The sequence below is a fragment of the Agromyces bauzanensis genome, assembly GCF_014645655.1.
In the GTDB taxonomy this organism is placed as follows: domain Bacteria; phylum Actinomycetota; class Actinomycetes; order Actinomycetales; family Microbacteriaceae; genus Agromyces; species Agromyces bauzanensis.
Genome location: NZ_BMMD01000004.1, coordinates 57,257 through 114,927 on the forward strand (window position 1 = coordinate 57,257; position 57,671 = coordinate 114,927).

The following is a 57,671-nucleotide window of genomic DNA, read 5'->3' on the forward strand; positions in this document are numbered from 1 at the left end:
CGCGCCGGCATGAAGCCGATCGCGACGGTGCCGCGCGCGCTGCCCACCGTCGACGTCGCCACGGGCGAGGCCGCGCCCGCGCACCATCAGCGATCGGATGTCTGCGCGGTGCCCGCAGCCGGCGTCGTCGCGGAGGCGATGGTGGCACTCACCCTGGCGAATGCGGTGCTCGAGAAGTTCGGCGGCGACTCGGTCGGCGAGACCCGTCGCAACCTCGAGTCGTACCTCGCGGCCATCCCCGACGCGCTCCTCACCGAGATCGCGACCTCGGAGGTCGCGGGCGATCGTGTCTGAGCGAGCGGGGCTCGCCCTGCCCATCGTGCTCATCGGTGCGATGGGGGCCGGCAAGTCCGCGGTCGGGCAGCGGCTCGCGGCATCCGTCGGTGCCCCCTTCATCGACACCGACGCGCGGATCGTCGAGCGGTACGGACCGATCGAGGAGATCTTCGCACGTCGGGGCGAGGAGGCCTTCCGGGTCGTCGAGCGCGAGGTCGTGGCCGAGGCGTTGCGCGAGGAGGCGGTGATCTCGCTGGGCGGCGGCGCGGTGCTGCATCCCGAGACCCGCAGGGACCTCGCCGACCTGCCGGTCGTGTGGCTGCGCGTTTCGCCCGAGGCGGTGGCCCCACGGCTCACCGGCGGGACCCGCCCGCTGCTCGCCGAGGGTGGGCTCGCGAGGTGGGCGGCCATCCTCGAGGAGCGCACGCCGGTCTACCGGTCGCTCGCCGACCTGGATATCGACACGTCGCGCCGCTCGGTCCCACGTATCGTCCACGACATCGCCGAACGGTTCGGAGGATCACGATGACGGCAGGCGAGACGCGCACGACGATCCGCGTCGGGGGCGAGCCGGGCTACGACGTCGTCGTGGGGCGGGGCGTCCTCGCCGAACTCGGCGACGTGCTCGGTTCATCGGTCCGCAAGGTGCTCGTCGTGCACGCGCCGACGCTCGGCGCACGCGCGATCGCCATCCGCGAGGAACTCCAGGATCGGTTCGAGGTGCTGCTCGCCGAGGTGCCCGACGCCGAGGCCGGCAAGCGCGTCGAGGTGGCGGCGTTCTGCTGGCAGATCCTCGGCCAGGCCGACTTCACGCGCAGCGACGCGATCGTTGGGCTCGGTGGGGGAGCGATCACCGACCTCGCGGGATTCGTGGCGGGCACGTGGCTCCGCGGGGTGCGCGTCGTGCAGGTGCCGACCACCGTGCTTGGCATGGTCGACGCGGCCGTGGGCGGCAAGACCGGCATCAACACGAACGAGGGCAAGAACCTCGTCGGCGTGTTCCATGCCCCGGCCACCGTGCTCTGCGACCTCGAGATGCTCGACACGCTGCCGCGCAACGAGATCCTCGCCGGGTTCGCCGAGATCGTGAAGGCCGGGTTCATCCGGTACCCCGAGATCCTCGACATCATCGAGGCCGACCCCGACGTCGCGACCGACCCGACGTCGCCCGAGTTCCGCCGCGTCGTCGAGCTCGCGATCCGGATGAAGGCGGACGTCGTCTCGGAGGACTTCACCGAGCAGGGGCTGCGTGAGATCCTGAACTACGGGCACACGCTCGGCCACGCCGTCGAGCACGCCGAGCGCTACCAGTGGCGGCACGGCGCGGCGATCTCGGTGGGCATGGCGTTCGCCGCCGAGCTCGGCCGCCTCTCGGGCCGCCTCTCGGACGAGGTCGCCGACCGGCACAAGCGCGTGCTCGACCTGCTCGGCCTGCCCACGACGTATCCCGCCGGACGCTGGAACACGCTGCTCGCGACCATGCAGCGCGACAAGAAGGCCCGCGCCGGGCAGCTGCGCTTCATCGTGCTCGACGACCTCGCGAAGCCCACCGTGATGCAGGCGCCCGACCAGTCGCTGCTGTTCGCGGCGTACCAGGAGATCGGGTCCTGACGGGAACGGCGGGTGGACGCCGGGGGCGTCCACCCGCCGTTCATCCGGCGGTCGCCGCTCAGCGGATCGCGGCCACGGCGACGTCGGGGTTGTCGCTGAACATGCCGTCGAGGCCCGCCTCGACGAAGACGCGGATCTCGCCCGCGAGGTCGCCGATGCCGGCCGGGTCGCTGCTCGAACGGAACTCCGCGGGCAGGAACACGTTCTCACGCCGGAACGTCCAGCCGTGCACGTCGAGCCCCGTGCGGTGCGCGTCCTCGATGACCGGGCTCGGGGCGCCGAGCGTGCCGTCGGCATTGCGGGGGATGACGACGTTCTTCTCGACGCCGATGCCATCGGCGTAGCCGGCGATCTCGGCGAGCCCGGCGGGGGTCACGAGGTCGGCGTAGGTGCGCGCATCCCCGGCGACGGTGAAGTCGTACGGCCGACCGCTCGAGCTGATGAGCTGGGCGAGTGCGACCTCCGTCATGCCGTCGAGCTCCTTCAGGTTCGCGACCTCGAAGCTCTGCACGATCACCGGGGCGTCGGCGTCGTCGACCCCGTTCGCCGAGAGCTGGGCAACGAGCGGCTCCTCGAGGGAGAGGCCGATCGAGTCGAAGTACGACGGATGCTTCGTCTCGGGGTACACGCCGATCGGCTCGCCCTGGCAGCTGGTCGAGTGACGGGCCAGGTCGATGACCTCGTCGAGCGTCGGCACCTGGTAGAGCCCGTTGAACGCCGTGTTCTCGGGACGGACCTGGGGCAGCCGCTCGATCGCGCGGAGCGTCTTCAGCTCGGCGAGCGTGAAGTCCTCGGTGAACCAGCCCGACACCGTCACCCCGTCGATGGTCTTCGTGGCCATGCGGTCGGCGAACTGAGGGCGGGACGCGACATCCGTCGTGCCGCTGATCTCGTTCTCGTGACGGGCGACGAGCACGCCGTCCTTCGTGGCGACCACGTCGGGCTCGATGAAATCGGCGCACTGCGTGATCGCCGTCTCGTACGCGGCGAGCGTGTGCTCGGGTCGGTAGCCGCTCGCGCCGCGGTGGGCGACGACCGTGATGTCGGAGGAGGGCACGCGCTCCTTCTCGAGGTCGATGACGTCGAACTCGGTGTCATCGGGCGTTCCCGTGATGCGTGCATCGTTGCCGGGGTAGTTGTTGTCGTTGCCGATGAGCAGGCGTCCGTCCCGGAGGCGCACGACGGTCTCGAACGACTGCACCGGCAGCGAGAACGCCTCGCCCGTGCCGTATCCGTCACCCGCGCCGATCAGGTCGGGATTGGCGATCCGCAGCGCATCGAGCACGAGCGACTTCTCGACGTAGCCCTCGTCATCGATGCGGGACAGGTCGATCTCGTAGACGCGCTTCGTGACCGACTGGTCCCCTTCGAAGTCGTCGCGTTCCACGAGCAGCAGCACATCGCTGCGCACCGTGAACGCATCGCCCACGACGTTCGCGTCCTGGTCGGCCTGGTAGCTCCAGGTGCGATCCGTGTAGGCGCCCGTCTTCGTGTCGAACTCGAGGATCTCGCGCCGCCGGAGGTCGGGGTCGTCGGCGTAGGGGCCCTCGAGGACGGGGTAGAGGTAGCGTCCGCTCGCGCTGCCCGCCAGGGCCTCGAACCCGCGGCTCGGGCGCACTCGCGGCGTCTCGCCCGCGGCGAGGTAGGGGTTCTGGGGCGACTTGGCTCCGCCGGGCAGCGAGTAGGGCTTCTCGAGGAGCGTGCCGTCTGCGTCGAAGTGCAGGAGGAACGGACCGAACTCCTCGCCGACCCAGAACGAGCCGTCCTTCGCTTGAACGACGGATTCGACGTCGAAGTCGGCCCCGGTGAGGAGGCGCTCGGCCGTGGACTCGTTCACGATGGGGAAGTCGAGCACGCCGTTCGCGTCGTTGTAGGAGATGAAGCGCTCGATCTCTATCTGGCCCGCGCCGCCCTCGGCGGTCTCCCAAGCGGGGCGGACGAGGTAGTTGCGCAGCAGGAAGTCGGCCGAGTTCGTCTTCGAGCCGAACCCGTTGTCCGGCTGCGCCCAGAAGGTGCCGTCGCCGTTGTCGATCATCGCCGAGAATCCGGGCACGACCTGGCCGGCGAACGGGCCGGTGCGGCCGTTCGCCGGCGAGGCGAGCGCGCCGGATGCCGGCCCGGGCTCGAGGTGGTCGGCCGACAGCGTCGCGCGGGCCACGAGGGTGGGCTCGACGACCTTCTCCGTAGGGTTCTGCGGCTCGCCGTTGCCGGCGGCGTTCGCGGGAGCTGGGATGAGGATGACGGCCGAGGTGGCGGCCGCCGCGGCAAGGGCGAGGATGCGCGTCCGTGCGCGTGCGATGCGATGTGCCATGCACGCCACCCAACCGGGTCGAGCGCACGACGACGTGGCCGGAGTCCATCCCGATGCCGACGAACGGGTGAACGGGAGGCGCGCCCGCCCGTCGACGTGCCACCCGCCGTCATCCCGGCGTTCACCGTGGATAGGCTGGCCGGGTGACCACCACGATCCTCGTCCTCAACGGCCCGAATCTCGGTCGGCTCGGGACCCGCGAGCCCGAGGTGTACGGCAGCGAGACGCTCGCCGACATCGGTGCCGGGCTCGCAGCATCCGTGCCGGACGACGTCGCGATCGACCTGCGGCAGACCGACGACGAGGCCGAACTCATCGGCTGGATCCACGAGGCGGTGGACCGGCGCGTACCGGTGGTGCTCAACCCGGCGGCGTTCACCCACTACAGCTACGCGCTCCGCGACGCCGCCGCGCAGTTGAAGCGGGCCGGCGTGCCGCTCGTCGAGGTGCACCTCTCGAATCCCTACACCCGCGAGACGTTCCGGCACACGAGCGTCATCTCGGGCGTCGCCACCGGAGTCATCGCCGGGTTCGGCGCAGATTCCTATCGCCTGGCGGTCGACTGGGTTCTGCGGTCGCGCGGGTGAGTCGACTACACTCGATCAGTTGCACGCCATCGGCGCGTGCCCTGCGACTTCCTTCGACGATCGGAAACACCACCAATGGCAAGCACCGCTGACATCAAGAACGGCGTCGTACTCAACATCGACGGCCAGCTCTGGAGCGTCATCGAGTTCCAGCACGTCAAGCCCGGCAAGGGTGGTGCATTCGTCCGAACGAAGCTGAAGAACGTCGTCACCGGCAAGGTGGTCGACCGCACCTACAACGCCGGCGCCAAGGTCGACATCGAGAACGTCGACCGCCGCGACTTCACCTACCTGTACAGCGACGGCGACGGCTTCGTGTTCATGGACTCGACCGACTACGACCAGGTCACGGTACCCGCGCCCGTCGTCGGCGACGCGAAGAACTTCATGCTCGAGAACCAGGCCGTCACCATCGCGCTGAACAACGGCAACCCGCTCTACGTCGACCTGCCCGCGTCGGTCGTGCTCGAGATCACGTACACCGAGCCGGGCCTGCAGGGCGACCGCTCGACGGGCGGCACGAAGCCCGCCACCGTCGAGACCGGCTACGAGATCCAGGTGCCGCTCTTCCTCGAGACCGGCACGAAGGTCAAGGTCGACACCCGCACGGGCGACTACCTCGGCCGCGTGAACGACTAGTGAGCGCGCGCACGAAGGCGCGCAAGCGCGCCCTCGACATGCTCTACTCGGCGGACATGCGCCGGGTGCCCGTCGAGCAGGTGCTCGCGGTCGAGGCCGAGCGCGCGGTCAGCGAGCCCGAGCGCCAGGCGTCCTGGCTGTACGCGCGCGAGATCGTCGACGGCATCGTCGACCACAGTGAGGAGATCGACGAGCTCATCACCACGCATTCGCGCGGGTGGACGCTCGAGCGCATGCCCGCCGTCGACCGTGCGCTCCTGCGCATCGGGGTGTGGGAGATCGTCTTCAACGACGAGGTGCCCGACCCCGTGGCGATCTCCGAGGCCGTCGAGGCGGCCACGGTGCTGTCGACGGATGACTCGGCAGGATTCGTGAACGGGCTGCTCGCCGCGATCTCGCACGCGAAGGGTTAGGACCGGCGTCCGAGCTCCACGGCGCACGGTAGACTCGTCGGAGTTGACAACCTTTAAGGCCGTCCCGTGAGGCGGAGAAGGGAGTCGGTCCGTGGCACGTGCCGTGCTCAACCAGGCTGACATCACGCGGGCGCTGACCCGCATCTCGCACGAGATCCTCGAGTCCAATCGAGGCAGCTCGGATCTCGTGCTCCTCGGCATCCCGACCCGGGGCGTCGCGCTCGCGCGCCGCATCGCCGAGACCCTCGCGCGCATCGAACCCGATGCCCCGCCCGCCCTCGCTGGCTCGCTCGACGTCACGATGTACCGCGACGACCTCGGCCGCACGCGCACTCGCACGCCCGCGCCCACTGAGGTGCCGCCCGGCGGCATCGATGGGAAGACCGTGGTGCTCGTCGACGACGTGCTCTACTCGGGCCGCACCATCCGCGCCGCCTTCGACGCGCTCGCCGACCTCGGTCGGGCTCGCGCCGTGCGCCTCGCCGTGCTCGTCGACCGTGGCCATCGCGAGTTCCCGATCCGTGCCGACTTCGTCGGCAAGAACCTGCCGAGCTCCACCCGCGAGCGCATCAACGTGCGCCTCGCCGAGATCGACGGCGACGACTCCGTCACGATCGGAGGGGGCGAGGGCTGATGCGCCACCTTCTCAGCACCCGTGAACTCGACCGCGAGGCGGCGATCGCACTCCTCGATGTCGCCGAGGACATGGCGGCCGTGCAGGAGCGCGAGGTCAAGAAGCTCCCGACGCTCCGGGGCAAGACGGTCGTCAACCTGTTCTTCGAGGACTCGACCCGCACCCGCATCTCATTCGAGGCCGCCGCCAAGCGCCTCTCGGCCGACGTCATCAACTTCAGCGCGAAAGGGTCGAGCGTCTCCAAGGGCGAGAGCCTGAAGGACACGGCGCAGACGCTGCAGGCGATGGGCGCCGACGGTGTCGTGATCCGCCACCACGCTTCCGGCGCCCCGCACACGCTCGCGACGAGCGGCTGGATCGACGCCGGCGTGGTGAACGCGGGCGACGGCACGCATGAGCACCCGACGCAGGCGCTCCTCGACGCGTTCACGATCCGCAGCCGCCTGCACGGCGCAGCCTCCCGCGGTCGCGGACTCGACGGTGTCCGCGTCCTGATCGTCGGCGACATCCTGCATTCCCGTGTTGCGCGCTCGAACGTGTGGCTCCTCACGACACTCGGTGCCGAGGTCGAGCTCGTCGCGCCGCCCACGCTCGTGCCGGTCGACATGACCGCGTGGCCGGCGCGCGTCGGGTACGACCTCGACGATGCGCTCGCAGCCCGGCCCGACGTGGTCATGATGCTCCGCATCCAGGCGGAGCGCATGCACGCCGCATTCTTCCCCAACAGCCGCGAGTACGCGCGGACATGGGGTCTCGACGACGCCCGGTTCGATCGGTTGCCCCCGACTACGATGGTCATGCACCCCGGACCCATGAACCGCGGGTTGGAGATCGCCGCCCGCGCCGCCGACTCGCCGCAGTCCACGGTGCGCGAGCAGGTCGCGAACGGAGTATCAGTGAGAATGGCCGCCCTCTATCTGCTGCTGTCGGGCGAACGGGGTGAAGCCTGATGCCGGAGCGCATTCTCATCACCGGCGCCACGCTGCCCTCCGGCGAGCGCGCCGACCTCCTCCTCGCGGAAGGCACGATCGCAGAGATGGGTTCGGTCGCGGATGCCGCGGGCGCCACGGTCGTCGACGCCGACGGCCTCATCGCGCTCCCAGGCCTCGTCGACCTGCACACGCATCTCCGCGAGCCCGGCTACGAGCAGAGCGAGACCGTGCTCACCGGCACGCAGGCCGCGGCGGCAGGCGGGTTCACGGCCGTGTTCGCCATGGCGAACACCTTCCCCGTCGCCGACACCGCGGGCGTCGTCGAACAGGAGATGTCGCTCGGACGTGCCGCGGGCTACGCGACCGTGCAACCGATCGGTGCCGTCACCGTCGGCCTGAAGGGCGAACAACTCGCCGAACTCGGCGCGATGGCCCGCTCGCGGGCGAACGTGAGGGTCTTCTCCGACGACGGCTTCTGCGTGTCCGACCCGCTGCTCATGCGCCGCGCCCTCGAATACGTGAAGGCGTTCGACGGCGTCATCGCGCAGCATGCACAGGAGCCACGCCTCACCGAGGGTGCCCAGATGAACGAGGGGGCCCTTTCGGGCGAGCTCGGCCTCGCCGGCTGGCCCGCCGTCGCCGAGGAATCGATCATCGCCCGCGACGTACTCCTCACCGAGCACGTCGGCAGCCGCCTGCACGTCTGCCACGTGTCCACCGCCGGCTCGGTGGAGGTGATCCGCTGGGCGAAGGCCCGCGGCATCGATGTCACCGCCGAGGTGACGCCGCACCACCTCCTCCTCACTGAGGACCTCGCGACGAGCTACGACCCGCGCTTCAAGGTGAACCCGCCGCTGCGCCGCGCCGAGGACGTCGAGGCGCTGCGAACCGCGCTCGCCGACGGCACGATCGACATCGTCGCGACCGACCACGCGCCCCACCCGGTCGAGGCCAAGGAGAGCGAGTGGCAGGCCGCCGCGAACGGCATGGTCGGCCTCGAGTCCGCTCTCTCGGTCGTGCACGCGGCGGTCGTCGAGACCGGGCTCATGGACTGGGCGGATGTCGCGCGCGTGATGTCGGACGCGCCGGCACGCATCGGTCGGCTGCACGGCCACGGCGAGGCGATCGCCGTCGGCGCCGCACCCGGCCTGACCCTGTACGACCCCGCTGCGGCATCCGAGTTCGACCTCCGCCGGCTCGCGGGTCGCAGCGCCAATTCGCCATACCTCGGCCGCCGCCTGCCGGGGCGCGTCGTCGCGACCTTCCACGGCGGGTACGCGACCTTCCTCGACGGCGCCGTGCGCCCGCACGAGGAGGTCGCCCGCAACGCGGCCGCAGCCTGGGGGGTCGAGCGTGGATAAGTGGATCGGGGCCGTCGTCGCCGTCGTCATCGTCGGGGTCGCGGCGTGGCTCATGTGGCGGTCGTGGCAGCGCCGCACGGTGCGAGACGAGTCCATGTCGGCGTTTCTGCCGCCCGCGCAGCGCGGAGACCCCCTCGTCGAGACCGAGGTGCTCTACGTCGCCACGACGCCCGTCGGCCGGCCGCTCGAACGGCTCGCCGTGCAGGGGCTCGCGTTCCGCGGCGCCGCCCACCTCGAGGTGCTGCCCGAGGGCGTCGTGATCCGGATCGCGGGGGAGCCGGTGATCTTCGTGCCGGCCGACCGCATCGTCGCGGCCGGCCCGGCGACCTACGTGATCGACCGCGGCGTCGAGCCCGAGGGCCTCATCGCGATCACCTGGATCGTGCAGGTGCACGATCCAGAACTGGTCGCCCCGCACGTCGACAGCTACTTCAGGGCCCGGTACCCGGGCGACTCGGCACGCATCATCGCGGCCGTCGGAGACATCGCCGCCGCGCCCATGGCGCCGCGGCCGGAACCGGAGAGCGAGGCCTCGGATGACTGAGACCCTGACCCGCACCCACGACCCCGCGGTGCTCGTGCTCGAGGACGGTCGCCGCTACGAGGGGCGCGCGTACGGTGCTCGCGGGCGCACCCTCGGCGAGTTGGTGTTCGCGACGGGCATGACGGGCTACCAGGAGACCCTCACCGATCCGTCGTACGCCGGCCAGATCGTCATGATGACCGCGCCGCACATCGGCAACACCGGCATGAACGACGAGGACATGGAGTCCTCCCGCATCTGGGTGGCGGGCTTCGTGGTGCGCGACCCCTCCCGCGTAGTGTCGAACTTCCGCTCCCTGCGGAGCCTCGAGGACGACCTCGAGGAGGCCGGCATCGTCGGCATCTGCGGCGTCGACACGCGCGCGATTACGCGGCACATCCGCTCTGCGGGCGCGATGCGTGCCGGCGTCTTCTCCGGTGACGCGGCCTCGCTCACGCACGGCGAACAGCTCGAGCTCGTGCTCGGCGGCGCCGAGATGGAGGGGCTGAACCTCTCGGGCACCGTGTCCACGGCCGACTCCTACACGCTCCCTGCCGAGGGCGAGCGCATTGGATCGGTCGCCGTGCTCGACCTCGGGGTGAAGACCTCGACACTCCGGTACCTCGCCGAACGCGGCTTCGACGTGCACGTCGTGCCGCAGACGATCACGGCCGAGGAGGTGCTCGAGTCGGCCCCCGACGCCCTGTTCTTCTCGAACGGACCGGGCGACCCCGCGGCATCCGACCGGCATGTCGACCTGCTGCGCACCACGCTCCGTGAGGGTCTGCCGTACTTCGGCATCTGCTTCGGCAACCAGCTGCTCGGCCGCGCGCTGGGCTTCGGCACCTACAAGCTGCCGTTCGGCCACCGCGGCATCAACCAGCCCGTGCTCGACCGCGCCACGGGCCGAGTCGAGATCACGGCGCACAACCACGGCTTCGCTGTGGATGCGCCCATCGACCGCGTGAGCGAGTCGAGCGAGGGCTTCGGCCGAGTCGAGGTGAGCCACTACGACCTCAACGACGACGTCGTCGAGGGCCTCAACTGCCTCGACATCCCGGCGTTCTCGGTGCAGTACCACCCCGAGTCGGCCGCGGGCCCGCACGACGCCAACTACCTGTTCGACCGCTTCCGGGAGATGGTCATCGCGAACCGTTCGGAACACGCGACCACCGAGGGAGACGACGCCTGATGCCCAAGCGCGACGACATCACGAGCGTCCTCGTCATCGGCTCCGGCCCGATCGTGATCGGCCAGGCCGCCGAGTTCGACTACTCGGGCACGCAGGCATGCCGGGTGCTCCGCGAGGAGGGCGTGCGCGTCATCCTGGTGAACCCGAACCCCGCGACGATCATGACCGACCCGGGCTTCGCGGACGCGACGTACGTCGAGCCCATCACGCCCGAGATCATCGAGTCCATCATCATCAAGGAGCGTCCCGACGCGTTGCTGCCGACCCTCGGCGGCCAGACCGCCCTGAACGCCGCGATCGCGCTGCATGACGCGGGCATCCTGGCCGAGCACGGCGTGGAGCTCATCGGCGCCAAGGTCGAGGCGATCCGCAAGGGTGAGGACCGGCAGCTCTTCAAGGACCTCGTCGTCGAGGCGGGGGCGGAGGTCGCCCGCTCGCACGTCGCGAAGACGCTCGACGAGGCGAAGGCGTTCGCCGAGGACCTCGGCTACCCGCTCGTCGTGCGCCCCTCGTTCACCATGGGCGGCCTCGGCTCGGGCTTCGCGTACACCGGGGAGGACCTCGTGCGCATCGTCACGCAGGGCCTCCAGAACTCACCCACCACCGAGGTGCTCCTCGAGGAGTCGATCCTCGGTTGGAAGGAGTACGAGCTCGAGCTCATGCGCGACACCGCCGACAACACGGTGGTCGTGTGCTCGATCGAGAACGTCGATCCGGTCGGCGTGCACACCGGCGACTCGATCACGGTGGCGCCTGCGCTGACGCTCACCGACCGCGAGTACCAGCGGCTGCGCGACATCGGCATCGACATCATCCGGGCCGTCGGCGTCGACACGGGCGGCTGCAACATCCAGTTCGGCGTGAACCCCGAGACGGGCCGGATCATCGTCATCGAGATGAACCCACGTGTCTCGCGCTCGTCGGCGCTCGCGTCGAAGGCCACCGGCTTCCCGATCGCGAAGATCGCGGCGAAGCTCGCCATCGGGTACCGCCTCGATGAGATCCCCAACGACATCACGCGGGTGACCCCTGCGAGCTTCGAGCCGACGCTCGACTACGTGGTCGTGAAGGTGCCGCGGTTCGCGTTCGAGAAGTTCCCCGCCGCCGATCCGACGCTCACCACGACCATGAAGTCGGTCGGCGAGGCCATGTCCATCGGCCGCAACTATGCGACCGCGCTGCAGAAGGCGCTGCGCTCGCTCGAGAAGCGCGGCTCGTCGTTCCACTGGGGCGCGGAGGAGCGCAGCGCCGAGGAGCTCGTCGAGGCATCCCGCGTGCCCACCGACGGCCGCATCGTGTTCGTGCAGCAGGCGCTCCGCAAGGGCGCGACCGTCGAGCAGCTGTCCGAGGCCACCAAGATCGACCCGTGGTTCCTCGACCAGATCGTGCTCATCAACGAGGTCGCCGAGACCGTCGCGAACGCCGACGCGCTCGACACCGAGCTCATCATGCTCGCCAAGAACCACGGGTTCTCCGACGCGCAGATCGGCCAGCTCCGCGGCTTCGGCGAGGCCGACGCCCGTGAGGTGCGCCACATCCTCGGCATCCGGCCGGTGTACAAGACGGTCGACACGTGCGCGGGGGAGTTCCCGGCGCTCACGCCGTACCACTACTCGAGCTACGACCTCGAGACCGAGGTGGAGCCGAGCGACCGGCGCAAGGTCGTCATCCTCGGCTCCGGCCCGAACCGCATCGGCCAGGGCGTCGAGTTCGACTACTCGTGCGTGCACGCGTCGTTCGCACTGTCGGACGCGGGCTTCGAGACGATCATGATCAACTGCAACCCCGAGACGGTCTCCACCGACTACGACACGAGCGACCGGCTGTACTTCGAGCCGCTCACGCTCGAGGACGTGCTCGAGGTCATCCACGCCGAGTCGCAGTCAGGTGAGCTCGTCGGCGTCGTGGTGCAACTCGGCGGCCAGACCGCACTCGGGCTTGCGAAGGGGCTCGAGGCGGCGGGCATCCCGATCCTCGGCACGAGCCCCGACGCGATCGACCTCGCCGAGGAGCGCGGCCTCTTCAGCGAGATCCTCGACCGCGCCGGCCTCGTTTCGCCGCAGAACGGCACGGCCATCGAGGTCGCGGGCGCCGTGCACGTCGCGGAGGGCATCGGCTATCCCGTGCTCGTGCGCCCGAGCTACGTGCTCGGCGGACGCGGCATGGAGATCGTGTACGACTCCGCCTCGCTCGCCGACTACTTCCTCCGCATCGAGGGCCAGGGCATCGTGGGCCCGAGTCATCCGCTGCTCGTCGACCGCTTCCTCGACGACGCGATCGAGATCGACGTCGATGCGCTGTTCGACGGCACCGAACTCTACATCGGCGGGGTCATGGAGCACATCGAGGAGGCCGGCATCCACTCGGGCGACTCGAGCTGCACCCTGCCGCCCGTGACGCTCGGCCGGGCCGAGGTCGACCGGGTGCGCGAGGCGACGCGCGCCATCGCCGAGGGCATCGGCGTGCGGGGCCTGCTCAACGTGCAGTTCGCGATCGGCGCCGGCGTGCTCTACGTGCTCGAGGCCAACCCGCGCGCGAGCCGCACGGTGCCGTTCGTCTCGAAGGCGCTCGGCATCCCGCTCGCCAAAGCCGCGTCGCGCATCATGGTGGGCGCGACGATCGCAGAGCTCATCGAGGAGGGCATGCTCCCGGCGTCCGACGGTTCGCGGGTGCCACTCGATGCGCCGGTCGCCGTGAAGGAGGCCGTGCTGCCGTTCCACCGCTTCCGCACGCGCGAGGGCATCACGGTCGACTCGGTGCTCGGCCCCGAGATGCGCTCGACGGGCGAGGTCATGGGCATCGACAAGGACTTCCCGACCGCGTTCGCGAAGAGCCAGCTCGCCGCGTACGGCGGCATGCCGCTTTCGGGCACGGTGTTCGTGTCGGTCTCCGACCGCGACAAGCGGGCGATCGTGTTCCCGGTGCTGCGGATGCAGCAGCTCGGATACGAGATCGCCGCGACGGAGGGCACCGCCGAGGTCCTGCACCGCCACGGGATCACGGCGCGCGTCGTGCGCAAGTTCAGCGAGGGTCCGTCCCCGGACCAGGCATCCGTCGTCGAGCTCATCAACCGGGGCGAGGTCGACGTCGTCGTGAACACCCCGAGCGGACGTTCGGCGCGCGCCGACGGCTACGAGATCCGTGCCGCCGCGGTCGCGTCCGACATCCCGCTGTTCACCACCATCGCCGAGCTCTCGGCCGCCGTCGCGTCGCTCGATGCGGTGAGCGGGGGCTTCGACGTGACGAGCCTGCAGGAGTACGCCACGCGCCGGGAGATGTCGGCGTGAACGGCGTGACGCCATTCGGCGAGCGGCTCGCGGCGGCGTTCGACGCCCACGGCCGCCTCTGCGTGGGACTCGACCCGCACGCCTCGCTCCTCGACGTGTGGGGCCAGCCCGACTCCGCGGAGGGCGTCCGCGAGTTCGGCCTGCGGGTCATCGAGGCAGCGGCGGGCCGCGTCGGCATCCTGAAGCCGCAGGTGGCGTTCTTCGAGCGGCACGGCGCGGCGGGCTACGCGGCACTCGAACGGCTCCTCCGCGAGGCGCGCGACGCCGGCCTACTCGTGATCGCCGACGTCAAGCGCGGCGACATCGGATCGAGCGTGGCCGCCTACGGTGAGGCGTGGCTCACGCCCGGGTCCTCCCTCGAGGCCGACGCCATGACGATCAGCGCCTACCAGGGGCTCGGCTCGATCGAGCAGGTGTCGCGGTCGGCCGACGCCGCGGGCAAGGGGCTCTTCGTGCTCGCCGCCACGTCGAACCCCGAGGCCGCCGCGATCCAGCGCGCCGTGCTGCAGCAGTCGAGCCGGGCCGGCTCGACGGTCGCGCAGGCCATCACGCACGGCGTGATCGGCTGGAACGAGCGGCGGGCGGATGCCGCGGGCGGCGACCTCGGCTCGATGGGCGTCGTGTTCGGCGCGACCGTCGACCTCCGGCTCGCCGGCATCGACACCGACGCCGAGCCGCCGCGGCCCGGGCTGCCGGTGCTCGCGCCCGGGTTCGGACACCAGGGCGCCGAACCCGGCGACCTCCGCCTCAGGTTCGGCTCCTACGCGTCAGGGGTCATCGCGAGCGAGTCGCGATCACTGCTCGGCGCCGGGCCCGAGGGCATCGCCGACGCCATCGCGCGTCGCATCGACCAGTACGGAGCCGCAATTGGCTGAGACCAGGACGAAGACGACCGCCGCACCACCCGAGGTGGACCGCGTCGCCGCATCCCGAGCCGCCGTGGCGGCACGACGCGCCCGCGCCGTGGTGAAGGCCGCCGTCGCCGACGGCTCGCGCAGCCCGCTCGACGTGCTGCGCGTGGCGTACGAGGCGCCGGAGGGCGTCGAGGGACGCCTGCGCGTCACGGAGTTCCTCACGTCGATCCCCGCGATCGGGGCGACGAAGACTGCCCGCATCCTGGGCGACCTCGAGATCTCGACGTCCAAGCGACTGGGCGGCCTCGGCCGCATCCAACGTCGCCGGCTGCGGGAGTTCGTCGCCGGCTGGGTGGCCGCGCACGGCGGCACGGGCGACCGGCTGGTCGTGCTCGCGGGCCCCACGGCGGTCGGCAAGGGCACGGTGGCTGCCTACATCCGCCGGCACCACCCCGACGTGCGACTGTCGGTGTCGGCGACCACTCGTCCGCCACGGCCGGGCGAGGTCGAGGGCGAGCACTACCTCTTCGTCAGCGACGCCGAGTTCGACCGCATGATCGAGGCGGGCGAGCTCCTCGAGTGGGCGACGGTGCACAACGCCTTCCGGTACGGCACGCCACGCCGTCCGGTCGAGGAGGCGATCGCCGCGGGCACGAGCGTGCTGCTCGAGATCGACATCCAAGGCGCACGGTCGGTGCGCCGCGCGATGCCCGAGGCGACGCTCGTGTTCCTGCTGCCGCCGAGCTGGGAGGAACTCGTGCGCCGCCTCGTCGGCCGCGGCACCGAGAGTCCCGCCGAGCAGCAGCGCCGGCTCGAGACGGCCAAGGTCGAGCTCGCGGCCGTCGAGGAGTTCGACCATCAGGTCGTGAACGTCGACGTCGGCAAGGCCGCGCAAGAGGTCGTAGACTTGATGAGGCCCCGAAAGGGTCGGCGCTGAGCTGCCCGGGCCCAGAGCTTGCGCGCACGAGGTGCGCTCGTCATTCGTTCTAAGGAGTCAGTCCATGGCTGAGAAGCTGTCCGGCATCATCGATCCGCCCATCGACGACCTGCTCTCCAAGGTCGACTCGAAGTACCAGCTCGTCATCTTCGCGTCCAAGCGCGCCCGCCAGATCAACGACTACTACGCCGACCTCCACGAGGGCAGCCTGTTCGACAACGTCGGCCCGCTCGTGGACTCGTCGATCGACGACAAGCCCCTCTCGGTCGCACTGCACGAGATCAACGAGGACAAGCTCCGCCTCCGCCCCATCGGCGACTGAGCACGCACGGATGTCGCCGCTCAACATCGTCGTCGGCATCACTGGCGGCATCGCGGCGTACAAGGCCGTCGGCGTCGTCCGCGCCCTCGTACTCGAGGGGCATGACGTCCATGTCGTGCCCACCGAGGGTGCGCTGCGGTTCGTCGGCCGCCCCACGCTCGAGGCGATCTCGCGCAACCCGCTGCACGTCGACCTCTACGAGGGCGTCGCCGAGGTGCGGCACGTGGCGCTCGGCCAGGCCGCCGACCTCATCGTGATCGCACCTGCGACGGCGAACACCATCGCGAAGCTCGCGACCGGGCTGGCCGACGACCTGCTCGGCAACACCGTGCTCGCGAGCGAGGCGCCCGTCGTCATCGCGCCCGCGATGCACACCGAGATGTGGCGGCATCCGGCCACGCAGGCCAACATCGCCACCCTTCTCGCACGCGGCGTCACGATCGTCGGCCCGGCCGTCGGCCAGCTCACGGGCGCCGACAGCGGCCCCGGTCGCATGGAGGAGCCCGAGGCCATCGTCGCGGCCGCGCTGCGACGCGTCGAGGCATCCGGCCGGCACGACCTTGCCGGCGTGCACGTGGTGGTGACCGCGGGCGGCACACGCGAGCCGCTCGATCCGGTGCGCTTCCTCGGCAACCGCTCGAGCGGCAGGCAGGGCGTCGCCATCGCCGACGCCGCGCGCGCCCGCGGCGCCGAGGTCACGCTCATCGCCGCGAACCTCGAGATCCCAGAGCCGGTCGGTTGCGAGATCCGCCGCGTCTCGACCGCGCTCGAACTGCAGCAGGCGGTGACGGATGCCGCGCAGGGCGCCGACGTCGTCGTGATGGCGGCGGCGGTGGCCGACTACCGGGCGGCCGGCGTCAGCGAGACGAAGATCAAGAAGGACGCGAGCGACTCCGGACTCACGCTCGAACTCGTGCGCAACCCCGACGTCCTCGCGGGCCTCGGACACGCACCCCACGACGGCATGCTGCTCGTGGGCTTTGCGGCCGAGACCGAGCCCGACGACGAGCGACTGCTCGACCTCGGGCGCGCAAAGCGCGAAGCCAAGGGCGCCGACCTCCTGGTGGTCAACCGCGTCGGCTGGACCGAGGGTTTCGCGACAGACGAGAACCGCGTGGTCGTCATCGGACGCAGTGGCGAGATCGTCACACGAGCACACGGAACGAAGCGGTCGGTGGCCGACGACATCCTCGACGTGGTTGTCTTGGAACTGGCGACCGCGGCCGCCACCGCCGACCCGACGAAGGAACACGAGCCCACATGAGCGCACTCCGCCTCTTCACGTCCGAGTCCGTGACCGAGGGACACCCCGACAAGATCTGCGACCAGATCTCGGATTCCATTCTCGACGCCCTGCTCACGGTGGACCCGCGCAGCCGCGTCGCGGTCGAGACGCTCGTGACGACGGGCCTCGTGCACGTGGCGGGGGAGGTGACCACCTCGGGTTACGTGGAGATCCCGGCCATCGTGCGCGACCGGGTCACCTCGATCGGATACACGTCGTCCGACGTGTGGTTCGACGGGCGCTCCTGCGGCGTCTCCATCTCGATCGGCGCGCAGTCGCCCGACATCGCGCAGGGCGTCGACCATGCGTTCGAGGCACGCGAGCGCGCGAGCGTGGACGCGCTGGACCTGCAGGGCGCCGGCGACCAGGGCATCATGTTCGGATACGCGACCCGCGAGACGCCAGAACTCATGCCCGTGCCGATCTGGATCGCGCACCGTCTCGCCGAGCGGTTGTCCGAGGTGCGCAAGCAGGGCGAACTCGAGTACCTGCGGCCCGACGGCAAGACCCAGGTGACCATCGGCTACGAGGGCCAGGTGCCGCGCACGATCGAGACCGTCGTGCTCTCCACCCAGCACTCGCCCGCCGTCTCCACCGAGCAGTTGCGAGCCGAGGTCGAGGAGCTCGTCATCCGGCCCCTGCTCGACACCGTCGAGCTCTCGCGGCCCGACCTGGCCGTGCTCATCAACCCCACCGGTCGCTTCGAGATCGGTGGCCCGCACGGCGACGCCGGGCTCACCGGCCGTAAGATCATCATCGACACCTATGGCGGCGCGAGCCGGCACGGCGGCGGGGCGTTCAGCGGCAAGGACCCGTCGAAGGTCGACCGCTCGGCGGCGTATGCCATGCGCTGGGTGGCGAAGAACGCCGTCGCCGCGGGCCTCGCCGACCGGCTGGAACTGCAGGTCGCGTACGCGATCGGCAAGGCAGCCCCCGTGGGACTGTACGTCGAGTCCTTCGGCACGGCGCACGTGCCCGACGAGCGCATCATCGCCTCGATCCGCGAGGTGTTCGACCTCCGGCCCGCCGCCATCATCCGCGACCTCGACCTGCTGCGGCCCATCTACGCGCAGACCGCGGCGTACGGCCACTTCGGGCGCGAGCTGCCCGACTTCACGTGGGAGCGGCTCGACCGCGTCGACGACCTGCGCACCGCCGCCGGACTCTGAGATGCCGGGCGGCGCCGTCGCCAGGGTGCTCATCGACTCCCCGCTTCCGCAACTCGACCAGCTGTTCGACTACGCGGTGCCGACGCGGCTCGCCGACGCCGCGAAGGCGGGCGTGCGCGTGAAGGTGCCGCTCCGCACGGGCGGCCGCATCGCCGACGGGTGGATCGTCGAGCTCGCCGACACGAGCGAGTACCGCGGCGAGCTGAGCGAGCTCGAGGACGTCGTCTCCGACGTGGCCCTCCTGCGTCCCGAGGTGTGGGAGCTCGCCCGGGCTGCGGCGGATCGGGCCGCCGGCAACGCGAGCGACATCCTGCGCCTGGCCATCCCGAGCCGCTATGTCCGCGTGGAACGATCGTGGCTCGCGGCCGACCCCGACCCGGGCCCGCTCCCGGCCGACCTGCCTCCGATCCCGGGCGCCGAAGCGGGCCGTCTCGAGGCGGGCATCGCCGACGGCGAGCGGATGACCGTGGCCGCCGATCCCCGGCCGGTGCGCCTCCCGACCGGCGAATGGGTCGCCGCCTGGGCGGCCACCCTCGCCCAGGCGGCCGCACACGCCCTGGCCGCCGACCGCTCGGCGCTGCTCGTCGTGCCCGACTACCGAGACCAGCAGCAGCTCGAAGCGGCGCTCGCGGCATCCGTCGACCGGCGTCGCGTGCTGCGCACCGATGCCAGGCAGTCGGGCGGCGACCGCTATCGCGCATTCCTCGACGCGACTGGTCCCGACGCCCGCATCATCGTGGGCAATCGTTCGACCGTGTACTCGCCGGCCGCACGGCTGGGCCTCATCGCGATCTGGGACGACGGCGATCCGCTCCTCGCCGAGCCGCTCGCCCCGGGGGTGCACGCCCGCGACGCGGCGCTCATCCGGCAGGAGCAGTCGGGTGCGGCGCTGCTCCTGGTCGCGCACACGAGAAGCGTCGATGTGCAGCGGCTCGTCGAGATCGGCTGGGTGCACGAAGTCGCGCCGTTGAAGCACGTGCGCCCCAGGGTCATCCCGACCGAGCAGCAGGCAAATCCGGAGCCCGGCTCGGCGCGTATCCCCACGGTCGCCTGGCGGCAGGCGCAGGAGGCGCTGCGCGAGGGTCCGGTGCTCGTACAGGTCGCCCGGCCGGGCAACGCGCCGCTCCTCGCGTGCGACCGGTGCCGCGAGCCCGCACGGTGCGCCGCATGCGGGGGCGGCCTCGCCGTGCCCCGTGAGGGCGGCACGGCCAGGTGCGTCCTGTGCGGCACCAGCGCGAGCGGTTGGAAGTGCCCCGTGTGCGACGGCACGAAGCTCCGAGCCGTCACGGTCGGCGCGAGCCGCACGGCCGAGGAATTGGGGCGAGCGTTCCCGAGGACGCGCGTGATCCTCTCCGACGGCGAGCGGCCGGTGCTGCGAGCCGGCCCCGAGCCCGCGCTGGTCGTCGCCACGCGCGGTGCCGAGCCGATCGCCGACGGCGGATACCGGGCGGTGCTGCTCCTCGACGGGGCGCGGATGCTCCTGCGCGAATCCCTTCGCGTCGCCGAGGACTGCCTGCGCTGGTGGTCGAACGCGAGCGCCCTTGCCGCGCCCGGTGCACCCGTCTTCCTCGTGGGCGTGGCGGGAGCGCTCGCCACGGCGCTCAGCGGTTGGCGGCAGGCCGAGTGGGCCGAGGGCGAGCTCGCCGCACGCCGCATGTTGCGCTTCCCTCCTGCCGTGCGAGTGGCGAGTGTCACAGCGGCCCACGCCGCCGTGGCTCGTGCGGTCGAGGCGGTGCGGGCCATCGGCGGCGTGGACGTGCTGGGTCCGGCCCCGGCCGACGAGGGCCTCGAGCGCGCAATAGTGCGATTCGACTACTCGTCCGGCACGCGTGTCGCGCGTGAACTGCACGCCGAGATGATCCGCGTGGCCACCGAGCGCCGGCGTCCCGTCGCCGGACGCCCGGTGCGACGCCCGCCCATGCTGCGGCTGCGATTCGACGATCCCGACGTGCCCTGACCGGCGACGGTCGGCCACCGTCGGCCACAATGGAGTGTGCAGAAGCTCCGCCTCGTCTTCGCCGGTACGCCGGCCGCCGCCGTCCCGTCGCTCGAACGTCTCGCCGCGAGCGGCCATGAGGTCGTCGCCGCGGTGACCCGCCCGGCGGCGCCGCTCGGCCGCAAGCGGGTGCTCACGCCCTCACCCGTGGCGTCGGCGGCCGCGCGGCTCGGCATCCACGTGATCGAGGCGGCCCGGCTCGACGCCGACGCGACCGGGCGCATCGGCGCGCTGCGACCCGACCTCGGCGTCATCGTCGCCTACGGCGGGCTCGTGCGTGAGCCGTTGCTCTCATCGCCCGCGCACGGCTGGATCAACCTGCACTTCTCGCTGCTGCCCGCGTGGCGCGGCGCCGCGCCGGTGCAGCACGCGCTGATCGCCGGCGACGCCGAGACCGGGGCATCCGTGTTCCGCCTCGTGCCCGAGCTCGACGCGGGCGACGTCTTCGGCGAACGGCGCCGCAGCATCGAACCCGACGAGACCGCGGGCGACCTGCTCGACGCGCTCGCGGTCACGGGTGCCGACCTCCTCGCCGAGGTTGTCGACGCCATCGCCGGCGGCACGGCCGCCACGACGCCGCAGCGGGGCGAGCCGACGTTCGCGCCCAAGCTCGGCATCGACGACGCGCGGCTGGACTGGAGCCTTCCGGCGGCGCGGGTGCGCGACCGGTTTCGCGGGGTGACGCCCGAGCCCGGCGCCTGGACCACGGTCGACGACCAGCGCCTGAAGGTGCTCGAGCTCGCCGACGCCTCGGATGCCGCTCCGTTCGCGCCGGGCGAGATCGCCGCATCGGGTCGCCGCGTGCTCGTCGGCACGGGCACGCACCCGCTCGAGCTGCGCCGCGTGCAGCCCGCAGGCCGCACGGCCATGCCCGCCGGCGACTGGTGGCGCGGCGCGGGCCGTGATCAGGTGGTGGCGCGGTGAGTGGCAGCGCATCGCGGCGGCCCGTCGGTGGGGGCGCGGGCGGTGGCCAGCGCGGCGGGCGCCCGGCACGGCGTGGCGCGCCCGACCGGATCTCGGCGGCCCGCCTCGTCGCCTACGACGTGCTCGAGGCGGTGCGCGCCGACGAGGCGTACGCCAACCTCCTGCTGCCCGTGCGCATCCGGCGCGCCGGACTCAGCCGGGCGGACGCCGCGTTCGCCACCGAGCTGACCTACGGCACGCTCCGCATGCAGGGCCTGTACGACCGCGTGATCGAGCTCGCCGCGGGTCGCTCGGCCGACGCGATCGACCCGGCCGTGCTCGACGTGCTGCGCCTCGGCACGCACCAGCTCCTGGCCACGCGCGTGCCGACGCACGCGGCGGTGTTCGAGCAGGTCGCGCTCGCACGCCGCGTCGCGCCGAAGGCGGCCGGCTTCGCCAACGCCGTGCTGCGCACCGTCTCGCGAACGTCGCCCGAGGCGTGGCGCGAGCTCGTCGCCGAGGGTGCGTCGAACGACGACGAGCTCCTCGCCCGGCTCGAGAGCCATCCCGCCTGGGTCGTACGCGCCTTCCGCGCGGCGCTCGAGCGCGAAGGGCGAGGCGCCGAGCTCCGTGAGCTGCTCGAGGCCGACAACGCGGCACCGCGGGTGAACCTCGTCGTGCTTCCCGGCCTGGGGGCCGAGCCGGCGGGGATCGAGGGCTTCGAGCCCGACCGGTTCTCGCCGATCGGCGGCACCGCCGCAGATCCCATTGCCGCGGCCGCGTCGTCGGACGGGCGCATCCGCGTGCAGGACGAGGGATCCCAGCTCGCCGCACTCGTGCTCGCCCGTGCGGCGCCGGTGCGCGCCGGCGAGCGCTGGCTCGACCTCTGCGCAGGCCCGGGCGGCAAGACCGCGGTGCTCGCGGCCGAGGCGCTCGCGGGTGGTGCGAGCCTTACCGCGAACGAGCTCGCGCCCGCGCGCGCCGAGCTCGTGCGGAACGCGATCGCCGCCGTCCCGCTTCCCGTCGAGGTGCGGGTCGGCGACGGTCGCGAGATCGACCCTGCCGCGCTCGGTGCCCCCGACGGCTTCGACCGGATCCTCCTCGACGCCCCGTGCACGGGCCTGGGCGCACTTCGTCGCCGGCCCGAAGCGCGGTGGCGCAAGACCCCGTCGGATGTCGCGGAGCTCACGCGGCTGCAGGGCGAGCTGTTCGACGCCGCCGTGCGCGCCCTGGCGCCCGGGGGCATCCTCGCGTACGTCACGTGCTCGCCGCACACCGCCGAGACTCGTGGCACCCTCGGCGCGGCGCTCGAGCGCTGGCGCGGTCGCATCGAGCAGCTCGACACGGCGGCGGCGGCCCAGGCGCTGGCGAGGCATCCGCTCGACCTGGAGGGCGAGCCGGAGACAGTGCAGCTGTGGCCGCATCGGCACGGCACCGACGCCATGTTCATCGCCCTCGTGCGTCGCAGCGACGAGGCCACGGACCCGGCCGCCGAAGGACCTCGGTAGGCTGGCGACATGACGACGCGGATCAACCCGAGCATCCTCGCCGCCGACTTCGCGAACCTCGAACGCGAGCTCGGGCGCATCGACACGGCGGACCTCGTGCACGTCGACGTCATGGACAACCACTTCGTGCCGAACCTCACGTTCGGGCTGCACATGGTGCGACGGCTGCACGAGGTCTCGCCCATCCCGCTCGACGTGCACCTCATGATCGACGACCCCGATCGGTGGGGTCCCGCCTACGCCGAGGCGGGCGCGCAATCGGTCACGTTCCACGCCGAGGCGGCCGGCGAGCCGGTCGCCCTTGCGCGCCGACTTCGCGCCCTGGGGGCGCGGGCGGGCATCGCCCTGAAGCCCGGCACCGACGATGCGCCCTACATCGACCTCCTGCCCGAGTTCGACCAGGTGCTCGTGATGACGGTCGAACCCGGGTTCGGCGGGCAGGCGTTCATTCCCGAGACGATGCCCAAGCTCGCCCGGCTCGCCGACGTCATCCACGAGGCCGGGCTCGACGTGTGGCTCGAGGTCGACGGCGGCATCACGGAGGAGACCATCGGCATCGCCGCCGCGGCCGGTGCGGACACGTTCGTGGCGGGGTCGCACGTCTTCAACGGCGAGGTGCCGGCCGACCGCATCGCCGCGCTCCGGGCCGCTGCTTCCGCGCACACGCACAGGCCGGGCTCCGGGCACCGGTAGTCTGGACGGGTGAAGACCTTCGACGACCTCTTCGTCGAGCTCAGCCGCAAAGCCCGCACCCGCCCAGAGGGTTCCGGCACCGTGCGCCAGCTCGACGCCGGCGTGCACGCCATCGGCAAGAAGATCGTCGAGGAGGCGGCCGAGGTCTGGATGGCCGCCGAATACCAGAGCGACGACGAGACCGCCGAGGAGATCTCGCAGCTCGTCTACCACCTGCAGGTGCTCATGCTCGCGAAGGGGCTCACGCCCGCCGACGTGTACCGACATCTCTGATCACGCACATGACCGATCAGGACCGTCGACACGCCAGTGTTGCCAGGAACATAAGGCAGGAAATGCTCCGAATCGCCGTGCCCAACAAGGGCTCGCTCGCCGAGACCGCTGCGCAGATGCTGTGGGAGGCCGGGTACACCGGCCGGCGCGACCCGCGCGACCTGCACACCGCCGACCCCCGCAACGGGGTCGAGTTCTTCTACCTCCGCCCGCGCGACATCGCGACCTACGTCGGCTCCGGCGCCCTCGACGTGGGCATCACCGGTCGCGACCTGCTGCTCGACTCCGGCTCCGAGGCGACCGAGATCGCGCCGCTCGGGTTCGGCGAGTCCACGTTCCGCTTCGCGGGTCCCGATGGACGGTTCCACGCGCTCGTCGACCTCGCCGACGTGCGCGTCGCGACGAGCTACCCCGGCCTCGTCGGCGACTTCCTCGCCCGGCACGGCGTCACCGCGAGGCTCGTGAAGCTCGACGGCGCCGTCGAGTCGGCTGTGCGGCTCGGCGTCGCCGACGCCGTGGCCGATGTCGTGTCGACGGGGTCCACCCTGCGCAAGGCCGGCCTCGAGATCTTCGGTCCCGTCATCCTCGAGTCCGAGGCCGTGCTCATCGGCTCGGGTGTCGAGCGTCCGGGCGCCGCGACGCTGCTCCGGCGGCTGCAGGGCGTGCTCGTCGCCCGGCAGTACGTGCTCCTGGACTACGACGTGCCGGTCGAGCACCTCGAGCGCGCGACCGAGGCGGCCCCGGGCTTCGAGTCGCCGACGGTCTCGCCGCTGCACGACCCCGACTGGGTGGCCGTGCGCGTCATGATCCCGCGCATCGACATGAACCACGTCATGGACGAGCTCTACGCTCTCGGGGCGCGCGCGATCCTCGTGAGCGCGATCCACGCGGCGAGGCTGTGAGGCCCCGATGACGCTCGCCGTCCGCGTGATCCCGTGCCTCGACGTGGCCGCCGGCCGCGTCGTGAAGGGCGTGAACTTCCAGAACCTGCGCGACGCGGGCGACCCTGTCGAGCTCGCCGCGCGCTACTCCGACCAGGGTGCCGATGAGCTCACGTTCCTCGACGTCACGGCCACCGTCGACGACCGCTCCACGACCTACGACATGGTGCAGCGCGTCGCCGAGCAGGTCTTCATCCCCCTCACGGTGGGCGGCGGCGTGCGCTCGGCCGAGGACGTCGCGCGCCTCCTCGGTCACGGCGCCGACAAGATCGGCGTCAACAGCGCGGCCATCGCGCGGCCGGCCCTCGTGGCCGAGATCGCCGACCGGTTCGGCGCGCAGGTGCTCGTGCTCTCGCTCGACGTCAAGCGATCGGGGTGCACCGAGTCGGGGTTCGTCGTCACGACGCACGGCGGCCGCACCGAGACCGGCCTCGACGCGCTCGAATGGGCGCGCACGGCGATCGAGCTCGGCGCGGGGGAGCTGCTCGTCAACTCGATCGACGCCGACGGCACGAAGCAGGGGTTCGACCTCGAGCTCACCGCACTCATGCACGAGCACTCCCGGGTCCCCGTCATCGCCTCGGGCGGCGCCGGCTCGGTCGCCGACTTCCCGCCGGCGATCGCCGCCGGCGCCGACGCGGTGCTCGCGGCATCCGTGTTCCACAACGGCGAGGTGACCATCGCCGAGGTGAAGGCGGCCCTCGCCGCAGACGGGAGGATCGTGCGATGATCATGCCGGGCGATGAGGAGCTGGAGCGCGACGAGGAGTCGTGGTCGCCCGGCGCCTCGCCTCTGGATCGTGCCAGGTTCGGCGCCGACGGGCTGCTGCCCGCGATCATCCAGCAGGAGGGCACCGGCGAGGTGCTCATGCTCGGCTGGATGGACCGCGAGGCAATGCGCCGCACGCTCACCGAGGGTCGCGTCACGTTCTGGTCGCGCTCCAGGCAGGAATACTGGCGCAAGGGCGACACCTCGGGCCACGTGCAGTACGTGCGATCGGCCGCGCTCGACTGCGACGCCGACACCCTGCTGGTCACGGTCGAGCAGGTCGGCGCCGCATGCCACACCGGCACGCGCACCTGCTTCGACGGCGACCCGCTGCTGGTCGCGCATGGCGCGGCCACCACCGACTGAACCGAGGAGACCCGCGTGCCAGGCGCCACCACCACGTTCGACGAGTTCACCCGACTCCTGCGCGGCCGGCGCGTCGTGCCGGTCACGCGCGAGCTGTTCGCCGACGGCGAGACGCCCGTCGGCATCTACCGCAAGCTCGCCGAGGGCCGACCGGGCACGTTCCTCCTCGAGTCGGCGGAGCAGGGCGGCATCTGGTCGCGCTACTCCTTCGTGGGCGCATCCTCGTACGGCGTGCTCACCGAGCACGAGGGCCGTGTCGAGTGGCAGGACTACGGGCTGTCCGCCGAGCGCGCGCTCGGCGACGCCGGAGAGCTCGCCCCGCTCGCCGCGCTCGAGGCGCTCCACCAGCGCTGGGCCACCGAGGACATCCCCGGCGCGCCGCCGCTCACCGGCGGGCTCGTCGGATTCATCGGCTGGGAGGCGATCCGGCAGATCGAGCACCTGCCGAATCGCCCGCCGGCCGACTACCGGATGCCGGGACAGGCGTTCAGCTTCGTGTCCGAGCTCGTCGTCATCGACCATCGCACCGGTACCGTGCGGCTCGTCGCGTCGGTGCTCAACGACGGCGCGGAGTCGCCCGACTCCCTCTGGGCCGGCGCACAGGAGCGCCTCGACCGGATGCAGCTGGCCCTCGCCCGCCCGTCGGAGGCGTGGCTCGCCGAGATCGACCTGACGACGGCCGCCGCTCCCCGCCACCGCACCGAGAAGACCGACTTCCTCGCCGCCGTGGAACGCTCGAAGGAGTACATCCGCGAGGGCGACATCTTCCAGGTGGTGATCTCGCAGCGGTTCGAGCAGGAGGTCACGGCGCACCCCATCGACGTCTACCGCGTGCTCCGCAGCCTCAACCCGAGTCCGTACATGTACGTGCTCCACCTCGAGGATCCGGCGGGGGAGCCGTACTGGATCGTCGGCTCCTCGCCCGAGGCGCTCGTGAAGGTGGAGGACCGCCGCGTGTTCACGCACCCCATCGCGGGGTCGAAGCCGCGCGGGGCGACGCCCGAGGACGACGCCGACCTCGAGGCCGAGCTCGTGGCCGACCCCAAGGAGCAGGCCGAGCACCTCATGCTCGTCGACCTCGCACGCAACGACCTCGCGAAGGTGTGCCTGCCCGGCTCGGTCGAGGTGACCGAGTTCATGCGCGTCGAGCGGTTCAGCCACATCATGCACCTCGTGTCGAGTGTCGAGGGCGATCTCGCTCCGGGGCGGAACGCGGTCGACGTCTTCCGCGCGACGTTTCCCGCCGGCACCCTCTCGGGCGCGCCGAAGCCGCGCGCCCTCGAGATCATCGACGAGCTGGAGCCCGCGCAACGCGGCCTGTACGGCGGCGTCGTCGGCTACTTCGGATTCGGCGGCGACGCCGACCTCGCCATCGCGATCCGTACGGCCACCATCTCGGACGGCGTCGCGCGCGTGCAGGCCGGCGGCGGCCTCGTCGCCGACTCGGTGCCCGAGTCCGAGTTCCAGGAGTCGCAGAACAAGGCGGCCGCGCCGCTGCGAGCCGTCGCCGTCGCGAACGCCATGCGGAGGGTCGGGTGAGCGCCGCCCGCATGAAGCTGCCCGCGCTCGTCGCCACGATCCTCGGTGGCGGCCTGGCGCTCCTGTCGTGGAGCCAGACCTGGTTCGAGCTCGAACTGGCGGATGCCGCGGCGAGCAGTTCGGGCGATGCGATCGCGGTGCCCGGGAGCATCGCGTCGCCCGCGCTCGCGGCGCTGGGCCTGGCCGGCCTCGCCCTCGTCGCGGCGCTCGCGATCGCGGGTCCGGCGATCCGGATGGTGCTGGCCGTCCTCGAGGTGGTCCTCGGCGGGTGCGTGCTGCTGGCCGCGGGCATGAGCCTCGGCGATCCCATCGCGGCCGTCTCGCCGGCGGTGACGGATGCCACGGGCGTCTCGGGCTCGGACCCCACCACCGAGCTCGTGGTCTCCGCCGTGCCGACCGCGTGGCCTGTGGCCGCGCTGGTCGGCGGCGTCCTGCTCGTCGCGGCGGGCATCGTCGTGCTCGTGACCGGCACGCGTTGGCCGGCGGCATCGCGCCGCTACCGCTCGCCGCGTCTCGCCGAGGCCGACGGAACCGTGTCGGCCGCCGTCCGCGGGCGCGCGGCATCCGACAGGGCCATCGACGACTGGGACGAGCTCAGCCGTGGCGACGACCCCACCGACGAGCCGCCGGGTGACGACGGGCGACCCGGGGCCAGCCGCTAGACTGGCGGACGTACCCCCGTCACGAAGGAGCATCATGAGCACTGAGACCGCTGATCCCGGCCACGGACACTCGCCCGCGGCGTGGACCGCTGTCACGATCATGCTCATCGCCATCACGGTCGGAACCGTCGCGTTCTTCCTCGACGTGCAGTGGCTCGTCTGGGCCTCGGCCGTGGTGCTCGTCGTCGGACTCATCGTCGGGTGGGCCCTCGCCCGTGCGGGCTACGGGGTCGGCGGCGCCAAGGTGAGCCCGAAGGTGCACTGACGCGTGCTCTCCGAGCTGACGGCGAACGCGGTCGCCGACGCTGAGACGCGCCGTGCGGCGCGATCCCTCGTCGACGTCGAGCGCGAGGCGCTGCTGCGCCCGGCCGCGCTCGACGCGCTCGAGGTGCTCCACCCGGCCGGGCAGGTCAAGGTCATCGCCGAGATCAAGCGGTCGAGTCCGTCGCGCGGTGCGCTCGCGCCCATCGTCGACCCCGCTGCGCTCGCACGCAGCTACGAGCTCGGCGGCGCGAGCGCGATCAGCGTGCTCACCGAGGGCCGCAGGTTCGGCGGTTCGCTCGCCGACCTCGTGTCGGTGCGCGCCGCCGTCGCGCTCCCCGTGCTCCGCAAGGACTTCATCTCGACGGCCTACCAGGTGTTCGAGGCACGCGCGGCGGGCGCCGACCTCGTGCTCCTCATCGTGGCCGCGCTCGACGACGACGCGCTCCGGGAGTTGTTCGACCTCATCGTCGACCTCGGCATGACGCCGCTCGTCGAGACCCATTCCGCCGACGAACTCGATCGGGCGGCGGCGCTCGGCGCTCGGCTCATCGGCGTGAACGCCCGCGACCTCTCGACCTTCGAGCTCGACCGCGACCTCTTCGGCCGCCTGGCCGACCGATTCCCCGATGGCGCCGTCCGCGTCGCCGAGTCGGCAGTGCAGTCGGCCGCCGACGTCGCGCACTACCGCGCGGCCGGTGCCGACGTGGTGCTCGTCGGCGAGGCGCTCGTCACGGGCGACCCCGTAGCCAACCTCCGAGCATTCCTGGCGGTGTGACATGGCGCTCAGAGCGCAGACCGGTCCGTACTTCGGCGACTTCGGCGGGCGATTCGTGCCCGAATCCCTCGTCGCCGCCCTCGACGAGCTGAGCGAGGCCTACACCCTCGCGAAGCTCGATCCCGCCTTCGGCGCCGAGCTCACCGAGCTCGGCCGCAGCTACACGGGGCGCCCGTCGATCATCACCGAGGTGCCGCGCTTCGCCGAGCACGCCGGCGGCGCTCGGGTCATCCTGAAGCGCGAAGACCTGAACCACACGGGTTCGCACAAGATCAACAACGTGCTCGGGCAGGCGCTGCTCACCAAGCGCATCGGCAAGCACCGCGTCATCGCCGAGACGGGCGCGGGCCAGCACGGCGTCGCGACGGCGACGGCCGCGGCGCTCTTCGGCCTCGAGTGCACGATCTACATGGGCGAGGTCGACACCGAGCGCCAGGCGCTGAACGTCGCCCGCATGCGCCTGCTGGGCGCCGACGTGGTGGCCGTCACCGCAGGGTCGCGCACGTTGAAGGACGCCATCAACGAGGCGATGCGCGACTGGGTCACGAACGTCGAGACCACCAACTACATCTTCGGCACCGTGGCCGGTCCGCACCCGTTCCCCGAGATGGTGCGCGACTTCCAGAAGATCATCGGCGAGGAGGCGCGCCAGCAGGTGCTCGACCTGACGGGCGCCCTGCCCACCGCGGTCACCGCGTGCGTCGGCGGGGGCTCGAATGCGATCGGCATCTTCCACGCGTTCCTCGACGACGTCGACGTGGCGCTCTACGGCTACGAGGCCGGGGGGGAGGGCGTCGACACCGAGCGGCACGCGGCCACCATCACGATGGGCCGCCCGGGCGTGCTGCACGGCGCGCGCAGCTACCTCCTGCAGGACGAGGATGGCCAGACCATCGAGTCGCACTCGATCTCCGCCGGCCTCGACTACCCCGGAGTGGGTCCCGAGCACTCGTGGCTGTCGGCCCTCGGCCGAGCGAACTACCGCCCGGTCACGGATGCCGCGGCCATGGGGGCCCTGCGCCTGCTCTCGCGCACGGAGGGCATCATCCCTGCCATCGAGTCGGCGCACGCGCTCGCGGGCACGATGGAGCTCGGCCGCGAGCTCGGCCCCGATGCGACGATCCTCGTGAACCTCTCGGGTCGGGGCGACAAGGACATGGACACGGCGGCGAAGTACTTCGAGCTCTACGACGAGGAGAATCCCAGGTGAGGACGGTGGGCCCCGTCATCCGGCGCCGCAACGACGACGCGAACGGCGCGCTGATCGGCTACCTCCCCGTCGGCTTCCCGACGCTCGACGAGAGCGTCGACGCGGCGTTCGCGCTCGTCGAGAACGGGGTCGACGTGCTCGAGCTCGGGCTGCCCTACTCCGACCCCGTCATGGACGGTCCGGTCATCCAGGCGGCGACGCAGCAGGCGCTCGCGAACGGCTTCCGGCTCGCAGACGGCTTCGAGGCCGTGCGGCGGGTCACCGAACGCACGGATGCCCCGGTGCTGATCATGACCTACTGGAACCCCGTCGTGCAGTACGGGGTCGACCGTTTCGCCGACGACCTCGCCGCCGCGGGCGGCGCCGGGCTGATCACGCCCGACCTCATCCCCGATGAGGGGGCGCAGTGGATCGCGGCATCCGAGCGCACCGGACTGGACCGCGTGTTCCTCGCCGCGCCCACCTCCACCGATGCACGCCTCCGCCAGGCCGTCGAGGCGAGCCGGGGCTTCGTCTACGCGGTCTCCACCATGGGCATCACTGGCGCGCGCAGCGACGTCGACGCTGCGGCCCGCACACTCGTGGCACGCCTCAAGGCCGCGGGAGCCCCCGCGAGCTGCGTCGGACTCGGCATCTCGACGGCGGCGCAGGTCGCCGAGGTGCTCGAGTACGCCGACGGCGCCATCGTGGGCTCGGCGCTCGTCAAGGCCCTCGCCGACGGCGGCGTCGACGCCGCGGGCGCTCTCGCGGCCGAGCTCGCGCGCGGCACGCGGGCCGAGTGAAGTACGCTGACTGAGGCCCACGCGGGCCGACGTTTCCCCGAGGAAAGGCAGCAGCCCGAGTGATCGCACCGCTCAGCATCCCGAGCCCCGACGAAGACTGGCAGGTCTGGGAACTCAACCTGTTCGGCTGGCCGCTCAACATCCACACGTATGCGCTGTGCATCCTGTTGGGCATCATCCTCGCCGTCATGATCACGTCGCGGCGGCTCACCAAGCGCGGCGCCGAGCCCGGCGTCGTACTCGACATCGCCCTCTGGGCGGTGCCGCTCGGCATCATCGGCGCGCGAATCTTCCACGTGCTCACCCACCCCGACGACTACTTCTACGAAGGCGCCAACGTCTGGAACCCGTTCCAGCCGGGAGCGATCTGGAACATCTGGGAGGGCGGCAACGCCATCTACGGCTCGCTCATCGGCGGCGCCGTCGGCGTCTGGATCGGCTGTCGCATGACGGGCATCCGCTTCTGGTCGTTCGCCGACGCCCTGGCACCGGGCCTGCTCGTCGCGCAGGCCGCCGGCCGCCTCGGCAACTGGTTCAACCACGAGCTCTTCGGCCTGCCCACCGACCTGCCGTGGGGCCTCGAGATCGAGTCGACGAACACCGCGTTCCCCGCCGGCCTCGCCGATGGCACGCTCTTCCACCCCACGTTCCTCTACGAGATCATCTGGAACCTCGCGGGCGCCGCGCTCATCATCCTCCTCGAGCGGAGGATCAACCTCCGCTGGGGCAAGGCGCTCGCGGTCTACCTGATCTGGTACGGCGCCGGCCGGGCGTTCTTCGAGTCGATCCGCGTCGACCCGAGCGAGATGTTCCTCGGCATCCGGTCGAACGTCTGGGCGTCGTTCGCCGCGATCGTGCTCGGGCTGGTGATCCTCGTCGTGCAGTCCCGTCGGCACACCGGCAACGAGCCCAGTCCCTACGTTCCGGGTCGTGAATGGACGGGTCCCGACGCTGAGGTAGACTCGGACGAAACCGAGTCCGACTCTCTCGACGATGGCGTCGAGGGTGAGAACACCGCGGGCACGACGGCAGCCACAAGCTCGAGCCGGTCGACCTCCCCGTAGGGCCCGCTCCCACGTTCTCCGAAGCGACGCCGCACCATGGCGTCGCGACATCCCTTCGCAGGGCCGACGACGTCCCCCGCTGCCACCTAGTTGATGAGGACGGTCCACGTGTCGCTCACTCCACCCTTCTCGAGGTTCGGCCTCGTTCCCGACGCCCAGGGCCTGTATGACCCCGCCGCCGAGAAGGATGCCTGCGGCCTCGCGATGGTCGCGACCCTCAGGGGCACGGCAGGACATGACATCATCACCGCCGCGCTGGACGCGCTCCGTCACCTCGAGCACCGCGGCGCCGTAGGCTCCGACGCCGGCACGGGCGACGGTGCGGGCATCATCACGCAGGTGCCCGACGAGTTCCTGCGCGCCGTCGCCCTGTTCCCGCTGCCCGCGGCTGGCGCCTACGCGGTCGGGAACGCGTTCCTGCCCGTCGATCCGACCGCCCGCTCGGGCGTCAAGCGGCGACTCGGCGAGCTCGCGGCATCCGAGGGCCTCCAGGTGATCGGCTGGCGCGAGGTGCCCGTGCGCCCCGACGAGCTCGGCACGCTCGCCCGGGCCGCCATGCCCGCCGTGCAGCAGCTCTTCGTGCAGTCCGCAGCGACGACCTCCGAGGGCGGCCGGCTCGAGGGCATCGCGCTCGACCGGCTCGCTTTCCGGCTCCGCAAGCGCGCCGAGCGCGAGCTCGACCTGTACTTCGCATCGCTCTCCAGCCGCACCCTCGTCTACAAGGGCATGGTCACGACGCTCCAGCTCGAGCCGTTCTATCCCGACCTGTCCGACGAGCGGTTCGCCTCGAAGCTCGCGCTCGTGCACTCGCGGTACTCGACGAACACGTTCCCGTCGTGGCCGCTGGCGCAGCCGTTCCGCATGATCGCGCACAACGGCGAGATCAACACCATCCAGGGCAACCGCAACTGGATGCGGGCACGGCAGTCGCAGCTCGAGTCGGAGGTCCTCGGCGACCTCACGCCGATCCTGCCCATCGTCACGCCCGGCGCGAGCGATTCCGCCTCGTTCGACGAGGTCGTGGAGCTCCTCACCCTCGCCGGACGCAGCCTCCCGCACGCCGTCATGATGATGGTGCCCGAGGCGTGGGAGAACCAGGTCGAGATCGACCCCGCTCGCCGCGCGTTCTACGAGTACCACTCCATGCTCATGGAGCCGTGGGACGGCCCCGCCGCGATCGTATTCACCGACGGCACCCTCGTCGGCGCGACGCTCGACCGCAACGGCCTGCGTCCCGGTCGCTACCTCGTCACCGACGACGGGCTCGTCGTGCTCGCGAGCGAGATCGGCGTGCTCGACATCGAGCCGAGCCGCATCGTGCGCAAGGGCCGGCTGCGGCCCGGCCGCATGTTCCTCGTGGACACCGAGTCGGGCCGCCTCATCGAGGACGACGAGATCAAGGCGGAGCTCGCGGCATCCGAGCCGTGGGGCGAGTGGCTCGAGCAGGGCCGGATCCGCCTCGCCGACCTCCCCGAGCGCGAGCACATCGTGCATCCGCCGGCGTCGGTCAGCCGCCGTCAGCGCACCTTCGGCTACACCGAGGAGGAGGTGCGCATCCTCCTCACGCCCATGGCGAAGACGGGTCAGGAGCCCCTCGGCGCCATGGGATCGGACACACCCGTCGCGGTGCTGTCGAAGCGGCCGCGGCTGCTGTTCGACTACTTCACCCAGCAGTTCGCCCAGGTGACCAACCCGCCGCTCGACTCGATTCGCGAGCAGGTCGTGACGTCGCTCGGGTCGTCGGTCGGTCCCGAGCGCAACCTCCTGTCCGTCGGACCCGAGCACGCCCACCAGGTCTCGCTGTCGTTCCCCGTGATCGACAACGACGAGCTCGCGAAGATCGTGCACATCGACCCGTCGCCCGGCCGGCGCACGACCGCCACGATCCGCGGTCTCTACCGGCTCGACGAGGGGCCCCACGCGCTCCGCGACCGCCTCGCCGCGGTCTGCGACGAGGTCGACGAGGCCATCGAGGAGGGCGCCGCGTTCATCGTGCTGAGCGACCGCGACTCCAACAAGGACCTCGCCCCGATTCCGTCGCTCCTGATGCTCTCGACCGTGCACCACCACCTCATCCGCGCCGAGAACCGGATGAAGGTCGGGCTCATCGTCGAGGCCGGCGATGTCCGCGAGGTGCACCACGTCGCGCTGCTCGTCGGCTACGGGGCTGCGGCGGTGAATCCGTACCTCGCGATGGAGACGTGCGAGGAGCTCGTGCGTTCGGGTGTCATCACGGGCATCACGCCCGAGGGTGCCGTGCACAACGTCATCAAGGCGCTCGGCAAGGGCGTGCTGAAGATCATGTCGAAGATGGGCGTCTCGACCATCGCGTCGTACGCAGGAGCCCAGGCGTTCGAGGCGATCGGGCTCGCGCAGGACTTCGTCGACGAGTACTTCACCGGCACGACCTCGAAGCTCGGTGGCGTCGGACTCGACGTCATCGCGACCGAGAACCGGCGCCGTCACGCCGTTGCCTACCCCGAGGACGTCGCCGTGCGAGCGCACGAGCGCCTCGCGACGGGCGGCGAGTACCAATGGCGGCGCGACGGCTCCCCGCACCTGTTCAACCCTGAGACCGTGTTCCGGCTGCAGCACTCGACGCGCAACCGCCGCTACGACGTGTTCCGCGAGTACACCTCGCTCGTCGACTCGCAGGCCGAGGAGCTGATGACCCTCCGAGGCATGTTCGCGCTCCGCACGGGCACGCGCCCGTCGGTGCCGATCGACGAGGTCGAGTCGGTCGAGTCCGTCGTGAAGCGCTTCTCGACGGGTGCGATGAGCTACGGCTCGATCTCGAAGGAGGCGCACGAGTCGCTCGCGATCGCGATGAACCGGCTCGGTGCCAAGTCGAACACGGGCGAGGGCGGCGAGGACCTCGACCGGCTCCTCGACCCCGAGCGCCGCAGCGCCGTCAAGCAGGTGGCATCGGGCCGGTTCGGCGTGACGAGCATGTACCTGACGCACGCCGACGACATCCAGATCAAGCTCGCGCAGGGCGCGAAGCCGGGCGAGGGCGGCCAGCTGCCGCCCACGAAGGTGTATCCGTGGGTCGCCCGCACGCGGCACGCGACCGCCGGCGTGGGGCTCATCTCGCCGCCGCCGCACCACGACATCTACTCGATCGAGGACCTCAAGCAGCTCATCTTCGACCTGAAGCGCGCGAACCCGAAGGCGCGCATCCACGTCAAGCTCGTGAGCCAGTCGGGCATCGGCGCGGTCGCCGCCGGCACGGCCAAGGCGCTCGCCGACGTCATCCTCGTCTCGGGGCACGACGGCGGCACCGGGGCGAGCCCCCTCAACTCGCTGAAGCACGCAGGCACGCCGTGGGAACTCGGCCTCGCCGAGACGCAGCAGACGCTCATGCTCAACGGCATGCGCGACCGTGTCGTGGTGCAGGTCGACGGCCAGCTGAAGACGGGCCGCGACGTCATCATCGGCGCGCTGCTCGGCGCCGAGGAGTTCGGCTTCGCCACGGCCCCGTTGGTCGTGCAGGGCTGCGTCATGATGCGCGTCTGCCACCTCGACACCTGCCCGGTGGGAGTCGCGACGCAGAACCCCGAGCTGCGCAAGCGCTTCACCGGCAAGCCGGAGTTCGTCGTGAACTTCTTCGAGTTCATCGCCCAGGAGGTGCGCGAGTACCTCGCCGAACTCGGCTACCGCTCGGTGGAGGAGATCGTCGGCAGGCGCGAGCTGCTCGACGTCGACCGTGCCATCGGGCACTGGAAGGCCTCGGGCCTCGACCTGTCGCCCTTGCTCGTCGGCCCCGACTTCTCCGAGTCCGAGCCGCGGCGGAACTTCCGTGCGCAGGACCATGAGCTCGGGGAGCACTTCGACAACGAGCTGATCCGGCGCAGCCGGATCGTGCTCGAGGAGGGCGGCACGGTGCAGATCGAGCTTCCCATCACGAACACCGAACGCGCCGTCGGCACCATGCTGGGCCACGAGGTCACGGTCCATCGCGGCGAGCACGGCCTGCCGACCGGTTCGATCGACGTCACGCTCACGGGATCGGCAGGGCAGTCCCTCGGCGCGTTCCTGCCGAGCGGCATCACGCTGCGCCTCGAGGGCGACTCGAACGACTACGTCGGCAAGGGGCTCTCGGGTGGCCAGATCGTGGTGCGGCCGCCCCGCGACAGTGGGTTCGTCGCCGAGCGCAACGTGATCGCCGGCAACGTCATCGGCTACGGCGCGACGCGCGGCAGCATGTTCATCCGCGGCATCGTCGGCGAGCGGTTCCTCGTGCGCAACTCCGGCGCCACCGCGGTCGTCGAGGGCGTCGGCGACCACGCGCTCGAGTACATGACGGGCGGCCTGGCGCTCATCCTCGGCGAGACCGGCCGGAACCTCGGCGCCGGCATGTCCGGCGGCACTGCGTACGTGCTCGGCCTCCGCGAGGGACGCGTGAACCGCGAGTCCCTCAGTGCGGGCGAGCTCGACCTGATGCCGCTCGGCAGCGCCGACCGCGAGATCGTTCGCGACCTGCTCGAGCAGCATCTCGAGACCACCGACTCGTCGGTCGCGGCGGTGCTCCTCGCCGAGGGCGATGCGGCATTCGATCGCTTCACGAAGGTGCTGCCTCGCGACTATGCTGCCGTGCTCCGCACACGTCAGAGCGCCGTCGACGAGGGTCTCGACCCCGACGGCGACGTGGTGTGGACCCGAATCATGGAGGTGACGGGTGGCTGACCCCAAGGGCTTTCTGAAGGTCATCGAGCGGGAACTGCCCAAGCGGCGACCCGTGCCGGTGCGCATCATGGACTGGAAAGAGGTCTACGAGCCGGGCGACTCCGCCCAGCTTCACCGACAGGCCGGTCGCTGCATGGACTGCGGCATCCCGTTCTGCCATCAGGGCTGCCCCCTCGGCAACCTCATCCCCGAGTGGAACGACCTCATGTGGCGCGGGGAGGGCCGCGCGGCGATCGAACGACTGCACGCGACGAACAACTTCCCCGAGTTCACGGGCCGGCTCTGCCCGGCACCGTGCGAGTCTTCGTGCGTGCTCGGCATCAACCAGCCGGCCGTGACCATCAAGCAGGTCGAGGTCTCGATCATCGACCAGGCGTTCGGCAGCGGCTGGGTGCAGCCGCAGCCGCCCGGGCGCCTCACCGGCAAGACGGTCGCCGTGGTCGGCTCAGGCCCCGCCGGCCTGGCCGCCGCGCAGCAGCTCACGCGAGCCGGGCACACCGTGGCGGTCTACGAGCGCGACGACCGCATCGGCGGCCTGCTGCGCTACGGCATCCCCGATTTCAAGATGGAGAAGAAGCACCTCGACCAGCGCCTCGCGCAGATGATCGCCGAGGGCACCCGCTTCCGCGCCGGGGTGAACATCGGCGTCGACATCTCATGGGAGCAGCTGCGCGAGCGGTACGACGCGGTCGTCATCGCGACGGGGGCGATCGTGCCGCGCGACCTTCCCATTCCCGGTCGCGACCTGCCCGGCGTGCACTTCGCCATGGAGTACCTCACGCAGTCCAACCACCACGTGGCGGGCGACCCCGTCTTCGACCAGATCACGGCCGAGGGCAAGCACGTCGTCGTGCTCGGCGGCGGCGACACGGGAGCCGACTGTATCGGCACGGCGCACCGCCAGGGCGCGCTGTCGGTCACCAACCTCGCCATCGGCAGGGAGCCGAGCGCCGCGCGCCCGCCCGAGCAGCCGTGGCCCATGCATCCGACCGTCTTCGAGGTGCAGAGCGCGCACGAGGAGGGCGGCAATCGCCAGTACCTCGCGTCGACCGTCGAGTTCCTCGCGAACGAGATCGGTGAGCTCCGGGCGATCCGCATCGCCGAGACCGAGTACCTCGACGGCCGTCGAGTGCCCAAGGCGGGCACCGAGCGGGAGATTCCGGCCGACCTGGTGCTGCTCGCGCTGGGCTTCACGGGTCCCGAGACCCGCGACCTCGACGAGCAGCTGCAGCTCCCCGTCACCGACCGCGGCAACATCGACCGCGACGCCGAGTACGCGACCGCGCAGCCCGGAGTGTTCGTCGCCGGCGACGCGGGTCGCGGGCAGTCGCTCATCGTCTGGGCGATCGCCGAGGGCCGGGCTGCGGCATCCGCTGTCGACCGGTACCTTGAAGGCGACACCGAGTTGCCGAGCCCGATCCGGGCGGACGCGCGCGCATTCGCCATCTGACCCTTGGCGCGCCCGACGGCGTACCATCACCACTCCGCGCCTCGGCGCAGAACACGGAGCACACACCACATGAGACGTGCGAAGATCGTCGCCACCCTCGGGCCGGCGACATCGAGCTACGAGCAGATCCGCGCGATCGTCGACGCCGGCATCGACGTCGCGAGGCTGAACCTCAGCCACGGCACGTACGAGGTGCACGAGGCCGTCTACCAGAACGTCCGGAAGGCCGCGAACGATTCGGGCCGCGCGGTGGCGGTGCTCGTCGACCTGCAGGGGCCGAAGATCCGGCTCGGCAAGTTCGCCGACGGCCCGTACGAGCTCGAAGAGGGCGACACCTTCAAGATCACGACCCAGGACATCGTCGGCAGCAAGGAGATCGTCAGCACGACGTTCAAGGGCCTGCCCCATGACGTCGAGCCCGGAGACCACCTCCTCATCGACGACGGCAAGGTTCGAGTCGAGGTCGTCGAGACCGACGGCACGGTCGTCACGACGCGTGTCGTCGTCGCCGGCCCCGTGTCGAACAACAAGGGCATCAACCTTCCGGGCGTGGCCGTGAACGTGCCGGCCCTGTCGGCGAAGGACGAGGCCGACCTCCGCTGGGGGCTCGAGCTCGGCGCCGACCTCGTCGCGCTCTCGTTCGTCCGCAACGCCAACGACATCGAGCGCGTGCACGACATCATGGAAGAGGAAGGCCGTCGCATTCCGGTCATCGCGAAGATCGAGAAGCCGCAGGCGGTCGAGGCACTCGAGGGCATCATCGAGGCGTTCGACGGCATCATGGTGGCGCGCGGCGACCTCGGCGTCGAGCTCCCGCTCGAGGCGGTGCCGATCGTGCAGAAGCGCGCCGTCGAGATCGCTCGGCGCCTCGCGAAGCCCGTGATCGTGGCGACGCAGATGCTCGAGTCCATGATCCACAGCCCGGTGCCGACCCGCGCCGAGACCTCCGATGTCGCGAATGCAGTGCTGGACGGTGCCGACGCCGTGATGCTCTCGGGCGAGACGAGCGTGGGGGAGTACCCCATGGTCACGGTGGAGACCATGGCCCGCATCATCGAGTCGACCGAGAAGCACGGCCTCGAGCGCATCCCGCCGCTCGGCACCAAGCCGCGCACGCAGGCCGGAGCCATCACGCTCGCGGCCGTCGAGGTCGCCGACTTCGTCGAGGCGAAGTACCTGTGCGTCTTCACCGAGACGGGCGAGTCGGTGCGGCGCATGGCACGCATCCGCTCGGTCATCCCGATCCTCGCGTTCACGCCCTATCCTGCCATTCGCCGGCGCATGGCGCTCAACTGGGGCGTCGAGTCGTTCGTCGTCGAGCGGGTCACGCACACCGACCAGATGGTCGGCCAGGTCGACGAGGTGCTCGCGAAGACCGGCATGGCCGAGGCGGGCGAGAAGGTCGTGATCATCTCGGGTTCGCCTCCCGGCATTCCCGGCACCACCAACGACGTGCGCGTGCACGTCGTCGGCGATGTGCTCTAGGAGCGTCCCGGCGTCGGCGGCTGGAGGAGCACATGGAGATCGCCTTCGTCGGTGACGTGATGCTCGGACGGCTCGTGGCCGAGGAACTGCGCCACCATTCCCCCGAGTTCCCGTGGGGCGACACGCTGCCGCTGCTGCGGCGTGCCGACGTGCTTGTCGGCAATCTCGAGTTCGTGCTCGCCGTCGACGGGCGGCCGCAGCCCGGCAAGACCTTCCACTTCCGTGCCGACCCGGGCGCCGTGGCAAGCCTCGAGGCGGCCGGCTTCGCGATCGTCTCGGTGGCGAACAACCACGTGCTCGATTTCGGCACGGATGCCGCACTCGAATCGCTCTCGACGCTCGCGCAGCACGGCATCCGCTTCACCGGTGCCGGGCCCGATGCCGACGCGGCCCGGCGCCCGGCCGTCATCGGCCGCGACGACGTCACCATCGCGATGCTCGCCTTCACCGACAACGAGCCCGATTGGGAGGCCGGACCGGATGCACCCGGCGTGCGTCACGTGCCCGTCGACCTCGGCGACCCCCGCGCGGCGGCGCTCTTCGACGACGTCGCCGGGCAGCGTGAGGCCGCGGACCTCGTCATCGTGTCGGCGCACTGGGGCGGCAACTGGGGCGTCGACCCGCCGCCGAGCCACCGGCGGTTCGGTCGCGCACTCGTCGACGCGGGCGCCGACGTCGTGTTCGGGCACTCGCCGCACATCGTGCGCGGGGTGGAGGTGTACCGCGAGCGGCCCATCCTGTACGGCGCCGGCGACTTCGTGGATGACTACGCGGTCGACCCGGTCGAACGCAACGACCACTCGTTCGTGTTCATGCTGCGCACCGAGGGCGCGGCCCCGACCGAGCTGCGCCTGCACCCCACGGAGATCGTCGACTTCCGCGCCCGCCTGGCCGGCCGGCACGCCGACGCGATCGCAGGCGAGATGGCACGCCGCTGTGCGGCGCTGGGCACGAGCGCGGTCTGGGATGACGACGAGCGCTGCCTCGTCATCGGGATCGCAGCCGCCCACGGGTGACGATCGTGCGCCCTGTTCGTGCCGGTGGTGGGGGTCGAACCCACACGCCCTCTCGGGCAAAGCATTTTGAGTGCTCCGCGTCTGCCATTCCGCCACACCGGCCAAGGACCTCGCCCAGAATACCGTAGGCTTTCCTGCGTGACAGACAGCGAACAGACCCAGCCGGCGCCGCGCCGTGTCGTCGTGGCGGAGGACGAGTCGCTCATTCGCCTCGACATCGTCGAGATCCTGCGTGACAACGGCTTCGAGGTCGTCGGCGAGGCCGGTGACGGCGAGACCGCGGTCGCACTCGCGACCGAGCTGCGGCCCGACCTCGTCATCATGGACGTGAAGATGCCCCAGCTCGACGGCATCTCGGCTGCCGAGCGCCTCTCGAAGGGCCACATCGCCCCGGTGGTGCTCCTCACGGCGTTCAGCCAGAGGGAGCTCGTGGAGCGCGCGAGCGAAGCCGGCGCCCTCGCCTACGTCGTGAAGCCGTTCACCCCCAACGACCTGCTGCCCGCTATCGAGATCGCACTCGCCCGGCACGCCCAGATCATCGCGCTCGAGGCCGAGGTCGGCGACCTCGTCGAGCGGTTCGAGACGCGCAAGCTCGTCGACCGGGCGAAGGGCCTGCTCAACGAGAAGATGGGCCTCACCGAGCCCGAGGCGTTCCGCTGGATCCAGAAGGCGTCGATGGACCGTCGTCTCACCATGAAGGATGTCTCGCAGGCGATCATCGAGCAGCTGGCGCCCAGGAAGTAGGACCTCCGGCCCTGACCCTCCCCGACTCCGTGGAATGATGTGGGGTGTCCGGGTGCTGGGGCCCGGCAACGAGTCGGGGGGAGCACATATGCCGGGCGATGCGCGGTCCATTCTGGTCAGTCGGTTCGAGGAGCTGCGTCTCGGCGATGCCCCGTCGGTCGGCGGCAAGGGGGCGAACCTCGGAGAGATGACGTCGGCCGGCCTGCCGATCCCGCCGGGGTTCGTCGTCACGGCGGAGGCGTACCTCGAGGCGATCGATCACGCCGGCATCCGGCAGCGGCTGCTGGATGGATTCCGCGAGGCCGCCGCGGCGGCCGATGACCCGGAGAGGCTCACGAGCTCGGCCGCCGCCCTGCGAGAGGCGGTGCGCGGCGTTCCGATCCCCGACGACGTGCGAGCCGCCATTCTCGCCGAGTACCACCGCCTGGGCGAGGACGTCGCCGTCGCGGTGCGCTCCTCGGCCACCTCGGAGGACGCGGCGGGCACGTCGTTCGCGGGCATGCACGATACGTACAACAACGTCATCGGAGACGACGCCGTGCTCGCGCGATTGCGCGACTGCTGGAGCTCGCTCTACGGCGACCGGGTCGTCTCGTATCGGGCGAGCCAGGGGATGGACGAGGAGCCGGTGCTCGCCGTGGTCGTGCAGATGCAGATCACCTCCGACCGCTCGGGCGTGATGTTCACGGTCGACCCCTCGACGGGCGCCCGCGACCGGCTCGTTGTCGAGGCCGCGCTCGGCCTCGGCGAGGTCGTGGTCTCGGGTGCGGTCGAACCAGACACCTACATCGTCGCGAAGGACGGTCCCCGGGTGCTCTCCACCCGCATCGGGCATCAGAGCCACCGGCTCGTCGCGAGCCCCGGCGGCACGGTCGAACGCGAGGAGCTCGAGGGCGCAGCCGCCCACGGTCGCGTGCTGACCGACGAGGAGGTCCTCGAGGTGGCGAGTCTCGGCCTGCAGGTCGAGGAGCACTATGGCGAGCCGCAGGACACCGAATGGGCATACTCCGGCGGCCGGCTGTGGATGCTGCAGTCCCGCCCGGTCACGACCCTCGGCGGCGGCCCGGCGGCGGCCCCGATGGGCGGCGCTGCCGAGGTCGGCAGCATGCCCTCGGGCACCGTGCTGCTGCGAGGCCTCGGCGCGGCACCGGGGCGGGTCACGGGCCGCGTCCGCATCCTGCAGAGTCCCACCGAGGGCGCGTCCCTCAAGACGGGCGAGATCCTCGTGGCGCCGATGACGAACCCCGACTGGGTGCCGACGATGCGCCGTGCCGCGGCGGTCGTCACCGACGGCGGCGGCATGACCTGCCACGCCGCGATCGTCGCGCGCGAGCTGGGGGTGCCCGCGATCGTCGGCGCCCGCACGGCGACCACCGTGCTCCGCGACGACGAGCTGGTCACGGTCGACGGGGCGAAGGGCGAGATCATCGAGGGGGCGGATGCCGCGGCATCCACTTCGTACGCTGCGCCGGCCGTGGTCTCGACCGTCGCCGTACCCGCGGCGCCCGAGCCGCTGGCGACCAAGCTGTACGTCAACCTCGCCATCGCCGAGCGCGCCGAGGAGACCGCCGCGCTCGACGTCGACGGTGTCGGTCTCCTGCGCGCGGAGTTCATGATCACGGACGCGCTCGGCGGCATGCACCCGCGCGAGATGCTCGCCCGCGGGCAGCGGGAGGACTTCCTGCGCCGCATGAAGGAGTCGCTGCTCTCGGTCACCCGCGCGTTCGCCGGCAGGTCGGTGGTGTACCGCACGATCGACTTCCGCAGCAACGAGTTCCGCGGCCTCGAAGGCGGCGAGCGCTTCGAGCCGCAGGAGAACAACCCGATGATCGGGTACCGCGGCGCGTACCGCTACGTCAAGGAGCCCGAGCTCTTCAACCTCGAGCTCGAGCTGCTCGCCCGCGTGCGCGAGGAGACCCCGAACCTCCAGCTGATGCTGCCGTTCGTGCGCACGACGTGGGAACTGGAGGCGTGTCTCGAGCTCATCGACGCCAGCCCGCTCGGACGCCAGCGCGGGCTGAAGCGCTGGGTGATGGCCGAGGTGCCGTCGGTCGTCTACCGCATCCCCGAGTACGCCGCGATGGGAATCGACGGGGTCTCGATCGGCTCGAACGACCTCACCCAGCTGATGCTCGGTGTCGACCGCGACTCGGAGATCTGCGCCGAGCTGTTCGACGAGGCGGATGCCGCGGTGCTGGACGCGATCGAGCGCATCATCACGGCGTGCCGGTCGGCGGGCATCACGTCGTCGCTGTGCGGGCAGGCGCCGTCGAACAACCCCGCGTTCGCCGAGCACCTCGTGCGCTACGGCATCGACTCGATTTCGGTGAATCCGGATGCCGCGGACCGCACGCGACGCGTCATCGCCGCCGCCGAGCGGCGCATCCTGGTCGATGCGGCACGGGGGTCGGAGCGAGGCTGACCCGGGGTCCGGATGCCGCGAGCCATCCGTCGCCGGCGACGATTTCGGCCGCGACATCCGGTGTCCGTGGCCGCTTGTAGTCTTGGTGGGTGCCGGACGCAGACAAGCCCACCCTTCTCGTGATCGACGGCCATTCGCTGGCCTTCCGAGCCTTCTTCGCCCTTCCCGTCGACAGCTTCTCGACTCGCGACGGGCAGCACACGAACGCCATCCACGGGTTCCTGTCGATGCTGCTCCTGCTGCTGCAGAACGAGAAGCCCACGCACATCGCCGTCGCGTTCGACAAGTCGCGCGTCTCGTTCCGCACGCGCGAGTACGCCGAGTACAAGGGCACGCGCAGCGAGACGCCGCCCGAGTTCAAGGGGCAGGTGTCGCTCCTCCAGGAGGCGTTGCACGCCATGCACATCCGTACCGTCGAGGTCGACGACTTCGAGGCCGACGACATCCTCGCCACGCTCGCCAAACGTGGGCACGCCGAGGGCTACCGCGTGCTCCTCGTCTCGGGTGACCGGGACACCATCCAGCTCGTGAACGACGACGTGACGCTGCTCTACCCGAACACCCAGGGCGTCTCGCAGCTCAAGCGCTACGACGTCGACGCGGTCATGGAGCGCTACGGCATCCGCCCCGAGCAGTATCCCGACGTGGCCGCCCTCGTCGGAGAGACGAGCGACAACCTCATCGGCATCACGAAGGTCGGCGAGAAGACCGCCGTGAAGTGGCTCGGGCTCTACGGCGATCTCGACGGCATCATCGCGCACGCCGACGAGATCAAGGGCGTGGTCGGGCAGAACCTGCGCGACCAGAAGGAGAATGCGATCCGCAACCGGCGGCTCAACCACCTCGTCACCGACGTCGAGCTCGACGTCGAGCTCGACGAGTTCCGCGCGAAGCCGATCGACCTCGAATCGGTGCGGCCGATCTTCGAGCGACTCGAGTTCCGTACGCTGATGGAGCGGCTCACGAAGATCGCGGCGGGGGAGGCAACGGTGGCCGGAGCCGTCGGCAACGGCGTACCGACCACCGCGGTCGCCCTCCCCGCCGAGGCCGCGCGGGTCGCGCCCGTCGCTCCGACCCCGGCCCGCCTCCTCGGCGAGGAGCTCGGGGCGTGGCTCGAGCGCGCGAAGGCGGCCGAGCCCGCGGGGCTCGGGCTCGCCCTCGAGGTGCTCGACGGCAGGGTGATCGGCGCCGGCATCGCGACCGCCACCGAGACCGTGCACCTGCCATGGGAGCCCGGTCGAGGTGACGTGGCCCTGTTCGAGGCGTGGCTCGCGGGCGACGGGCCGAAGGTCATGACCGACGCCAAGTCGCAGCTGAAGGCGCTGCGTCGATCGGGGCTGGCGTTCGATGGACTGGTCGTCGACACCCTCGTCGCCGGGTGGCTCGTGCGTCCGAACCTCACCGAGAAGACCCTCGCCGACCTGGTGTCGTTCCACCTCGGCGAGACCGTGCCACAGGCCGACCCCGCCCAGCTCCTCCCCGAGGAGGGCACCGACGCGGGCGCACCCGAGTACGCGTGGTACTCGCTCCGGCTCGCGCCGGTGGTGCTGCGGGCCCTCGGCGAGACGTCCAGGCGACTCCTCGCCGACGTCGAGATGCCGCTCGTCCCGGTGCTCGCCGCCATGGAGCTCCGTGGCGTCACGGTCGACCACGTCGAGCTCGCGGCGCTCTCGTCGGAGCTCGGCGACCGCGCGGCGGCGCTCGCGGCGTCCGCCTACGCCGAGATCGGCCGGGAGGTGAACCTGGGGTCGCCGAAGCAGCTGCAGGAGGTGCTGTTCGGCCAGCTCGGCATGCCGAAGACCCGAGCCACCAAGACGGGCTACACGACGGACGCCAGCGCTCTCGCCGACCTGCAGGAGTCGAATCCGCACCCCTTCCTCGGATACCTGCTCGAGCACCGCGACGTGACCAAGCTGCGGCAGATCGTCGAGTCGCTCGACAAGTCGATCCGCTCCGACGGCCGCATCCACACGACGTACTGGCAGATCGGCGCGGCCACGGGCCGCATGTCGTCGAACGATCCGAACCTGCAGAACATCCCGATCCGCACCGAAGACGGCCGCCGCATCCGCAGGGCCTTCCGGCACGGCACCGAGTACGCGGAACTCCTCACGGCCGACTACTCGCAGATCGAGATGCGCATCATGGCGCACCTCTCCGGCGACCCGGGGCTCATCGAGGCCTTCAACGCGGGCGAAGACCTGCACCGGTTCGTCGGCGCCAGGGTCTTCGGCGTCGATCCGTCCGACGTGACACCGGTGATGCGCACGAAGGTGAAGGCGATGTCGTACGGGCTGGCCTACGGGCTCAGCGCATTCGGCCTCTCGAAGCAGCTCCGCATCGAGCGCGCCGAGGCGACGCAACTCATGAAGGAGTACTTCCAGCGGTTCGGAGCCGTGCGCGACTACCTGCGCGGGGTCGTCGAGCAGGCGAAGATCGACGGGTACACCGAGACGATCTTCGGTCGCCGCCGTCCCTTCCCCGATCTCGCGAGCCCCAACCGGGTGCACCGCGAGAACGCCGAGCGCGCCGCACTCAACTCTCCGATCCAGGGATCGGCGGCCGACATCATGAAGATCGCGATGGCGACCGTCGAAGCCGACCTCGCCGCCAAGGGTCTCGGGAGCCGGATGCTGATGACGGTGCACGACGAGCTCATCTTCGAGGTCGCGGTCGGCGAGTCCGACGCGCTAGAGGCGGTCGTGCGCGACCGCATGGCGCACGCGGCCGAGCTCCTCGTGCCGCTCGACGTGCAGATCGGTCGTGGTGCGAACTGGGACGACGCGGCGCACTGAGCGGGTGACCGATCGGGTTGCATACGCGGTGCGGCATCCGTTCATCGATCATCGGCAGGATCCCCCGATGCGGGGTCGGCGCGGTGTCATAGGCTCGCTCCCATGGCATCGAGTGAGCGCACCCCGACCGACGTCGACCGCATCGCAGAGCAGTGGGTCGACACTGCCGTCGAACTGAACCCCACCCTCGGCACGTACATCGGTCGTGCCGAGGCGGACTCGCGATTCGGCGACTACTCGCCCGAGGGACTCGAGCGCTCGGCCGAGGCGGTACGGCGCACGATCGCCGCCCTCGATGCGGCGACGCCGGTCGACGACGTGGACATCGTCACGGTCACCGACCTGCGCAGCGAACTGGCGCTCGACCTCGAGGCGCACGAGGCGGGGCTGCCGCTGCGCGACCTCAACGTCATCGCGAGTCCCGCGCAGGAGCTGCGCGAGGTCTTCGACCTCATGTCCACCGAGAGTGCCGACGACTGGGCGACGATCTCGACCAGGCTCGACGCGCTGCCGGCCGCCCTCGACGGCTATGTCGAGACGCTCCGGCTCGGCATCAGGCGGGGCATCGTGCCAGCCAAGCGCCAGGTGCGCGAGGTGGCGACCCAGGCGCACAAGCTCGAGCGCACCGACGGCTTCTTCGCCGAGTTCGTCGGCGCCGCCCCCGCGGACCTGCCCGCCGGGCTGCGGAGCAACCTCGACGCACGCGCCGCGCAGGCGGGTGCCGCCTACGGTCGCCTCGCCGAGTTCCTCGAGCAGGAGCTCCTCCCCGCCGCGGGTGAGCGCGACGCCGTCGGTCGTGACCACTACGCGCTCCAGTCGCGCCGGTTCCTGGGCGCCGTGATCGACCTCGACGAGACGTACGAGTGGGGCATCGAGGAGCTCGCACGCATGGTCGCCGAGCAGGAGGCCACCGCGAAGGAGATCAAGCCCGGGGCATCCGTCGCCGAGGCGATCGCGTTCCTCGACGGCGACGCGAGCCGCAAGCTGCACGGCACCGACGCCCTGCAGCGGTGGATGCAGGAGACGAGCGACCGTGCGGTCGCCGAGCTCGGGGCGACGCACTTCGACATCCCCGCCGAGATCCGCACGCTCGAGTGCCTGATCGCGCCCACGCAGGAGGGCGGCATCTACTACACGGGTCCGACCGACGACTTCAGCCGGCCGGGCCGCATGTGGTGGTCGGTGCCCGAGGGCGTGACCGAGTTCGACACGTGGCGCGAGCTGACGACGGTGTACCACGAGGGTGTGCCCGGGCACCACCTGCAGATCGGGCAGGCGGTCATGAACCGCCGCAAGCTCAACACGTGGCGCCGCCAGCTGGCCGGCACCTCCGGTCACGCGGAAGGGTGGGCCCTCTACGCCGAGCGGCTCATGGAAGACCTCGGCTACCTCGACGACCCGGCCGACCGCCTCGGCATGCTCGACGGGCAGCGCATGCGCGCGGCGCGGGTGGTGCTCGACATCGGCGTGCACCTCGGCAAGCAGCGGCCCGACGGCGAGGGACCGTGGACGGGGGAGTACGCCTTCGAGTTCCTCGGCCGGAACGTCAACATGAATGAGGGCTTCGTGCGCTTCGAGGTGAACCGCTACCTCGGCTGGCCGGGCCAGGCGCCCTCGTACAAGGTCGGCCAGCGAATCTGGGAGCAGTTGCGCGACGAGCTGCGGCGTCGCGAGGGCGAGGCCTTCGACATCCGCGAGTTCCATCGCCGTGCGCTCGACCTGGGCGGCGTCGGGCTCGACACGCTCCGTCGCGCACTGCTCGGCTGACCCGACGCCTTCGCTGCCTAGACTGCCGTCGTGCGTCGAGTCCATCGCCACGGCAGGGCGTCGTGGCCGCGACTGCTCCTCTCGCAGTTCAGCAGTCCGATCATGCTCATCCTCATCGTGGCGACGATCATCTCGATGCTGGTGGGCGACCCCACCGACGGATCCATCATCATCGCGATCCTCTTGGCGAGCGGAATCCTCGGCTTCACGCAGGAGTTCCGCGCCAACAACGACGTCGCGGCCCTCCTCGCGCGGGTCGAGGTGAAGGTGCCCGTGATCCGCGGCGGCCGCGAGATCGACGTCCCCGTGGCGGAGGTCGTCCCCGGCGACCTCGTGCAGCTCGGCGCGGGGGCGTCGTGCCGGCCGACTGCCGACTCCTTGAGTGCGAGAACCTGCTCGTCGACGAGTCGACGCTCACGGGGGAGTCGTTCCCGGCCGAGAAGGATGCCGCGCTTCCGGTGCCACCCGACGCCGCGCTGACCGATCGCGCCAACTCCGTGTTCCTCGGCACCCATGTCGTGAGTGGCACCGGCCGCGCCGTCGCGGTGCTCGCCGAGCGCGACACCGAGTTCGGCGCGGTCTCGTCGGAACTCGAGAAGAAGCGCGTGACCACGGCGTTCACGCGAGGCTCCACCCGCTTCGGCGTGCTCCTCATCTGGGTCATGGTGGTGCTGACGGCCTTCATCTTCGTGGTGAACACGATCTTCGGCCGGCCGCTCCTCGAGTCGCTGCTCTTCTCGCTCGCCCTCGCGGTGGGGCTCAGCCCGCAGATGCTGCCCGCGATCATCTCGGTGAGCCTGTCGACGGGCGCCCGGCGCATGGCGCGACAGCAGGTCATCGTGAAGCGGCTCGATGCCATCGAGGACCTCGGCGCCCTGACCGTGCTCTGCACGGACAAGACCGGCACGCTCACCGAGAGCTCCGTGGAGCTCACGCCTTCGACCTCGATGGCCGCGACAGCGACCTGGTGCTGCAGCTCGTGAGCCTCAACGCCGGATTGCAGCATGGCTTCCCGAACCCGCTCGACCTGGCGATCCTCGCGCGCCGGGCGCCCCAGCAGGGTGTCGACGCGCTCGACGAGGTGCCGTACGACTTCGGTCGCCGACGACTCTCGGTGCTCGTGCGCCTCGACGACGCGCCGACCCTGATCGTGAAGGGCGCGTTCGAGGGCGTGCTCTCCGTGTGCGACAGGGCCGTCGTCGCCGGCGCCACGGTGTCGATCGACACGGTGCGCCCGGCACTGGCCGAACGGTTCGCCGAGCTCAGTGCTGAAGGACTCCGCGTGCTCGCGGTGGCGATCCGGGTGTTCCACGGTCCGGTGCCGTGCTCACTCCCGCCGACGAATCCGGTCTCGCGCTCATGGGGATCCTCGCGTTCCGCGACCCGGCGAAGGCGGACGCCGCCGCCTCGATCGCGGCGCTCGAGGCGATGGGCGTGTCCGTTCGGCTCATCACCGGCGACGACCGTCTCGTCGCGGCCGCCGTCGGTCGCTCGTGGGGCTCGAGACCCCGCGTGTGCTGACCGGACCCGAGACCGTCGGGCTCGATGACGCGGCGCTCGTCACCCACGTGCAGGACGTCGTCGTCTTCGCCGAGGTCGAGCCGCTGCAGAAGCGCCGCATCCTGACGGCGCTGCGGGCGGACGGCGAGACCGTCGGATACCTCGGTGACGGCATCAACGACGCGCCGGCGCTGCACGCGGCCGACGTCGGCATCTCGGTCGACACCGCCGTCGACGTCGCCAAGCAGGCCGCGGCCGTCGTGCTGCTGGCGAAGAGCCTCGCGGTGCTGGCCGACGGAATCCAGTTTGGCCGTGCCACCTTCGCGAACACGCTCAAGTACGTGCGGGTGACCACGAGCGCGAACTTCGGCAACATGCTCTCGATGGCGGTCGCGAGCCTGTTCCTCTCGTTCCTGCCGCTCCTGCCGCGCCAGATCCTGCTCCTCAACTTCCTCAGCGACATCCCGGCCACCACGATCGCGACCGACCGCGTCGACCCTGAACGGGTCCACGAGCCCGGCCGATGGGATCTTCGCGGCATCCGGAACTTCATGGTCGTCTTCGGCCTGCTCTCGACCGTGTTCGACCTCGCCACGTTCGGCCTGCTGCTCTGGGTGTTCCAAGCCGGCCAGGACTTGTTTCGCAGTTCATGGTTCATCGAGTCGACCCTGACCGAGCTCGTCGTGCTGCTCTCGCTGCGCACCGGCCGCCCCGTGTTCCGCTCGCGGCCGGGATCGGCGCTGCTCTGGGCGAGCGTCGCCATGGCCGTGACGACCATCGTCCTGCCCTACGTCCCGCCACTTGCGACGCCGCTCGGGCTGGTCCCGGTGCCGTGGCCCATCCTCGCGTCGCTGTTCGGGCTCACCGCCGTGTATCTGCTTGCGAACGAGGCGCTGAAGCGACGCTTCCTGCAGGTGCGGTCTGCGCGGTTGCCGGAGTCTCCGGCGTTCGGCTAGGATGGAGCGTCACTCGTCTGACGTCCCTGTCCGCATGCCCATCGCGGAACCAACACAACTCTCTACCGACGCGATGGGCTCGATTCTGTCCTTTACGGAGCATTCACTACATGACAACCGCAACGACCAAGGCGCCAAAGCAGGTCGCGATCAACGACATCGGATCTGCTGACGATTTCCTCGCCGCGGTCGAGAAGACTTTGAAGTTCTTCAACGACGGCGACCTCATCGAGGGTACCGTCGTGAAGATCGACCGCGACGAGGTCCTCCTCGACGTCGGCTACAAGACCGAGGGCGTCATCCCCTCGCGTGAGCTTTCCATCAAGCACGACATCGACCCCAGCGAGGTCGTCGGCGTCGGCGACACCGTCGAGGCGCTCGTCCTCCAGAAGGAGGACAAGGAAGGCCGCCTCATCCTGTCGAAGAAGCGCGCCCAGTACGAGCGCGCCTGGGGCGACGTGGAGAAGATCAAGGAAGCCGACGGCGTCGTGACCGGCACGGTGATCGAGGTCGTCAAGGGCGGCCTGATCGTCGACATCGGCCTCCGCGGCTTCCTGCCCGCCTCGCTCATCGAGCTCCGCCGCGTGCGCGACCTCACGCCGTACCTCGGCCAGGAGATCGAGGCGAAGATCCTCGAGCTCGACAAGAACCGCAACAACGTCGTGCTCTCGCGCCGCGCGCTCCTCGAGCAGACGCAGTCCGAGTCGCGTTCGACGTTCCTCGCGAACCTCCACCCGGGACAGATCCGCAAGGGTGTCATCTCGTCGATCGTCAACTTCGGTGCGTTCGTCGACCTGGGTGGCGTCGACGGTCTCGTCCACGTCTCCGAGCTCTCGTGGAAGCACATCGAGCACGCCTCCGAGGTCGTCGAGGTCGGTCAGGAGGTCACCGTCGAGGTGCTCTCCGTCGAACTCGACCGCGAGCGCGTCTCGCTGTCGCTCAAGGCGACGCAGGAGGACCCGTGGCAGGTCTTCGCTCGCACCCACGCGATCGGTCAGGTCGCCCCGGGTAAGGTCACGAAGCTCGTTCCGTTCGGTGCGTTCGTCCGCGTGGCCGACGGCATCGAGGGCCTCGTGCACATCTCGGAGCTGTCGGGCAAGCACGTCGAGCTCGCAGAGCAGGTCGTGTCGGTCGGCGAGGAGGTCTTCGTCAAGGTCATCGACATCGATCTCGAGCGTCGCCGCATCTCGCTCTCGCTCAAGCAGGCCAACGAGGGAGTCGACCCGGAGGGCACCGAGTTCGACCCGGCGCTCTACGGCATGCTCACCGAGTACGACGAGCAGGGCAACTACAAGTACCCCGAGGGCTTCGACCCCGAGACCAACGAGTGGCGCGAGGGCTTCGAGGCCCAGCGCGAGAAGTGGGAGCAGGACTACGCTGCCGCCCAGGCTCGCTGGGAGGCGCACAAGAAGCAGGTCGCCCAGGCGAACGCAGCCGCGGTCGCCGACGATTCGTTTCCGGCCGGTGCCTCGTTCTCGAGCGACTCGTCCGGCACGGGCACCCTTGCCGACGACGCGTCGCTCGCGGCGCTGCGTGAGAAGCTCTCGAGCAACTGACGCGCGTACGATCCGCGAACCGGAAGGCCGGTCCCCTCGGGGGCCGGCCTCCCGGCGTTTCGAGCCGGCTACCCGGTAGTCGGCGGATGCCCCACTCGCACGCGGCGCGCGCGACGCCGTCGTACGAGCATGACCACGAGGATCGCCATGAGCACAACGGCGAGCAGCACGAGCACGGGTGCGAGCAGTGCGGCGAACGCGAGCGTGATGCTGCCGGCGTCCTCTGCCGCGCTCGCGACCGGAGCGCCGAGACCGCCGGTCGCGGCGCTGACGATCGGGCGCGCCGCGGCCTTGGCCAGGTGCATCCCGAGCGCGAGCACCACGCCGACCGCCACGGGCACCCACTGCTGCGTGGTGAAGAAGGTCTCGGGATCGGTCACGGCGACCGTCGAGGCGTCCACTCCCGACCCGAACGCGATGCCGCCAGCGGTCGGCCGGATGAAGGTCTGCACGACGTCGTTGACCGAGTCCAGCCCCGGGATCTTGTCGGCGACGAACTCGAGCACCAGCAGCACCGTGAGGATGAGCAGCACCCACTCGTTCGAGAGCCAGGCCCACGCCGGGGGCAGCTCGACGAGTCCCGTGAACCGGTCGAGGGCGCCGATCACGACGAGCGGGACCCACGCGTTGAGGCCGGCCGCGAGCGCCAGCCCGGTTCCGGTCAGCAGTTCGAGCACCTGACACCTCCCGGCCGCCTGCGGACTTCGGTCGACTTTCGCATGGATATAGTGAGGGCGTGTATCTGATCGGCCTCACGGGCGGAATCGCCTCAGGCAAGTCCACCGTCGCGAGACGGCTCGTCGAGCACGGTGCGGTGCACATCGATGCCGATGAGCTTGCGCGTCGCGTCGTGGAGCCCGGCAAGCCCGCGCTCGCTCGGATCATCGAGGAGTTCGGCTCCGAGGTGCTCAGGCGCGACGGCACGCTCGACCGGGCGAAGCTCGGTGGGATCGTGTTCGGCGACGAGGCCGCACGCGCGAAGCTCAACGCGATCGTGCACCCGGCCGTCCGCGCGCTCACCGCGAAACTCATCGAGCGCGCCGTCGCCGAGGAACCCGATGCGGTGGTCGTGTACGACGTGCCGCTGCTCGTAGAGGCATCCGTACCCGATGACCTCCGGTTCGACCTCATCGTGGTGACGAATGCGCCCCGGCGCACCCAGGTGAAGCGCCTCGTCGAGGAGCGCGGATTCGACCCCATCCAGGCCGAGGCCAGGGTGGACGCGCAGGTCGGCAACACGGAGCGCCTGGCTGTCGCCGACGTCGTGATCGACACCGACGGATCGATGGCGCACACCATGAGTCAGACCGACGCGCTGTGGCATCGGATCCGCCAGGAGCGCTCTCGGGCCTGAACCGCGATCGGCCGCACGCGGCGTGCCGGACGCCCCGGTCGCCCGGCCGCGGTCCGTCCCGCTGACCGTCGTCTCGCGCTCGTGTCGCCGCCTCGACGCGCAGCCGTGCGACCTCCTCGACCTCGACCGCGGTGACGGGCGATCCGGTGACCGGGGCCGTCACCATGGCCCCGCTCGCGAGGATCCAGAGCCGTGACAACCCGGTTCAGAATTCAGGAGCGGTCCCGTGCGTGGAGAGGATCCTGCGATCAAGCGGCGGTTCTCGCGGCCGGCCCTCCGGACGGACGGTGCGCTCCCGTCCGGGCCCGATGTCGGCGGGCGAACCTACACTGGAAGGCATGCAGGCCACACGATCCGTCCGCCCGTTCGAGGTGGTGAGCGAGTACCGGCCGAGCGGCGACCAGCCCACCGCGATCGCGGAGCTCGCCGGGCGAATCAACGCCGGTGAGACCGACGTCGTGCTGCTCGGTGCGACCGGAACGGGCAAGTCGGCCAGCACGGCCTGGCTCATCGAGCAGGTGCAGCGACCCACGCTCGTGCTCGCGCACAACAAGACCCTCGCGGCGCAGCTGGCGACCGAGTTCCGCGAGCTCATGCCGAACAACGCCGTCGAGTACTTCGTCTCGTACTACGACTACTACCAGCCCGAGGCGTACGTGCCGCAGACCGACACCTTCATCGAGAAGGACTCGTCGATCAACGCTGAGGTCGAACGGCTGCGGCACTCCACGACGAACTCCCTGCTCAGCCGCCGAGACGTGGTCGTCGTCTCCACGGTCTCGTGCATCTACGGCCTCGGTACGCCCGAGGAGTACCTCGCCGCGATGATGCCGCTCCAGCTGGGGCAGCGCGTCGATCGCGACTGGCTGATCCGCAAGTTCGTGTCGATGCAGTACCAGCGCAACGACGTCGACTTCTCCCGCGGCACGTTCCGGGTGCGGGGCGACACGATCGAGATCATCCCGATCTACGAGGAGCTCGCCATCCGCATCGAGATGTTCGGCGACGAGATCGAGGCGCTGTACTCGCTGCATCCGCTCACCGGGCAGGTGGTGGCGAAACTCGATGCGGTGCCCGTGTTCCCCGGGTCGCATTATGTCGCCAGCACCGACGTGATGCAGCGCGCCATCGGCACCATCCGCGTCGAGCTCGAGGAGCGCCTCGCCGAACTCGAGCGCGAGGGCAAGCTCCTCGAGGCCCAGCGGCTCCGCATGCGCACGACGTTCGACCTCGAGATGATGGAGCAGATCGGCTTCTGCTCGGGCATCGAGAACTACTCGCGGCACATCGACGGCCGGGCGCCGGGCCAGGCGCCGCACTGCCTCATCGACTACTTCGCCGACGACTTCCTCGTCGTCATCGACGAGTCGCATGTCACGGTGCCCCAGATCGGCGCGATGTACGAGGGGGATTCCTCGCGCAAGCGCACGCTCGTCGAGCACGGGTTCCGGCTCCCGAGCGCCCTCGACAACCGCCCGCTCAAGTGGGACGAGTTCAAGGCCCGGGTGGGCCAGACGGTCTACCTGTCGGCGACCCCCGGACGCTACGAGATGGGCGTGGCCGACGGCGTGGTCGAGCAGATCATCCGCCCCACCGGACTCGTCGACCCGCAGATCGTGGTGAAGCCCTCGAAGGGGCAGATCGACGACCTCCTCGAGGAGATCCGCATCCGGGCGGAGCGCGACGAGCGCGTGCTCGTCACGACGCTCACGAAGCGCATGGCCGAGGAGCTCACCGACTTCCTCACCGAGGCGGGCGTGCGGGTGCGCTACCTGCACTCCGACGTCGACACGCTGCGACGCGTCGAGCTGCTCACCGAGCTCCGCGCCGGCGTCTACGACGTGCTCGTCGGCATCAACCTGTTGCGCGAGGGGCTTGACCTGCCCGAGGTGTCGCTCGTCGCCATCCTCGACGCCGACAAGGAGGGCTTCCTCCGTTCGTCGACCTCGCTCATCCAGACGATCGGCCGCGCCGCGCGCAACGTGTCGGGCGAGGTGCACATGTACGCCGACACCCTGACCGACTCGATGGCGGCGGCGATCGACGAGACCACGCGTCGCCGCGACAGGCAGCTCGAGTACAACCGCGCCAACGGCATCGACCCGCAACCGCTGCGCAAGCGGATCGCCGACATCACCGAGGTGCTCGCGCGCGAGGAGGCAGACACGGCGGAGTTCCTCGCCGGTCGCGACGGGCGCAAGAAGGCGCCCGTGCCGAACCTCCGCCGAGAGGGCATAGCGGCGGCCGGCGCGAACGACCTCGAGGAGCTCATCCGCGACCTCAACGAGCAGATGCTCGAGGCGGCCGGCGAGCTGAAGTTCGAGCTCGCCGCGCGCCTGCGCGACGAGGTATCCGAGCTCAAGCGAGAGCTCCGGCAGATGGAGAAGGCAGGGCATCTGGGCTGACGTGGATGCCGCGGGCCGACCGCCGCGGGCGGAGCGGGCCGGCACGAAACCGGCGGCCGGGGAATCGAACGTATGTTCGCTGAGAGCACGCGCCCTCACGGGGACCGTGTCGGTGGCCCTCTCTAGACTCGTAGGGTGCCAGTTTCACGTCTCGATGCCCACTCGCGCCTGAGTGTCCGCGGCGCCCGCGTGCACAACCTGCAGAACGTCGACGTCGAGATCCCGCGGGATGCGATGGTCGTGTTCACGGGCCTGTCGGGCTCGGGCAAGTCGTCGCTCGCGTTCGACACGATCTTCGCCGAGGGGCAGCGTCGATACGTCGAGTCGTTGTCGGCGTACGCACGTCAGTTCCTCGGCCAGGTCGACCGGCCAGACGTCGATTTCATCGAGGGCCTGAGCCCCGCGGTCTCGATCGACCAGAAGTCCACGAACCGCAACCCGCGGTCGACGGTCGGCACGATCACCGAGATCTACGACTACATGCGCCTGCTGTGGGCGCGCATCGGCATTCCGCACTGTCCCGTGTGCGGTGAGCGCATCCAGCGCCAGACGGTGCAGCAGATCGCCGACCAGCTCATGGAGTTGGCCGAGGGCACGCGGTACCAGGTGCTGAGCCCCGTCGTCTCGAAGAAGAAGGGCGAGTTCGTCGACCTGTTCCGCGAGCTGGCGGCCGGCGGGTACTCGCGCGCGATGGTCGACGGCGAGCTGATCCGGCTCGATGAGCCGCCCGTGCTCAAGAAGCAGGTGAAGCACGACATCTCGGTCGTGATCGACCGGCTCGTGGCCGGTCCCGACGTGCTCGGCCGGCTGACCGACTCGCTCGAGACGGCCCTGCGCCTCACCGACGGCCTCGTGCAGGTGAACCTCGTCGACGAATCCGGGCCCGATGCCTGGGCGACGTTCTCCGAGAAGCTCTCCTGCCCGAACCAGCACCCCATCCAGTTGACCGAGATCGAGCCGCGCACCTTCTCGTTCAACGCGCCGTTCGGCGCCTGCCCCGAGTGCTCCGGCCTCGGCACGCGCATGTCGGTCGATGAGGCGCTTCTCCTCGGCGACCCGTCGCTCAGCATCGCCGAGGGCGTCATCCTCCCGTGGACCTCGCAGGGCAAGAGCCTCTACAACTACTACGAGAAGCTGCTCGACGGCCTCGCCCGCGACCTCGGGTTCTCACTCGACACGCCGTGGGAGGAGCTCGACGAAGCGGCGCGCGACGCGGTGCTGCGCGGCGACAACTTCGAGGTCAAGGTGCGGTGGCGCAACCGCTACGGCCGCGAGATGAGCTACACCTCGGGCTTCGAGGGCGTGGTCCCGTACATCGAGCGCCAGTACGTGCAGGCCGAGACCGACGTGCAGCGCGCGCGCTGGGCGGAATACCTCCGCGAGGTGCCATGCCCCGTCTGCGGCGGCAAGCGGCTGAAGCCCGAGGTGCTCTCGGTGCTCATCCACGACCACAGCATC

50 protein-coding genes, 1 tRNA gene and 1 pseudogene (2 of these 52 running past the window's edge) are annotated in these 57,671 nt (G+C 70.7%); 49 read left to right on the plus strand and 3 right to left on the minus strand.

The window, feature by feature from the left end; genetic code table 11:
- The 3 genes in view from aroC to aroB are tightly spaced (each overlapping or abutting the next) and all read left to right on the plus strand, a layout consistent with a single transcriptional unit that may run on beyond the window.
- On the plus strand, positions 1-294 hold the end of the coding sequence (gene aroC, locus IEX31_RS05220; RefSeq protein ID WP_188742391.1) for a chorismate synthase. The gene continues 927 nt to the left of window position 1, outside the view; 294 of the gene's 1,221 nt are visible here — the last part of the coding sequence; the start codon falls outside the window, past its left edge; its stop codon occupies positions 292-294.
- Positions 287-805 (plus strand): shikimate kinase, encoded by a 519-nt coding sequence (locus tag IEX31_RS05225; RefSeq protein WP_229662127.1) that lies wholly within the window; start codon positions 287-289, stop codon positions 803-805. The genes aroC and IEX31_RS05225 overlap by 8 nt, the downstream gene beginning before the upstream one ends.
- Positions 802-1,887, plus strand: coding sequence for a 3-dehydroquinate synthase (aroB, locus tag IEX31_RS05230; protein ID WP_188742392.1), 1,086 nt, complete (start codon positions 802-804; stop codon positions 1,885-1,887). The genes IEX31_RS05225 and aroB overlap by 4 nt, the downstream gene beginning before the upstream one ends.
- Before the next feature lie 58 nt (positions 1,888-1,945).
- Here aroB and IEX31_RS05235 read toward each other — a convergent pair whose 3' ends face one another.
- The gene (locus tag IEX31_RS05235) at positions 1,946-4,198 is read right to left on the minus strand and encodes an esterase-like activity of phytase family protein (RefSeq protein ID WP_188742393.1); all 2,253 of its coding nucleotides are present in this window, start codon (positions 4,196-4,198) and stop codon (positions 1,946-1,948) included.
- A gap of 143 nt (positions 4,199-4,341) precedes the next feature.
- On the opposite strand from IEX31_RS05235, the gene IEX31_RS05240 reads away from it, so the two are divergent.
- From IEX31_RS05240 to IEX31_RS05400, 33 genes are all read left to right on the plus strand, one after another.
- Positions 4,342-4,785, plus strand: a complete 444-nt coding sequence (locus IEX31_RS05240; RefSeq protein ID WP_188742394.1) for a type II 3-dehydroquinate dehydratase — start codon at positions 4,342-4,344, stop codon at positions 4,783-4,785.
- 75 nt (positions 4,786-4,860) lie between these two features.
- Positions 4,861-5,424 carry an elongation factor P gene (efp, locus tag IEX31_RS05245; RefSeq protein ID WP_188742395.1) on the plus strand — a complete coding sequence of 188 codons (564 nt, stop codon included), beginning with the start codon at positions 4,861-4,863 and terminating at the stop codon, positions 5,422-5,424.
- Entirely contained in the window at positions 5,424-5,837 is a 414-nt protein-coding gene (gene nusB / locus IEX31_RS05250) for a transcription antitermination factor NusB (RefSeq protein ID WP_188742396.1), read from the plus strand. The genes efp and nusB overlap by 1 nt, the downstream gene beginning before the upstream one ends.
- Positions 5,838-5,928: 91 nt before the next feature.
- Positions 5,929-6,471 carry a bifunctional pyr operon transcriptional regulator/uracil phosphoribosyltransferase PyrR gene (gene pyrR / locus IEX31_RS05255; RefSeq protein WP_188742397.1) on the plus strand — a complete coding sequence of 181 codons (543 nt, stop codon included), beginning with the start codon at positions 5,929-5,931 and terminating at the stop codon, positions 6,469-6,471.
- Complete coding sequence (locus IEX31_RS05260) at positions 6,471-7,421, plus strand: aspartate carbamoyltransferase catalytic subunit (protein ID WP_188742398.1); 951 nt, start codon at positions 6,471-6,473, stop codon at positions 7,419-7,421. The genes pyrR and IEX31_RS05260 overlap by 1 nt, the downstream gene beginning before the upstream one ends.
- Entirely contained in the window at positions 7,421-8,764 is a 1,344-nt protein-coding gene (locus IEX31_RS05265) for a dihydroorotase (protein ID WP_188742399.1), read from the plus strand. The genes IEX31_RS05260 and IEX31_RS05265 overlap by 1 nt, the downstream gene beginning before the upstream one ends.
- A complete protein-coding gene (locus IEX31_RS05270) occupies positions 8,757-9,308 on the plus strand; it encodes a PH-like domain-containing protein (RefSeq protein ID WP_188742400.1) in 552 nt (183 codons plus the stop codon). The genes IEX31_RS05265 and IEX31_RS05270 overlap by 8 nt, the downstream gene beginning before the upstream one ends.
- On the plus strand, positions 9,301-10,479 hold the full coding sequence (carA, locus tag IEX31_RS05275) for a glutamine-hydrolyzing carbamoyl-phosphate synthase small subunit (RefSeq protein ID WP_188742401.1): 1,179 nt from the start codon (positions 9,301-9,303) through the stop codon (positions 10,477-10,479). The genes IEX31_RS05270 and carA overlap by 8 nt, the downstream gene beginning before the upstream one ends.
- Positions 10,479-13,766: a carbamoyl-phosphate synthase large subunit gene (carB, locus tag IEX31_RS05280; RefSeq protein ID WP_188742402.1), complete on the plus strand. Its 3,288-nt coding sequence runs from the start codon at positions 10,479-10,481 to the stop codon at positions 13,764-13,766. The genes carA and carB overlap by 1 nt, the downstream gene beginning before the upstream one ends.
- Complete coding sequence (gene pyrF / locus IEX31_RS05285; RefSeq protein WP_229662128.1) at positions 13,763-14,641, plus strand: orotidine-5'-phosphate decarboxylase; 879 nt, start codon at positions 13,763-13,765, stop codon at positions 14,639-14,641. The genes carB and pyrF overlap by 4 nt, the downstream gene beginning before the upstream one ends.
- The gene (gene gmk, locus IEX31_RS05290; RefSeq protein ID WP_188742403.1) at positions 14,634-15,557 is read left to right on the plus strand and encodes a guanylate kinase; all 924 of its coding nucleotides are present in this window, start codon (positions 14,634-14,636) and stop codon (positions 15,555-15,557) included. The genes pyrF and gmk overlap by 8 nt, the downstream gene beginning before the upstream one ends.
- Before the next feature lie 64 nt (positions 15,558-15,621).
- The gene (gene rpoZ / locus IEX31_RS05295; protein WP_056732021.1) at positions 15,622-15,879 is read left to right on the plus strand and encodes a DNA-directed RNA polymerase subunit omega; all 258 of its coding nucleotides are present in this window, start codon (positions 15,622-15,624) and stop codon (positions 15,877-15,879) included.
- Positions 15,880-15,889: 10 nt separating this feature from the next.
- Positions 15,890-17,143, plus strand: a complete 1,254-nt coding sequence (gene coaBC / locus IEX31_RS05300) for a bifunctional phosphopantothenoylcysteine decarboxylase/phosphopantothenate--cysteine ligase CoaBC (RefSeq protein ID WP_188742404.1) — start codon at positions 15,890-15,892, stop codon at positions 17,141-17,143.
- Complete coding sequence (gene metK / locus IEX31_RS05305; RefSeq protein ID WP_188742405.1) at positions 17,140-18,333, plus strand: methionine adenosyltransferase; 1,194 nt, start codon at positions 17,140-17,142, stop codon at positions 18,331-18,333. The genes coaBC and metK overlap by 4 nt, the downstream gene beginning before the upstream one ends.
- Before the next feature lies 1 nt (position 18,334).
- Positions 18,335-20,290, plus strand: coding sequence for a primosomal protein N' family DNA-binding protein (locus tag IEX31_RS05310; RefSeq protein WP_188742406.1), 1,956 nt, complete (start codon positions 18,335-18,337; stop codon positions 20,288-20,290).
- A 36-nt stretch (positions 20,291-20,326) separates the two neighbouring features.
- Positions 20,327-21,253, plus strand: a complete 927-nt coding sequence (gene fmt / locus IEX31_RS05315) for a methionyl-tRNA formyltransferase (RefSeq protein ID WP_188742407.1) — start codon at positions 20,327-20,329, stop codon at positions 21,251-21,253.
- Positions 21,250-22,740 carry an RsmB/NOP family class I SAM-dependent RNA methyltransferase gene (locus tag IEX31_RS05320; RefSeq protein WP_373285502.1) on the plus strand — a complete coding sequence of 497 codons (1,491 nt, stop codon included), beginning with the start codon at positions 21,250-21,252 and terminating at the stop codon, positions 22,738-22,740. Before fmt ends, IEX31_RS05320 begins: the two co-directional genes overlap by 4 nt.
- A 9-nt stretch (positions 22,741-22,749) precedes the next feature.
- On the plus strand, positions 22,750-23,433 hold the full coding sequence (gene rpe / locus IEX31_RS05325; protein ID WP_188742408.1) for a ribulose-phosphate 3-epimerase: 684 nt from the start codon (positions 22,750-22,752) through the stop codon (positions 23,431-23,433).
- A 9-nt stretch (positions 23,434-23,442) separates the two neighbouring features.
- Entirely contained in the window at positions 23,443-23,706 is a 264-nt protein-coding gene (locus IEX31_RS05330) for a phosphoribosyl-ATP diphosphatase (RefSeq protein ID WP_188742409.1), read from the plus strand.
- 62 nt (positions 23,707-23,768) lie between these two features.
- Positions 23,769-24,608 carry an ATP phosphoribosyltransferase gene (hisG, locus tag IEX31_RS05335; RefSeq protein WP_188742410.1) on the plus strand — a complete coding sequence of 280 codons (840 nt, stop codon included), beginning with the start codon at positions 23,769-23,771 and terminating at the stop codon, positions 24,606-24,608.
- A gap of 7 nt (positions 24,609-24,615) precedes the next feature.
- Entirely contained in the window at positions 24,616-25,377 is a 762-nt protein-coding gene (hisF, locus tag IEX31_RS05340; RefSeq protein WP_188742411.1) for an imidazole glycerol phosphate synthase subunit HisF, read from the plus strand.
- Positions 25,378-25,379: 2 nt separating this feature from the next.
- Complete coding sequence (gene hisI / locus IEX31_RS05345; RefSeq protein ID WP_188742491.1) at positions 25,380-25,781, plus strand: phosphoribosyl-AMP cyclohydrolase; 402 nt, start codon at positions 25,380-25,382, stop codon at positions 25,779-25,781.
- A gap of 15 nt (positions 25,782-25,796) precedes the next feature.
- Positions 25,797-27,320, plus strand: coding sequence for an anthranilate synthase component I (locus IEX31_RS05350; protein ID WP_188742412.1), 1,524 nt, complete (start codon positions 25,797-25,799; stop codon positions 27,318-27,320).
- Positions 27,317-27,982 (plus strand): Trp biosynthesis-associated membrane protein, encoded by a 666-nt coding sequence (locus IEX31_RS05355; RefSeq protein ID WP_229662129.1) that lies wholly within the window; start codon positions 27,317-27,319, stop codon positions 27,980-27,982. Before IEX31_RS05350 ends, IEX31_RS05355 begins: the two co-directional genes overlap by 4 nt.
- A gap of 34 nt (positions 27,983-28,016) precedes the next feature.
- Positions 28,017-28,247 carry a DUF6704 family protein gene (locus tag IEX31_RS05360; protein WP_188742413.1) on the plus strand — a complete coding sequence of 77 codons (231 nt, stop codon included), beginning with the start codon at positions 28,017-28,019 and terminating at the stop codon, positions 28,245-28,247.
- Positions 28,248-28,250: 3 nt separating this feature from the next.
- On the plus strand, positions 28,251-29,021 hold the full coding sequence (gene trpC, locus IEX31_RS05365; RefSeq protein WP_188742414.1) for an indole-3-glycerol phosphate synthase TrpC: 771 nt from the start codon (positions 28,251-28,253) through the stop codon (positions 29,019-29,021).
- 1 nt (position 29,022) lies between these two features.
- On the plus strand, positions 29,023-30,231 hold the full coding sequence (trpB, locus tag IEX31_RS05370) for a tryptophan synthase subunit beta (protein WP_188742415.1): 1,209 nt from the start codon (positions 29,023-29,025) through the stop codon (positions 30,229-30,231).
- A complete protein-coding gene (gene trpA / locus IEX31_RS05375) occupies positions 30,228-31,013 on the plus strand; it encodes a tryptophan synthase subunit alpha (RefSeq protein ID WP_188742416.1) in 786 nt (261 codons plus the stop codon). Before trpB ends, trpA begins: the two co-directional genes overlap by 4 nt.
- A 59-nt stretch (positions 31,014-31,072) precedes the next feature.
- The gene (lgt, locus tag IEX31_RS05380; protein WP_188742417.1) at positions 31,073-32,077 is read left to right on the plus strand and encodes a prolipoprotein diacylglyceryl transferase; all 1,005 of its coding nucleotides are present in this window, start codon (positions 31,073-31,075) and stop codon (positions 32,075-32,077) included.
- A 93-nt stretch (positions 32,078-32,170) separates the two neighbouring features.
- The gene (gltB, locus tag IEX31_RS05385; RefSeq protein ID WP_188742418.1) at positions 32,171-36,763 is read left to right on the plus strand and encodes a glutamate synthase large subunit; all 4,593 of its coding nucleotides are present in this window, start codon (positions 32,171-32,173) and stop codon (positions 36,761-36,763) included.
- Positions 36,756-38,213, plus strand: coding sequence for a glutamate synthase subunit beta (locus IEX31_RS05390; RefSeq protein ID WP_188742419.1), 1,458 nt, complete (start codon positions 36,756-36,758; stop codon positions 38,211-38,213). The genes gltB and IEX31_RS05390 overlap by 8 nt, the downstream gene beginning before the upstream one ends.
- A 69-nt stretch (positions 38,214-38,282) precedes the next feature.
- Complete coding sequence (gene pyk / locus IEX31_RS05395; protein ID WP_188742420.1) at positions 38,283-39,698, plus strand: pyruvate kinase; 1,416 nt, start codon at positions 38,283-38,285, stop codon at positions 39,696-39,698.
- A gap of 32 nt (positions 39,699-39,730) precedes the next feature.
- A complete protein-coding gene (locus tag IEX31_RS05400; RefSeq protein ID WP_188742421.1) occupies positions 39,731-40,714 on the plus strand; it encodes a CapA family protein in 984 nt (327 codons plus the stop codon).
- A gap of 19 nt (positions 40,715-40,733) precedes the next feature.
- On the opposite strand, the gene IEX31_RS05405 is transcribed toward IEX31_RS05400, so the two are convergent.
- Positions 40,734-40,816: transfer RNA gene (locus IEX31_RS05405), tRNA-Leu, on the minus strand.
- 36 nt (positions 40,817-40,852) lie between these two features.
- Between IEX31_RS05405 and IEX31_RS05410 the strand changes: the two genes are divergently transcribed.
- The 10 genes and pseudogenes from IEX31_RS05410 to rpsA all read left to right on the plus strand — a co-directional run bounded on the left by IEX31_RS05410 (position 40,853) and on the right by rpsA (position 52,454).
- Positions 40,853-41,458: an ANTAR domain-containing response regulator gene (locus tag IEX31_RS05410; RefSeq protein WP_188742422.1), complete on the plus strand. Its 606-nt coding sequence runs from the start codon at positions 40,853-40,855 to the stop codon at positions 41,456-41,458.
- A gap of 88 nt (positions 41,459-41,546) precedes the next feature.
- Positions 41,547-43,880, plus strand: a complete 2,334-nt coding sequence (ppsA, locus tag IEX31_RS05415; RefSeq protein WP_188742423.1) for a phosphoenolpyruvate synthase — start codon at positions 41,547-41,549, stop codon at positions 43,878-43,880.
- Positions 43,881-43,969: 89 nt separating this feature from the next.
- Entirely contained in the window at positions 43,970-46,675 is a 2,706-nt protein-coding gene (gene polA / locus IEX31_RS05420) for a DNA polymerase I (protein ID WP_188742424.1), read from the plus strand.
- A gap of 102 nt (positions 46,676-46,777) precedes the next feature.
- A complete protein-coding gene (locus tag IEX31_RS05425) occupies positions 46,778-48,442 on the plus strand; it encodes a DUF885 domain-containing protein (protein WP_188742425.1) in 1,665 nt (554 codons plus the stop codon).
- Between the two features lie 30 nt (positions 48,443-48,472).
- Positions 48,473-48,922 carry a cation-transporting P-type ATPase gene (locus IEX31_RS05430; RefSeq protein WP_188742426.1) on the plus strand — a complete coding sequence of 150 codons (450 nt, stop codon included), beginning with the start codon at positions 48,473-48,475 and terminating at the stop codon, positions 48,920-48,922.
- Positions 48,835-49,425, plus strand: a complete 591-nt coding sequence (locus tag IEX31_RS05435) for an HAD-IC family P-type ATPase (RefSeq protein WP_229662138.1) — start codon at positions 48,835-48,837, stop codon at positions 49,423-49,425. Before IEX31_RS05430 ends, IEX31_RS05435 begins: the two co-directional genes overlap by 88 nt.
- A 98-nt stretch (positions 49,426-49,523) precedes the next feature.
- A pseudogene (locus IEX31_RS19760) lies at positions 49,524-49,742 on the plus strand (hypothetical protein); the annotation flags it as partial.
- A gap of 23 nt (positions 49,743-49,765) precedes the next feature.
- Positions 49,766-49,963 carry a hypothetical protein gene (locus tag IEX31_RS05440; protein ID WP_188742427.1) on the plus strand — a complete coding sequence of 66 codons (198 nt, stop codon included), beginning with the start codon at positions 49,766-49,768 and terminating at the stop codon, positions 49,961-49,963.
- Positions 49,957-50,898: an HAD-IC family P-type ATPase gene (locus tag IEX31_RS05445; protein ID WP_188742428.1), complete on the plus strand. Its 942-nt coding sequence runs from the start codon at positions 49,957-49,959 to the stop codon at positions 50,896-50,898. The genes IEX31_RS05440 and IEX31_RS05445 overlap by 7 nt, the downstream gene beginning before the upstream one ends.
- A gap of 110 nt (positions 50,899-51,008) precedes the next feature.
- Entirely contained in the window at positions 51,009-52,454 is a 1,446-nt protein-coding gene (gene rpsA, locus IEX31_RS05450; RefSeq protein ID WP_188742429.1) for a 30S ribosomal protein S1, read from the plus strand.
- 68 nt (positions 52,455-52,522) lie between these two features.
- Here rpsA and IEX31_RS05455 read toward each other — a convergent pair whose 3' ends face one another.
- Positions 52,523-53,131: a DUF4126 domain-containing protein gene (locus IEX31_RS05455; RefSeq protein WP_188742430.1), complete on the minus strand. Its 609-nt coding sequence runs from the start codon at positions 53,129-53,131 to the stop codon at positions 52,523-52,525.
- 59 nt (positions 53,132-53,190) lie between these two features.
- Here IEX31_RS05455 and coaE point away from each other — a divergent pair, with 59 nt between their 5' ends.
- The 3 genes from coaE to uvrA all read left to right on the plus strand — a co-directional run.
- Positions 53,191-53,808: a dephospho-CoA kinase gene (gene coaE, locus IEX31_RS05460; protein ID WP_188742431.1), complete on the plus strand. Its 618-nt coding sequence runs from the start codon at positions 53,191-53,193 to the stop codon at positions 53,806-53,808.
- A 338-nt stretch (positions 53,809-54,146) separates the two neighbouring features.
- On the plus strand, positions 54,147-56,213 hold the full coding sequence (gene uvrB / locus IEX31_RS05465) for an excinuclease ABC subunit UvrB (protein WP_188742432.1): 2,067 nt from the start codon (positions 54,147-54,149) through the stop codon (positions 56,211-56,213).
- Between the two features lie 135 nt (positions 56,214-56,348).
- A protein-coding gene (gene uvrA, locus IEX31_RS05470; protein WP_188742433.1) for an excinuclease ABC subunit UvrA crosses the window boundary here: on the plus strand, positions 56,349-57,671 show its beginning. 1,569 nt of this gene lie beyond the right edge of the window; the window shows 1,323 of its 2,892 coding nt (coding positions 1-1,323); the start codon lies at positions 56,349-56,351; its stop codon lies off the right edge, out of view.

Coding starts and splice junctions, on each gene's coding strand:
- aroB (WP_188742392.1), top strand. CDS start 802: ATGACGGCAGGCGAGACGCGCACGACGATCCGCGTCGGGGGCGAGCCG.
- IEX31_RS05235 (WP_188742393.1), bottom strand. CDS start 4,198: ATGGCACATCGCATCGCACGCGCACGGACGCGCATCCTCGCCCTTGCC.
- efp (WP_188742395.1), top strand. CDS start 4,861: ATGGCAAGCACCGCTGACATCAAGAACGGCGTCGTACTCAACATCGAC.
- IEX31_RS05260 (WP_188742398.1), top strand. CDS start 6,471: ATGCGCCACCTTCTCAGCACCCGTGAACTCGACCGCGAGGCGGCGATC.
- IEX31_RS05265 (WP_188742399.1), top strand. CDS start 7,421: ATGCCGGAGCGCATTCTCATCACCGGCGCCACGCTGCCCTCCGGCGAG.
- carA (WP_188742401.1), top strand. CDS start 9,301: ATGACTGAGACCCTGACCCGCACCCACGACCCCGCGGTGCTCGTGCTC.
- carB (WP_188742402.1), top strand. CDS start 10,479: ATGCCCAAGCGCGACGACATCACGAGCGTCCTCGTCATCGGCTCCGGC.
- rpoZ (WP_056732021.1), top strand. CDS start 15,622: ATGGCTGAGAAGCTGTCCGGCATCATCGATCCGCCCATCGACGACCTG.
- coaBC (WP_188742404.1), top strand. CDS start 15,890: ATGTCGCCGCTCAACATCGTCGTCGGCATCACTGGCGGCATCGCGGCG.
- metK (WP_188742405.1), top strand. CDS start 17,140: ATGAGCGCACTCCGCCTCTTCACGTCCGAGTCCGTGACCGAGGGACAC.
- IEX31_RS05310 (WP_188742406.1), top strand. CDS start 18,335: ATGCCGGGCGGCGCCGTCGCCAGGGTGCTCATCGACTCCCCGCTTCCG.
- rpe (WP_188742408.1), top strand. CDS start 22,750: ATGACGACGCGGATCAACCCGAGCATCCTCGCCGCCGACTTCGCGAAC.
- hisG (WP_188742410.1), top strand. CDS start 23,769: ATGCTCCGAATCGCCGTGCCCAACAAGGGCTCGCTCGCCGAGACCGCT.
- hisF (WP_188742411.1), top strand. CDS start 24,616: ATGACGCTCGCCGTCCGCGTGATCCCGTGCCTCGACGTGGCCGCCGGC.
- hisI (WP_188742491.1), top strand. CDS start 25,380: ATGCCGGGCGATGAGGAGCTGGAGCGCGACGAGGAGTCGTGGTCGCCC.
- IEX31_RS05360 (WP_188742413.1), top strand. CDS start 28,017: ATGAGCACTGAGACCGCTGATCCCGGCCACGGACACTCGCCCGCGGCG.
- trpB (WP_188742415.1), top strand. CDS start 29,023: ATGGCGCTCAGAGCGCAGACCGGTCCGTACTTCGGCGACTTCGGCGGG.
- gltB (WP_188742418.1), top strand. CDS start 32,171: ATGAGGACGGTCCACGTGTCGCTCACTCCACCCTTCTCGAGGTTCGGC.
- pyk (WP_188742420.1), top strand. CDS start 38,283: ATGAGACGTGCGAAGATCGTCGCCACCCTCGGGCCGGCGACATCGAGC.
- IEX31_RS05400 (WP_188742421.1), top strand. CDS start 39,731: ATGGAGATCGCCTTCGTCGGTGACGTGATGCTCGGACGGCTCGTGGCC.
- ppsA (WP_188742423.1), top strand. CDS start 41,547: ATGCCGGGCGATGCGCGGTCCATTCTGGTCAGTCGGTTCGAGGAGCTG.
- IEX31_RS05425 (WP_188742425.1), top strand. CDS start 46,778: ATGGCATCGAGTGAGCGCACCCCGACCGACGTCGACCGCATCGCAGAG.
- rpsA (WP_188742429.1), top strand. CDS start 51,009: ATGACAACCGCAACGACCAAGGCGCCAAAGCAGGTCGCGATCAACGAC.
- uvrB (WP_188742432.1), top strand. CDS start 54,147: ATGCAGGCCACACGATCCGTCCGCCCGTTCGAGGTGGTGAGCGAGTAC.